The organism is Ochrobactrum sp. P6BSIII (genome assembly GCF_014138065.1).
Lineage (GTDB): Bacteria > Pseudomonadota > Alphaproteobacteria > Rhizobiales > Rhizobiaceae > Brucella.
In genome coordinates, this window is record NZ_JACGXB010000009.1 from 115,343 (window position 1) to 172,675 (window position 57,333).

The following is a 57,333-nucleotide window of genomic DNA, read 5'->3' on the forward strand; positions in this document are numbered from 1 at the left end:
CATGGTGATGGTTGCGCCGTTGGCGGATTCGAACTGGAACAGGGGCAGGCGGCCAAAAGCGCCCATCGTCGGCGGCAGCGACATGATCCAGACCGTGCCGACAAAAGCCAGCAGGAAGCCACGGAACAGATATTGCGTGCCAATGGTGACGATCAGCGACGGAACTTTCAGACTGTGCACGAGTACGCCGTTGATCAGGCCGAGAAAGACACCGCCGGCAATCGCCATCAGGATGACGAAGACGATGGGAAGCGTCGGCATATAGGCCTGCACCAGCAAGGTCAGCGAATAGACCGTGCAGGCGGCAATGGCCGTGAACGATACATCGATGCCGCCAGCAGCGAGAATGATGAAGACGCCAAGCGCGAAAAGGCCCATCACCACACTGGCGCGACCGATATCGATCAGCGTCGAAGCCTGCAGGAATGCAGGATTGACAATCGACACGATCACGCAGATCGCGACCAGAAGGAAGAAGGTGATGGATTCAGGGCGCCTGCGAATGAAGTCACCCAGCTTGAAGGACCGGGTCTGGCCCAGTTCCGGCTGATACTGCGACACGCTCATTGCGGTAGCTCCTTTTGCGACGACATCATGGCTTGGTAGAGCTGGTCTTCCGTCGCCTCGGCGGCGTCAAATTCCTTGACGATGCTTCCCGCATTCATGACGAGAATGCGGTCGGCGTTTTGCAGCAGTTCCGGCAGGTCATCGCTGACGATGATGAGGCCCATGCCGGCTTCGGCCAGTGTCTGGATGGCGCGATAGATCGTATCCTTCGATCCGACATCGACGCCCACAGTTGGGCCATGCAGCACGAGGAGCTTCGGACCGATGCTGAGCCAGCGACCGATGAGAACGCGCTGCTGATTGCCGCCCGAAAGGGCGCCGACCGGTAGATCCAGGTTCTTGGTATTGAGGCGCATCTGCTCCATCAGCGAGGCTGCGATTTCGCGGCCCTTCTTCTGGTTGATGACGCCGAGGCTGTTGCTGAGACGAGTCAGGATCAACGCGACTTCATTTTCGAAAATCGACTTGTCGAGGAACAGTCCCTCTGCGAGACGATCCTCCGGCACGTAGCCGATGCCAAGTTCAATGGCTTCGGCAGGGCTCTTGACGTTGATCTTGCGACCTTCGAGCGTGATCGCGCCGTTGGATGCCGGATCGACGCCGGTGATCGCCATCGCCAGCTCATTGCGGCCTGAGTCGGCCAGACCTGTAATGCCGAGCACTTCACCCTTGCGGAGCGTCAGATTGATATTCCTGAAATCCGGTGATGACAGGCCGTCCAGCTTCAGCAGTTCCGCCTCGCCGGGCGTACCGGTGCGATAGCGCTCGGCGTCGATTTCACGGCCAATCATCAGCTCGGAAAGCTGCTTCTTGGTGTAGTTTTCGATCGGCCCCTGCGCGACGCATTGGCCATCGCGGAAAACGACGGCGTTACCGCCGATGCGGTAGCATTCGTCGAGCTTGTGGGTCACGAAGAGGACGGCGACATTGTCTGCGCGCAAGCGATTGACGACTTCGATGAGGTTGTCGACTTCGCGGCGCGTCAGCGACGTGGTCGGCTCATCCATGATGACCAGCTTGGCGCTCGTCGCGATCGCACGGGAAATGGCGACCAGCTGGCGCATGGCAAGCGGCAGTTCGGAAACGATAGTGTTCAGAAAGGCGCGATCTGTGGGCAGGCCGACAGTGCTCAGCGCACGTTCCGCAGTCTGGCGCAGCTTGGTGCGGTCGAAGCGGCGCAACAGCTTGCCATTGCCTTCGACGAGCTGCTGATTAAGCGCTACATTTTCGGCAACCGTGAGGTTGGGGATCAGCGATAGGTCCTGATAGACAGTCTCGATGCCTGCAGCCAGCGACTGGATCGGATCGAGTTCTTTATAGGTCTTGCCATTGAGAACAATTTCACCTTCGCTCGGACCATGTGCGCCGGACATGATCTTGATGACGGTGCTCTTGCCGCATCCATTCTCGCCGAGAAGGTGATAGGCCTCTCCGAGATTGAGCGTGAGGTCGATGCCGCGCAATGCATGCACGCCGCCGAACCGCTTGTGGATGTTGCGCAATTCGAGAAAACGCTCCGGTGTCCGGCCGTTTTCCGTCTTATTGTTCATCGTAGTTGACACGTTAATTCCTCTGCCACAACGCATCATCGCGCTCGCGCGCAACGGTTCCGCTGTCGGCTGGTTGGCGGCATTAAAGCACTAAAATCAACCGGGGTTGGTTGCCCGGATGCTTTCCATTCGCGGAAAGCATCCAGGCTTTGACGCTATATGGCGGGGGTGAACGGAATCCACACCACTAGCAGTCGGATCTTCTAAGGCTTCTTAGAACAGGTGTTCCTTGTAGGAATCCTTGTCGGCAATAACCATGCCGTTGCCGATGACGAGGAGGCCTTCGCCTGCACCCTTCTTCACGGAAACCTTGTTGTAGCCTTCAACGCCGAGGTCGATACCGTCCTTGACTTCCTTCTTTTCCAGAAGAAGCTTGGCAACAGCATTCATCGCCATGCCAGCCTTCTGCGGATCCCAGAAGCCGATAGCCGTGATGGCGCCGGATTCCAGAAGGTCAGCCGATGGGTTCGGAAGGCCAGTGCCAACGAGGCAGACCTTGCCGCTCAGACCGGCTTCATCGATCGCGCGGCCAATGCCGAGAACGTCGTTGCCAGCCGAGCTCTGGAAGCCCTTCAGGTCAGGATGCTTGCGCAGGATTTCCTTGGCCTTTTCGTAGGTGCCGTTGGCATCGTCGAAGGATTCGTTGTTCGGATCGACAAGCTGCATGTCCGGATACTGCTTGGCATTTTCTTCAGCCGAGCCAACCCACTGCATATGCGTACGGCTGCCGAGCGAACCAACGAAGGTCGTCCACTTGCCGCTCTTGCCCATGCACTGTGCCAGACGTTCGTTCAGAGCTTTGCCGTAGTCGGCATTGTCGAAAGCTTCGACGTCGGCCATGGTGTTGATCTGGTTGTCGGCTTCGTGGGTCACGACAACGATGCCGCGTTCAATAGCGCGCTTGAACGTGCCTTCGAGAACAGCCGGGTCCATCGGAACGACGGCAAGCGCATTGACGCCCTTGGCGACCAGATCCTGAACGATCTGAAGCTGCTGTGCTGCGTCGGCAGTTGCCGGGCCGCTCTGGGTTGCAACCACATCCGGGTTGGCCTTCTGATAGGCTTCAACGCCGGTGTTCATGCGGTCGAACCACGGAATACCGCTGATCTTGACAACGGTTGCGATGACCGGCTTGTCCTGCGCGGCCAGCGTGCCTGCGCCGCCTGCAAGTGCAGTGGCAGCAATGAGCGTTCCAGCGAGCAGCTTCTTCGTCTTGGCTTTCATGATTTCCTCCTCAGTGAGAGTCCCTCAGTATTACGGTTTGGTGCTTGAGGGTTGAGCACCAATTGGTGCCTTGGAGCGATTGCCCAAGTTAAAGAAACTGGCGACGTCGTATCGTCCGACAGCGAGGAATGCGAGCAGCAGCAGGCCCCAGGCGAAGTCGCGGACAAAGTTGGACAATCCACCGAAATTCAGCAGGCTCGACATGAGCTGCAAGGCGATGGCGCTCAGCACCACGCAGATGATGCGACCGTAACCACCTTCAGGCTTCACACCGGCCATAACGACGATGAGAATGGCGACCAGCAGATAGGAGCTGCCGTAATCATATTTCACGTTGACGTTGCGTGCGGCGATGATCACGCCTGCAATGCCAGCCAGAAGGCCGCTCGTTGCATAGGTTGCAATCAGAACGCGAGCGCGGGGGAAGCCGGCGAAGACAGCTGCCTTCGGATTGGTGCCCATCAGCATCAGCCATGCGCCGAAAGGCGTGAAGCGCACCACAGCGCCGATGAGGATAGCGACCGCAAGGAAAATCAGGAAGCTGATCGGCACGGCCAGGAACATGTCATTGCCGATGCGCGACAGAAGGTCGGGACTGCCGACCATCACGGCGCGGCCTTCCGAAACCACGACAGCAAGACCCATGAAGGCCATCTGCGTGCCAAGCGTGCAGAGAATCGGCGTGATGTTGAAACGGGCAATCAGGATGCCGTTGATGATGCCGCCTGCAAGGCCGATGATCAGCGCAAGCACGATGAATGCGACGCTAAAGGCGAGCGGGTTCACGGAGGCGGACACGAAGGACGATGCAATAACCGCTGCAACCACGCCTGCCAGATTGGCAAGCGCGATGCCCGACAGATCGATGCCGCCGTTACCGGCGCACATGGCAAGCATCACGCCGATGGCAAGAAGGCCGATTTCAGGAACCTGACCAGCCATGGACTGCAAGTTGAACAGGGAGAGAAAAGACCCGCCGGAGATGTACGCGCCAAGCGCGAGCAATCCCACATTAATGACAACAAGCATGGCAAGCGGGTTGCTTGTCCTCTGCATGGTCTCCTCCTACAGCGTTTACTAAACAAAAAATTATTTCACTAAACCTATTGCTTTGCTAACAGCGATGTCAAGCGGAGTATGCCTAATTTTTGGTTGATTTGCGCAGGTTTTCAGCTTAATCGTTTTAAAAACACGGCAGTTGTGTTTACTAAACAAATAGTGTTTTATCGCCGTGCTTTCTGAGTAGCGTGGCGCAGATTTCCGAATAAGATACGCAGTGAAGAGGAATCCAGCCTGTCATTCTGGCGCTGCCAAAGCGGGTCAGTCGGGCGGGTGAGGCCTGAAGCGGCCAAATAGGGGAATGACGTGCTGATGACGGCAGCCGTGCGGAGCGTATGAAAAAGAAGAAATCTTTTACGATCAGGGATATCGCCGAGAATGCGGGTGTTTCTCCGGCCACGGTTTCGCTTGTGCTCAACGGCAAGGGTGAAATTTCGGGTGAGACTCGCGCACGTGTTCTTGAGGCCGTCTCGCGGCTGAATTATGTGCCACGCGTCGCCAAAGCTGGCAATGGCACAAGCGGACCGGGTGAAACCATCCGATTCCTGAAGATTTCCAAACATGGCGGCACGGTCAATCGCGATCACAGCGTGTTTGTTTCAGACTATATCGACGGCATGTCGTCGGAAGCATCCCGCCGCAATTACACGCTGGAAGTTGCCAGTTTTGAAGGGCAGCCGGTCAGTACTGTGGCGGAATCACTTGCGGGTGCGCCTGTTCGTGGTGTCATCGCGCTTGGCACCGAATTGTCGGCCGTCGATATCCACATGATACAGGGCATGGGCCTGCCTACCGTTTTCATCGACACATTCTATGATGTCGTCGAGGCCAATTTCGTGGATATGAACAATGAAGACGCGGTCTTCAAGGTCTTGTCGCACTTCAAGCAATCCGGCTTTTCCCGCATCGGCTTTGTCGCCAGCCCCACCGAGACGATGAACTTCCGTTTGCGCCGCGAAGCTTATGTGAAGAACATGCAGCGGCTCAACCTCAAGGTTCAGCCCGAGGATATCCTGTCGGTCGAATCGACCTATGAAGGCGCTTATCGCGATACGCGAGAATTGCTGAAATCCGGGCACGATCTGGCTGAATGCTATTTCTGCACCAACGACATCATTGCCTATGGCTTCATCCGGGCGCTGAAGGAAAGCGGCGTGCGTATTCCGGAAGATGTTTCGGTGATCGGCTTTGACAATCTGCCGCAAAGCGCCACCATGGAGCCGATGCTGACAACGGTTGACGTGTCCAAGCGCAAGATCGGCAATCTGGCGGTGTCGATACTGGACGATCTGATCAATGCGGCTGACAAGCAGCCCGCAGTCAAGGTGCTCGTCGGCGCTGATCTCGTGGTCAGGCAGAGCGATTCCGTTCTGTCATCCCGAAAAAGGAAGCGCCAGCAACTGGAAGCTGCTGGCGAGTAACGCCCCCTACTCATCAGGGCGCATTCATCGTCATTGATGACAGACCATAGCCGGGAATTTTGACGGCGGTGCGCAGGCGCCCCGTTTCGTCAATTTGCCTTGCCAATGAAATCGCTGGCAAAGCGTTCGGCGATGGCTTGAATGGCCGCGTGGATGGGACCAGCGGTCAGGCTCGGCAGAACGGAGCCATCCACGACATAGACATTATCCAGCCCATTCAGCCGCAAGTCGGGATCGACCACTGCGGCATCGTCCTTGCCCATACGGCAGGTTCCTGACGGGTGGTGATGCGTGATGGCAGCCTTGGCGATGAAGGCGTCGATATCGTCCTCAGTTTCAACGGCTCCGGGGAGAATTTCGTGGTCGCGCCATTCATCCAGTTCGGGGCGATGGCCGATTTCCCGCGCTGCCGCGAGGGCCGCCCGAAACAATCGCCGGTCGTTTTCGGTCTGGAGATATTTGGGGTCGATCCTAAGGGGATCGTCCAGACCTGCACCGGTTATGCGTATTTCACCACGGCTTGTGGGATGCGTAACGCCGAACAGGAAGGAATAGGCGCTGCCCGGTGCTGGTGCCGTGAAAAGTTCCGACACAATGGGCGCAACCCCGCATCCGACGACGATTTCGGGCTGGCCGTCCGTCGCAGTGCCATCGGCACGCATATAGGCCATGCTCTCCGAATGCTGCAGACGGGATGGTGCCAGCTTTTGTCTGGCAGCGTAGAGATTGCCTGCGCCCAGCAGGTGATCCATCAGATTGCGGCCCAGTTCAGGCGCTTTGATACAGCAGGTCACGCCAGCCTCTTGCAACACGTCTTCCGGTCCAATGCCGGAACGCATGAGAAGGGCCGGGCCTTCCAGAGAACCTGCTGAAAGGATGATCTGGTCAGCAGTGATCGTATTTGGACCTTCCGGGCCGACGACTTCAAGCCCCACGACGTGGGAGTTGTCGAGACTGAGATGTCGGGTACGGGTACCTGTCAGTATCGTCAGGTTGGGACGCGCACGCACACTTGGCGTCAGCCATGCTTCGGCGACCGTTACGCGTCGGCCATCGCGGATCATCAGCGAGTTCGGCGTAACACCCATCATCTGCCCGGTGCTGTGACCGGGAATACGGGGCAGGCCAAGTGCAGCACCCGCTTCGATGAAGGCGCGGGTCAGGGGGCTGACCTCCTCGTCCGGTATCCATACCGGCATCGGGCCGCCCTTGCCGTGGATACCATCGCCGCCCAGTGCGTGGTCTTCATTTGCCATGAAGGCTTTCTGCAAGCCTTCCCAACTCCAGCGTTCATCGCCCGTCGCTTCCGCCCAGGCAGCAAAGTCGGCGGGATGGCCGCGCATATACCCCATGGCATGCAGCAGGCTGGAGCCACCCAATGCCTTGCCGCGTGCCCAAGCGAAACTGCGACCGGCAGCACCCGGCTGCGGGACGGTATTATAATCCCAATCATAGGGGCGATGCTGGATCGCGGGCCACATGGCCGGTTTCCAGATATCGGGGTCTGTCGGCTCGCCACCGGCCTCGATCAGCACAACTTGCCGTGCCGGATCTTCGCTCAGCCGTGCGGCGAGAAGGGCGCCAGCAGAGCCGGCGCCAATGATTGCCACGTCGTATTGTGCCATGGCCTTACTTCTGATCCGCAGGAACCACGACGCCTTCCAGTGTCATGACTTCGCCATCGAGAGAGACAGAGCAATTGCGCAGTGGAATATCGAGATGGCACGGCGTATCGCGATCGCCGCCAGCTTCGGTATTCGGACCCGACGACCACAGGAAATTGCCTGCGAACGAGCGCGCATCCATGCCAAGCTGTGCCTCGGGATTGTAAAGGCCGAGTACCGTCCAGTTGGCGCGGTTTTCCAGACCCCAGCCGACATGGGCCATGGCATAGGCGCGGGGGTCATTGAAGCTGTCCATGAACTTGCGCATGAACTCGGCGTCGTAACCGCCTTTGATATCAACAATAAAGCCCTTTTCGATGGTGACCGTAATCGGCGCGCGAGCGTATTTTTTGAACGGCAGCAGGATGTCGCCTTCGTCAATGACGATGGTGCCTTCGGCACTGCCTTCATCCGGCCAGCGGGCGGAAAAGCAGCTTGGCCAGTGGTCCCAGCGGCCCGGCTCATCGGCCAAACCATATTGCGTGAGAACCGGATATTGGCCGAGACGGCAGCGGAAATCCGTACCGGCTTTCGAGGTCACGTGCATTTCCTTGGCCGCGCCGATCTTCTTGGCGGCAGCGAGAACGCGCAGCTTGTCTTCCGGGCGCGGAATCTGGCGCATCATGATTGCTGGTGGTTCCACCGCCAGCAGCATGCGCGTGCCAGTCTTCAGTACTTCTTCCTGTTCCTTGGAAAACAGAAGCTGCAATGTGTCGATGACCATGTCGGACGCCATAAGGCAGGCCAGTGCTGCCGAATTGCCGTCGAGCGGCGTCTTGCCGATATAGCCAGACTTGTCTGGCGAAATCGCTTTTTCGGCGTTGACCGGAGCAAGGTTCAGTTCGGTGACAACCGCGCCAAGATCGGAAGCTGCAAGCTTGGCGATATAGGCGATCTGTTTGTTGCTGTCGTCACTCGTCAGAATGGTGACCTGTTCGCCAGCTTTCAGGTTGCACATTTCGAGCACCTGTCTCCAGCCCTTCAGGAACTGAGCGTCGCTGATTGACATGATATGATACCTCCATTGGGCGTCTGCCCGTTTGACATTGTGGCTGCACCAGAGAGCACGTCGGCCAGTACCGATGAAGAAAGTGCTCTATCTATTTGTTATTATGACTTTTCTGGTGCAGCCTGTTCTCACTCTGTCGGGATGTACGACAAAACAAAAGGCTAGAGCGGTTATTACGATTCAACCTCTGCTGAAACCGCTCTAGAGTGCGTTTTGGTTTGCCAATGTGAAAAAGTTGCGGTTGTAGTGCAGCAGCGGCGATGTTTCGGGTCCGAAGCGGATTGCCTTTACATTGCCAATGAAAATCGAATGGCTGTCTGTCTCGGAAACCGTCGCGATCTCGCAATCGAGATTGGCCATGGCGTCATCAAGAGCGGGTGCACCCGTGGCAAGGCTTGTCCAGTGATAGGGCGCAAATTTGTCTTCGCCCATCTGGCCGATCTGGCCTGCGAAACGCATGGCGACTTCACGCTGGCGGTCGGCGAGAATATTGACGCAGAAGCTTCCCGCCGAGGTGATCGCCTTGTGCGCCTCACCGAAGCGATTGACGCAGACAAGCATGGAAGGCGGCGTCAGCGACATGGAGCAGACGGCAGTTGCGGTCAGACCGCGCCGCTGATCGCCTTCACCGGCGGTGATGATGTTCACCGTCGCCGCAAGCTGACGCATGGCAGAGCGAAAATCATCGGTCAGCTGATCGGTGGCTGGCTGGATCATAGGGTGCCTCCTTTTGCAGCAAGCACGGTTTCAAGAAAGAGCGCCGCTGAGGCAAGCCGGTGGTCGGCGCCGCGCACGCCGACAAGCTGGACGCCGACTGGCAATCCTTTTGGGCCTTTGCCTGCGGGGAGGCAGATGAGCGGCACTTGCAGGACACTCCACAGCCGGTTGAAAATCGGGTCGCCAGTTGGCGTTCCTTCCGGCGCTTCGCCGGGAGCGGCCAGCGTCAACACCGCATCGAAACGCGAGAGGATCGCGTCCATCATCAGGCGAATGCCCGGAATCTCGCCCATGGCGGCACGATAACGGACTTCATCAACGCGACCCTGATCTTCCATCATGGCGCGGGTAACGGGTGTCAGCCGATCCCAATGGCGGCTGGTCTCGGAGACGAGTGACTGGGTGACTTCCCAGCCCATGACGGCTTCATGCAGGTCGAAAATGCCGTCAAACCAGGACGGAGCGGCCAGCACGGTTACGTCTGCGCCGGATGCTTCCGCAAGGGACGCCAGCCGGTTGACGATGTCGATTGCATAGGCTTCCGCCTTTTCAAGTCGCGTGCCGAGCAGGACACCGATGCGAGGGCGCGCCGGTACTGTGAGGGTGGCCAGGTCGGATTTACCGGTCAGCACTGCGGCGCAATGGGCGGCATCGCCAATGTTACGGCTGAGAATGCCGAGCGTATCCAGTCCATGGCAGAGCACCTTGATCCCGACCGTGTTGATCGCACCGAAGGTCGGCTTGAAGGCCGTCACACCGCAAAAGCTTGCAGGGCGAATAACCGAACCGGAAGTTTGCGTGCCATAGGCCAGAGGCACCATGCCAGCGGCAACGGCAGCACAGGAACCGGATGACGATCCGCCCGGCGTATGGGCCGGATTATGCGGGTTGCGGGTCTTGTTCGGGCTTGCCATGGCAAGTTCCGTGCTCACCGTCTTGCCCAGGATCAAGCCGCCTGCATTGCGGGTGATCTGCACGGCTGGCGCATCCCATGGCGGCTGAAAGCCCTCATAGATGCTCGTGCCATAGCCCGTGGGCATGTCGGCTGTGTCGATGACGTCCTTGACGCCAATCGGGACGCCAGCCAGCGCTCCCTTGGCTCCAGATGCATCCATCGCATCGGCGGCGGCGCGCACCTGCGCGGCATCAAGATGCTGCCACGCCATGACCGGGCCGTCCCTGTCCGCAATGCGTTCAAGATAGGCTTCCGTGACCGCACGGGTGGTGAGAGCACCGGAGGCTACGGCAGCGGCGATGTCGCGAGCATTTAGGGCAAGGATTTCAGAGTTGTTCATCAAACATTTCCTCAGCCGAATATGGATGGGCGCCGGTCGATCCACGGAGCGGTGCGTTCAAGCTCCGCAGCCAGCGCGAAAAGCAGTGCGTCGTTTCCAAAACCGGCGCCGAGATGCGAGCCGATGGGCAGGCCATGGGAACTCATGCCGAGTGGAACCGACATTGCCGGGCAGCCGGATGTGTTGAAAACGGCAGTGAACGGCGAATGCGACCAGAACAGATCGTAGAATTCGTCGATGTTCTTGCCCTGACCGGCAAGCTTGCCCAAGAGCGGCGCGGGTTCTGCCGCAGCAGGGGTCAGCATGACGTCATATGTGCTGAAGAACTGCCCGAGTGCTCGTGCCGAAGCGTGCAGCTGGTTGACGGCCCACAAATAGCGGGTGCCGGGTATTGCCAAGGCTTCGCGGACCCATTGCTGATTGACGGGTTCAAGCTTGGCGATGTTGGCAGAAGCTGCATCGCCACCGCTGACACCCAAGGCCACATTGACGCCGACGATGATGCGCCATGCTGCTTTCAGCGCTTCCGCGTCATAGCCTGCATCTGCAACTTCTTCGACACTGTGTCCTAGGTCTTCCAGCAACCGCGCGGTGGCGCGAACGCTTTCGACCATTTCTGGGTCGATGGGGCAGCCGTCCGGCGCAGCGACAATCATCGCGACCTTGAGGCGAGGCGGTGTTTTGTCGAGCGCCGCCAGATAGCTGCCCGGCTTGGCGGGCGAGGCCCATGGGTCGCCGAGATCGCTGCCGCCTGTCACGTCGAGCATGGCCGCATTGTCGCGCACCGACCAGGTGACGGCGTGTGGTGTGGACATGCCGCCAATGGCTTCAGCGGCTGCAGGGCCAACGGGATTGATCAGTCGCGACGGCTTGAACCCGAAAAGACCGCAATGGCTGGCAGGCAGGCGTGTAGAACCCGCACCGTCCGAACTGTTGGCAAGCGGAACCATGCCGCTGGCAACTGCTGCAGTCGAGCCGCCTGACGAGCCGCCCGCCGTGCGGTTGATATCCCAAGGATTGCGGGTTGGGCCAAAGGCGTCGGATTCCGTGGTGAAGCTCAGCGCAAATTCCGGCGTATTGGACTTGCCGACAATCACCATGCCCGCCGCTTTATAGCGCGCGGTGATAGTGGAATCGCGTTTGCTGACGACATTGCGCAGCAGTTCTGACCCGCTCGACAGAAGCATGCCTTCCGCTTCGAAGCCGGTGTTCTTCAACAGCATCGGAACGCCTGAGAGCGGGCTTTTGGCCAAGCCGTCAGCGACCTGCTTGCGCGCGAGATCATAATGCGGGTGCACGACGGCATTGAGCTGCGGGTTGAGCCGCTCGATCCGTTCGATAGTGGTTTCGAGGACTTCGCTTGCGCTGATCTCCTTGCTTGAGATCAGACCGGCAATCGCGATGCCGTCGAGTTTCGCCAGATCATTCATCGTCTCAACTCATCTGCGCTTTGAAAAGATCGAGGTCCCACATGTCTTTGGTGCCCGCCAGCAGACCGTCTTGGAACTCGAATATATGCAGGCCGTCAAGGGCGATCTGGCGTGGTTCAACATTGTCGCCGCGCGGCGTGAAGGTGCCGGTCATGTGATAGGGAACAGCAACCTGATTGCCAGAACGGATATAGCCGCGCCGTTCCCATGCAACGTCAGGCAGCATGCGCCAGAAACCGGTCAGCCCCTCGGCCAGAGCGGCGTGTCCCTGACGGCGTTTCGCCATGGCGACTTCCTCGTGCCAGCCATCGGCGTGATAAAGCGAAGCCGCTCCCTCGGCATCGCGCGAAGTGTAAGCGCTATAAAAGCGGTCGATAAGCGTGGACTGATCCATCGCAATCTCCAACATGTCGCGAAAGAAAAAACCCCGCCCGATTGGCATCAGGCGGGGTCGTCAGAGCTTTACTCGATCCCGGCGATTTTCTTCACCTGGGCGACATAGCCGTCGCGCTTGACTTCATTATAAAGCCGGGCGCGCAGGGCCGGAGCCGGTGTGGCGTTGACGTTTTCAAACAGCGCAACGCGGCCAGCCAGCGAACCGGAGGTCATGTCCCAGATGAAATTCATCAGCTGTTCCTTGACCATGGCCGATACGCCATGTCCGGGCAGCAGTTCATGCAGGAAGTGGCCGACTTCCGGATTGTCGAACGCCTTCTTGCCAAAACGCATCACCAGACCCTGACCACATAATTCCTGAAGGATATGGATGATCTTCGGGTAGTTTTCGATGGAATAGAGACGACCGGCGGTGAGCATGCCTACATCGGGGCGCATCACATCGCCTTCGGTCGGGACAGCCAGTGCTTCGGCAGCGGTGACGAAGGCGCGGAGCGTCTGCGCATATTCGACCAGCTGGCCCAGCATCATCTGAACAGCCGGAATTTTGCCGGTGCCGAGATAATCGAGAACCATCTGGCCTGCACCGACGAACAATTCCGCCTTCACCGCGAGACGGGTGAGGACATGCCAGTGTGCAAAAACGCAGACCGGGCCGTAATAGCTCATAGCCGTCGGATCGCCGAGGTTGAAGAGCCGTTCCTTCGGCACGAAAACATTGTCGAACACGATGAACTGGTCGGCTTCTTCGCCGAGGCTCGACACCGGATGGTCGAACTTGCTCGACAATGGCTGCGAGACCATTTCACGCGAGATCATCTTGATGCCGGGCGTGTCGATAGGCACCGAACCCCAGATGCAGGCGTCCGCAGGAGTTTCCTGAATGCCACCGAGATTGGTGAAGAAAATATCATTGGCCTGCGCGGCAATCGAGCCGACGGTCTTGGCACCATAGATATAGACGCCGTCCTTCGTAACCTTGCGCGCCTTCAGGAGCGAGGCTTCCGAGGCCTTGGGCGAGGAACGGTCAGCCTGCGGTCCGGCGAGGCTTTCCGACGCGGTCAGATTGTTGTTCTGACCATATTCCATGTAGCGTTCGATGTTTTCAGCGAAGTCCGGATCGATGCCGTCGATAAGCGACTTCTTCTTCTTGAAGGTCGGCAGATAGGCATAGAGACCAACAACGATGGAAGGCGCGAGATCTGGCGGACGTCCGAAGGTGCCTGCGGTCTTGAGCGACGTATATTCGATCATGCGGCGACGTGCGGCCAGATCTTCCTTGGTGCGCGGAATCTGCCACGAACGGCTGAGAACAGCGCCTGCCTTTTCGTCGTAATAGGTGGTGGCGTCGGCATGTTCTTCAGTGAACTGATCGTCGAACATCGAGGCCAGAAGGTCGATGCCCTTGGCCAGCGCGGGTTCGTCATAGACGGAGTTCAGTTTCGAACCGCCGACCCAGATCTGGCGGTTGTCCTTGAGGGACTCCTTATACTCCGCGCCGGTCTTCAGCCGATGCGGCGTGCTGGCTGGTTTTGTAGCTGTTCCCTGTGTCATTGGGCCTCCTATTTGCAATTGGAATCGCCGGTGTTCCCCGGTTTTATGGAGCGTTTCCGGTTATATAAATCAGGCGCTTTCGACCTTTTCTTCACGCATTTGCCGGATCACATCCGAAGCAACACGCATGGCGTCGAGCGCGGCAGGCACACCGCAGTAAATTGCGGCCTGAAGAATGACCTCGACGATCTCGTTTTCGGTCACGCCATTGTTCAATGCACCGCGAACGTGGATCTTTATTTCATGCGGGCGGTTTAGAGCCGTCAGCATTGCGAGGTTGAGAAAACTGCGGGTCTTGCGCTCGAGACCGGGGCGGGTCCAGATTTCACCCCAGCACCATTCGGTGACGAGCTTTTGAAGCGGTGCGGTCAGGTCATCGGCATTGGCCAGCGATGGCGCGACATAAGCCTCGCCAAGCACTTCGCGCCGAACCTTCAACCCCTTCTGGAATTGTTCACCGTTGAATTCAGGACGAGTCATACATCTCTCCGTTAAGGTGGCAGTGCGCCAGCTTGTCCCCGTGGTTTTGTCTTTCTTATTGACCCAAGGTTAGACATGCCGGACTTGACCTGTCAATAGATTGTATGACAAGATTACGGTCATACTGTAGGCTAAGATGAAATTGTTCGGCGCAGCGACGTCGAATGTGCTTGTGGGGCGGGAGGATCATGGCGGAGCCGATATCGGGATCTGACGGGGAAATAGCGCCCTTCGAGCTTTATGCCTTGCGTTACGCCACCCATGGCGGACGGACGATCAAAGACAATTTTCTGCATGTTTCTGACCCGCATGAGTCGGGTGCCGATCTCGACTATTTTGTCTGGCTTGCCCGGCGCGGTGACGAGGTTTTCGTCATAGATACCGGCTTTGGGCAGGATGCCGCCGATGCGCGCGGGCGGACCTTGTTGCGGAAGCCGGTGGATGCGCTGGCGCTTCTCGGCGTGGATGCAGGCAAGGTGTCTCAGGTCGTGCTGACGCATCTCCATTACGATCATGCGGGAACGCTTGGCGATTTCCCGGCTGCGCATTTTCATTTGCAGGTTGATGAGGCGGGACACGCCACCGGCCCCTGCATGTGCGACCCGAAAGCGCGTGCTCCTTTCGATGTTGAAAACATCGTCGCCTATATTCGCAGCCTTTATGCGGGCAGGATTGAGTTTCATCGGGGCGACCGGGAGCTTTCGCCCGGATTCTGGCTTCATGCTGTGCCGGGCCACAGTGCCGGTTTGCAGGCGGTTCGCGTCTATACCGCGCGCGGTTGGGTAGTCCTGGCTTCCGATGCAACGCATTTTTACGCCAATATGGAGCATCGCAATCCGTTTCCCGTGCTCTACGATGAAGCCTCTCTTATTCGCGGCTATGCCCGACTGACCGAACTGGCGCCAAGCCTCGATCACATTGTTCCGGGTCACGATCCGGCGGTTATGCAGGCCTATTCAGCACCTTCGGCTGAACTGGAGGGGATCGTCGTTCGGCTCGACGTTACGCCAAGTTTGACGTGGGAGGAGCTGGCGCGATGACGCTTGCAACAGGACGTGGTGTTCTGATTACCGGTTCGGCCCTTGGCCTCGGACTGGAACTGGCCCGCAGCTTTGCTAAGGCCGGAGATCGTGTGTTTCTCACCGATATTCTGCCCGAAGTGAGCGATGCCGCGACGGCGCTGAGCCGTGAAACAGGCCAGCCGGTCGGCTCATCGGTGATCGATCTGTCTGAAATCGGGGCAGCCGATCATCTTGCAGCCCTTGCAACCGAACAGTTAGGCGGGATCGATATTCTGGTCAACAATGCGGTTATTCGCAAAATGTCGCCGGTGCAGGCGCTGGCCGATTCCGATTGGGACAAGGCGCTGGAGGTCAATCTGTCCGCTCCTTTCCGTCTGATTCGCGCCTGTCTGCCGGGCATGCAGGCCCGGGGTTGGGGGCGGATCGTCAATATGGCGTCGGTTTACAGCCTCATCGCGCTCGCCGGTCGTGCGGATTATGTCACCACCAAACACGCGATGATCGGCCTGACGCGGACGGTCGCGCTGGAGCTGGCCTCAACCGGGATCACCTGCAACGCGATCTGCCCCGGGCTGATGGCAACCGATTCCGCCCTTGGCCGCATTGAAGTGCTGGCCGCGGAAAAAGGCATCAGCAATGAAGAGGCGACGCGTCTTTTCCTTTCCACCCGTCAGCCGGGTGGCAAATTTATTCCGATGGAGACGGTGACCGCCTTGGCGCTGTTCCTTTGCGGCGCTGCCAGCGAAGGAATCAACGGTGCGGCGATACCGGTGGATAATGGCTGGTCGTTTGCCTGATGGCGCGACCGCGATAACAGGAGAGTGGAATGAGTGAAGTCGGTTTTGTCGGCCTTGGCAATATGGGACGCCCTATGGCGGAGCGCATCATCGGTGCAGGCTACAAGCTTGCCGTAAATGACCGCGCCGAAGCGGCCGTGGCCGCATTGGTTGCCGCAGGGGCGGAAGAGGCTGGCACCATCGGCGAATTGACCGCGCGCGCAGAGACGATCTTCCTGTCTTTGCCGACGCCCGAGGTGGTGATCGCTGTCGGGCGCAGCATTGCGGCCAATCCCGGCGTGGTGAAGCGCGTCGTTGATCTGTCGACCACTGGGCCGAAAGCCGAGATGGATCTGGCTGAAATATTGTCGGCTGCTGGCATTGCACTGATTGATAGCCCGGTTTCGGGCGGTGTCGCAGGTGCCAAGAAGGGAACGCTTGCGCTTATGGCTGCGGGTCCTTCGGCGCATTTTTCGGTCGCGGAACCGATGCTGCTCGCGCTTGGCAAGGTGATCCGTGTCGCCGAAGAGCCGGGCAAAGCGCAGGTGATGAAGCTGATCAACAATATCTGCTCGGCTGCTGCATTGGCGATCACGTCAGAAGCCATGGTAATGGGCGCCAAGGCCGGTCTCGACGCAGATGTCATGATCGAAGTCCTGAATGCCGGTTCCGGTCGCACCTCCGCAAGCGCCGATAAAATCCCACGCTTTGTGCTGCCGCGCAGTTTCGATTTCGGTTTTGCAATTGGCTTGTCGCTCAAGGATATCCGTTTGTGCCTCGAAGAAGCTGAACGGCTCGGTGTGCCGATGATGGTGGGCAATGCGGTGCGCATGCTTTTCTCGATCACCAAGGCCGATCTCGGTGCGGATGCCGACATGACCGCAATCATTCGCCCGCTCGAGAAGTGGGCAGGTGCCGAAGTGCGCGGCAAAGCTGCTGGCGCGTGACATGAAGGGTTTAAGCCTCACTCTGGCGGAGTTTGTCCATGTTCCGCCAGCTTTGCCTGAAGCAGTGCGCGCTGCGGGACGGTGCTCATTGCTCAATATGGTCGGTACGGCCATAGGCGGCTCGAACGAAGCAGCAACACAAAAACTGGTAGCCATGCTGCCAGCCTTTTCTGGACCGGCGAAAGCGAGCATCATTGGCCGCTCAGAGCGGGCCGACATGCTTTGGGCGGCCTATATCAATGCCGCTTCCGCCAATATTTTCGACTTTGACGACACGCATGTGCCGACAGTCATTCATCCATCGGCACCGGTCGCGCCAGCCATTCTGGCGCTGGCCGAAGCCATGGCCGGGGAAGGGCGTCCGGTAACGGGTGCGGCGCTGATCGAGGCCTTCGTGCTTGGTGCGGAAGTGACGTGCCGGTTGGGCAATGCGTTGCATCCGGTGCATTATGCACGCGGCTGGCACATTACCTCCACCTGCGGGACATTTGGTGCCGCACTGGCGGCGGGTCGACTGTTGGGGCTTTCCCCGTCGCAACTCGTCGATGCGCTGGGCCATGCTCTGGCACAGGCATCCGGCTCGGTCGAAACACTGGGCACCATGTCCAAAAGCCTTTCCGTAGGGCAGGCGGCGCGATCAGGCCTTATGTCCGCTCTGCTGGCCGCCGACGGATATACCGGCCCCGCAGAGCCGCTGGAGGGCGCGCGCGGCTTTCTGGCTCTGCATTCCGATACGCCAGACTATGATACGCTGACCGGTGGACTTGGCAGCGACTGGGAAATCCTGAAGAACACATTCAAGCCCTATCCATGCGGTGTGGTGCTCAATCCGGTGATTGAAGCCTGCCTTGAACTGCACGGTGAAGGCGGTCTGCGGGCCGATGCCATTACCTCTGTAACGCTGACCGGCCATCCGTTGCTCCGCCAGCGCACGGATAGGCCCGGCGTTACCACCGGACGGCTGGCGCAGGTTAGCGCCCAACACGCCGTTGCGGTCAGCTTGCTGTGGGGCAAGGCTGATCTGGCGGCTTTCTCCGATGCCGCTGTGGCCGATCCTGAACTGAAGGCGCTGGGTGAAAAGCTTTCCTTTGTCGATGATCCGTCGTTTTCTTTCGAGGCGGTCGAGGTTTGCGTTCTGCTCGAAGATGGGCGCAAACTGGTGCGCAGGATCGATGGCGCCAAGGGCGGGCTGGCTTATCCAATGAGCAACGCCGAACTGGCGCAGAAATTCAAGGCGCAGATCGACTGGCGCGGAATCGCGATCGACGACGAGGCGCTGATCGCTGCCCTTGAAGGGATAGAGAATGCCGCCAACGCCACGTCATTTCTCAGTCTGGCGCGAGCCAGATAGCGCATCGACATAAACGCATAAGCAAGGGAGAACGAAATGAATGCAGGAAAAATTGCCGACCCGATTTTTACGCTGACCACCGGTCCCGTCGATGCCTATCCGGCTGTATTGCGGGCCTTGTCGCGGCCGGTTCTCTATGATTACGATCCGGCATTTCTTGCGTTCTACGAGGCGGTGAATGCCAAGGTGCAGCGCGTGTTTCACACCAAAACACCGCCTGTTATCCTGCATGGAGAGCCTGTTCTTGGGCTGGAAGCGGCAGCCGCTTCGCTGATCACCAGAAACGATGTGGTTCTCAATCTCGTTTCGGGCGTCTACGGAAAAGGCTTCGGCTTCTGGGCTGCGCGCTATGCCAAGGAAGTGGTCGAGCTGGAAGTGCCCTATAATGAGGTGCTGACCGCGGAAGCAGTGGCTGATTTTCTCAAAAAACGTCCTGATGTTGCGGTTGTGTCGATCTGCCACCACGACACGCCATCCGGTACGGTCAATCCGGTCGCTGAAATCGGAGCGGTCGTTCAGGCTGCGGGCAAATTGTTCATCGTCGATTCCGTATCGGCATTCGGCGGCATGGATGTGCTGCCTGAAACGGCGCATGCCGACATGTTCGTGACCGGTCCGAACAAGTGTCTCGGTTGCCCGCCCGGGCTGACGCTCCTGCATGTCAGCGAAGCGGCCTGGGAGAAAATCGCTGCCAATCCCAATGCGCCGACAGCTTCCATCCTGTCGATCATTGATTGGAAGCGTGCCCATGAAGCACACAAGCCATTCCCCTTCACACCATCTGTTTCAGAAATCAACGCGCTGGATGCGGCGCTCGATCTCTATCTGGAAGAGGGCGAACAGGCCGTCTGGGCGCGCCATGCATGGACTGCCAAAGCCTGCCGCGCAGGCATTCAGGCCGCCGGTCTGAAACTCTGGGCTGCACGGGAAGAAATCGCATCGCCGACCTGTACGGCTGTGGCGATCCCGGAAGGGGTGGATGAGGCGAAATTGCGGGCGGCAATCCGCGACCGCTATGGAGTTGTCTTTTCGTCAGGGCGCGGGGAAACGCTCGGCAAACTGACCCGCATCGGACATATGGGGCCGACAGCACGTCCGACCTATTCGCTCGTCTCGGTTGCTGCCATTGCAGGCGGTCTCAAGGCGGCAGGCGTGCCAAATATCGACGTTGGCGCAGGTGTTGCGGCGGCGATGGCGGTGATTGAAGAGGCACCCGCTTAACGTTCTGCACCTAAAACGGGCAGGGAGAACAAGGGGATGCTTTCAAAAAGTGCAGTTATCGTATAGTAATACGGTAATATGCCCGCTTTTCGCTTATGGGGCGCAAACTTATGGCGATATTGATGAACGGAAAAAACCCACCTATTGATTTCAAAGTGATAAAGGCTGCAGCACCGGTCCGTCATAGCGTTACGGAAAGTATCCGCAACTCTATCGCGATCGGGTATTTCACCGCTGGACAGCGCATCACGGAACGTGATCTGTGCGAAATGACTGGCGTGAGCCGCACGGCTGTGCGCGAAGCGCTACGTCAGCTGGAGAGTGAAGGTCTCGTGGAAGTGGTGCCGCATCGCGGCCCGATCGTCGCGCGGCTGAAGCCCGAACAGGCCGAGGGCATCTATCAGGTGCGTATCGAACTGGAAGGTCTTGCCTGCGAACTGTTCGCCCAAAATGCGACTGATGACGACATTGCAGCTCTGAAGGCAGCATTCGAAGTGCTGAAGAACAGCGACAAGATCACGGATCCTTTGGAGCGGCTGACGGCCAAAAACTCCTTCTATGACTGCCTGATCTACGGTGCGCATAATGAGGCGCTGGGCCACACACTGTCGTCACTGAACGCCCGCGTCATGGTTCTCCGCGCAACGTCGCTCGGCGCGCCGGGTAGAACGCGCGAAAGCCTCACCGAGCTGGAAGAGGTCGTTGGCCATCTGGCAGCCAGACGCGGCAAGGAAGCCCGCAAGGCAGCGGCTTATCACGTCATGAACGCAGGCAAAGTCGCAATCGCTATTCTGCGCGAGCGGCTGGCCGAAGAGGCCAGCGCTTCTTAAACAGGAAGTTCGGCGCCGGGGTCATATTCCCGGCGTCGCACCACCGTCGACATTGATGACCGTGCCATGCACATAGGCAGCCGCAGGGCTGCAAAGAAAGCGCACAACGTCGGCAACTTCATCGGCTTCTCCATAGCGCTGGATGCCTTGCGCTTCACGCAGCGCATCGCGTGCTGCATCCAGAGAAATACTCCGTTCCTTCGCCAGCACTTCGATACGACGCAGCAGCCGGTCGGTCACGATATGGCCGGGGCAGAGCGTATTGATCCGCATGCCGGTGCCTTGGGCGCGCTTTGAAATCGCCTTTGTAAAATTGATCAGGGCTGAATTGACCGAGCCGCCAATCGTGAAGTCGGGCTCGGGTGTATGCGCGCCGACGCCCGATATATTCACAATGCTGCCTTTGCTCTCGACAAGGGCTGGCCATGCGGCCCGGCAAAACCGCACTGTGGCGTGAAACTTGAGCGCAAAGCCTTCCAGAAAATCATCGTCGCTCAGCGACAGAAAGTCGCCGCGCTTGGTCGCGCCTGCATTGTTGATCAGCGCATCGATCCGTCCGGTGACGGCGAGCGTATCGGCGACAACTTTTTCTGCTGCACCTGGCTGTGAAAGATCGGCGGCAATGACCACGACCTCCGGCGCACCAGCGGCGCGTGCAGCCTCCGCAGTCTCTTCCAGAGCCGCCGCATCACGGGCGCAAAGACCAAGCGCGAACCCGTCTTTTGCCAGTCCGATAGCGAAGGCTTTTCCCAATCCGCGGCTCGCTCCGGTAACAATTGCTGTGCGCATTTTCTCTCTCTTATGAATGCTGATCTGCGGCCTATTTTAAAATTTTCCTTTATATCCAAATGGATGCAAGGATTTTCTGCAAATTCACCGCTAGTCGATTTTCAATATTGTATTACGGTATGATCATGCTATCGTATTCTCGCACTGTCAATCGGGGTGAGGTTCATGCGCAGCAGAGATCTTTCGGTGATCTGCGTTTCGGACCCGCTTCGTTCCAAATGGAGGGGTCAGATGCGAGGCTGTAACAGATTGGCAATTCGCCCAATCCAGGGCTTGGTCGAGCGCCGCTATGGGGCGGCGCATCGGGTTGCCTTGACGCCTGCCTCGCAGCGCAGATGCACCGGTTCCGGCGTCACGCCTGCGCGGCGCTCCATCGGAATTTCGGCGCGTGTTGCCCAGTCATCGCCCTTGTGCCCGCACCAGATGCGCTGCACGGCCATCTTGTCGCCGACCGAGTTCAACTGGAAGACATTGCCTGTCTTCACATCGACACCAAAGCTGAATGAACGGCTTGCGCCGGGTGCAACTTCGCCAAGATCGGCGGAGAACCAGTGCGCGAAAGCAGCCGAACATGCCAGTGAAGTCTTTCCACTGTTCTCGACCGTAATGTCGAGCGACTGGCCGCTGATGGCGGCCTGCGCGGTGTTTAGTCCAAGAAGTGCTGTAGCAAGAAAGGTAAGGTGAATTCGCATTTTCAAACTTTGCTCCCGTTTGTACTTAAGATTCAACCGGAGAGTAAGAAATAGTCAACAAAATTCTACAATAGGGAACGACAAAATGAAGAAAATGGGAATCAGTACAGTAAGTAAAGCTGTGCTTGCTCTTGCAGTAAGCGGCTGGATGGCCAGTACTGCATTGGCGGAAGATATCAAATCAATTGCTATTCTGGCCCCGGAAATGGGAACCGACATGGGCTGGAACCAGCAGGGCGTAGCCGCTGCCAAGGCCGCTGGCGAAGCTGCCGGTGTGAAGGTCGTGGTTGCGGAAAATCTCGGCTATGGCGACGTGCGCCCGACGCTGCGCGAGCTTGCCGAAGATGGCGCCGGTCTGCTGATCGCGCATGCTTCCGGCTACAACACCGCCGCGCCGGAAATCGGTGAGGAAATGAAGGTTCCCGTCGCGATTGTCGACAGCCCGGACAAGCTTTCCGCGGGCAAGGTGGCGGATTATACCGCTGCCGGTAGCGATGGTGCTTATCTCGCCGGTCGTCTCGCCGCCAAGGTCAGCCGCACCAAGGTCGTCGGTATCGTCGTTTCGGGTGAGCCGCCATCGTGGAACAACATGTCGGTTGCTTTTGCGCAGGGCGTGAAGGCTGAAAACCCGGCGGTTGAAGTTCGCTACGCCGTCATTGGACCAGCTGCCTATGCGGACGCCGCAGGCGGCAAGCGCGTGACGGAAACGGTTATCGCTTCCGGCGCGGACGTTATCTTCGGACAGGGCAACGGTTCCAGCTTCGGCATGTTGCAGGCCGTCGAGACCACGCCTGCCACGGATGGCGGCAAGGCCTATTTCATCGACGTTATCGGCGACAAGAGCCCGATCGACAAGGGCTTCCTTCTGTCTTCTGTTATCTGGGATCTGAAACCCGTTTATGCGGCGATGATTCAGGACCTGAAAGACGGCAAATACGGCAGCCATAACTATAATATCAAACTGGATGACGGCAGCCTGCGTCTGCTGAAGACCAAGAACATCCCGGACAATGTGTGGAAGGAGATCGAAGATCTTCAGGCCAAGGTTGTCTCCGGCGAGATCAAGGTTGAGCCGAAGTTCGATGCCGACAGCGTGCATGCGTTGGTGAAAACGGTCGCTTCCAAGTAACCGGCTTGCTCAGGCATCGGCACAGAAATCGGGTTCGATTTCTGAAAAGCAGGATGCATGGATAAAGCAGTGAGAGCGAATTTTGTGCGTCCGAAAGGACGCACGACGCTCGAATACCCGTCTCGTTGCTTCCGGGCATTGTCGCGATCCATCCGGTCGCGACGAGACGGACTTCCATGAAGGACAGTTTGATGCAGGCGACAACAGAAAAAGTAGTCCCTCTTTCATCACACGCAATAAATTCTCCGGTCAGTTCTTCGGGCATGCCCTTTGTCGCTCTGCGCGGCATAACCAAGCGCTTTCCGGGTGTCGTCGCCAATAATAATGTCAGCACAGATATCTGGCCGGGGGAGGTTCATGTTCTCCTTGGCGAAAACGGCGCAGGCAAATCCACACTTGTGGGCATGCTGTCAGGGTTGCAGCAGCCCGACGATGGCTGGATCGAGGTGGATGGTGCACAGGTCAACATCACATCGCCCCGCCATGCCTTGTCGTTGGGGATCGGCACAGTGTTCCAGCATTCCATGCTGGTGCCGAGTTTGACGGTCGTCGACAATTTTACGCTTGGTGGCGCTTGGTGGCGGAAACCGGATCGCGGCGGCGTTGCGAAGCGGATCAATGAAACGGCAAGCCGCGTGGGATTGCGGGTCGATCCTTTCGCGCTGGTCTCCAGCCTGTCACTTGGCGAACGCCAGCAGGTGGAAATTCTGCGTGCCTTGATGCGCGGCAGCCGATGCCTGATCCTTGACGAGGCGACAGCCATGCTGACGCCAAACGAGGCCGTGTCGCTGGGGCAGCTGATGCGGCGGCTCGTGGCGGAAGGGCTCGCGGTCATATTCATCACCCACAAGCTCAACGAGGCGCTTGCCTATGGCGACCGGATTTCCGTGCTGCGCCTCGGCAAGAACGCTGGCGCTATCGCGCCGGAAGAGCTGAAATCCCATACCGATGCAGAAAACACAGCCAATATCATCCAGCTCATGTTCGGTAATGCCGCCACGGGCGAAGGTGAAACCGCGCCACGTGTCAGTCGCGATCTGGGTGCCACAGTGCTGACGGTCGAAAAGCTGAATTCCAGCGCGGGGCGTATTCCGGTTCGCGATGTTTCGCTGACAATCCGTGCACGGGAAGTTCTGGGAATTGCCGGTATCGACGGCAATGGCCAGAAGGAGTTGGCAGAAGCGCTTGCGGGTCAGGCTCCATCCGTTGGAAGCGTTCGCTTGCACGGGACTGAAATCGGCGCGCTTTCGGTGGGTGAGCGCCGAACTGCAGGCTTGCGCTACGTGACGGATGATCGTCTGGGCGAGGGAACGGTGGGCGCTTTCGCGGTCGCCACCAACTTCCTGTTGAAGGACATCGGCGCTGCGCCGTTCTGGCGCAAGGGGCTGGAAAAACCGCAACAGATCCGCGCTCAGGCTGCTGAACATGTCCGCAATTTCGATATCCGCACGCCGGATGTCCAGACGCCGGTTGGCACTTTGTCGGGCGGCAATATCCAGAAGGTTCTGCTGGCACGCGAACTGACGGGCGCAGCCGAAGCGGTGATTTTTGCAAAGCCGACCTATGGGCTCGACGTGAAAAACATTCGGGCCACCCGTCAGCGTATTCGCGATGCCGCAGATGCTGGCAAGGCGGTGTTGCTGATTTCCACCGATCTGGACGAGCTTCTGGAGCTTGCCGACAGAATAGCCGTGATCGACCAGGGCAGAGTGCTCGGCACGGTCCAAAATGGAGCAGGCGCGCGCGATGCCATCGGCCGTCTGATGAGTACCGGAGAAGAAGAATGAGCGATCAGCAAGCCGGCACGGCTGGGATGGCTGGACAGATGACACGTCCGCCTTTTTCCGCGTGGGGCAGAATCCTTGCCGTCAGCGTTGGACCGCTGGTCGCGGCCCTTGTACTGGGCGGGCTGATCCTGCTCGCCATGGGCGTCAATCCGCTGAGTTACTATGCTTATGTGGTCGAGCGCGGGATTTTGTCGCCTTCCGGCCTTTCGGCAACGCTGACCCGCATGGGACCGTTTCTGCTGATCGCGGCAAGCCTGATCGTGGCCTTCCGCGCTGGCATCTGGAATCTCGGCGGCGATGGGCAGTTTCTGTTGGCTGCGGTGATCGTCGCGGCTACCACACCGCTTTTGCACACGGCCGGATTGCCAATCTGGCTCAACCTTGCTGTCGGTCTGGTGATCGGTCTGGCGGTTGGTGCAGTCTGGGGCCTGTTGCCTGCCATGCTGAAGGCATGGCATGGCATCAATGAAATCATCACTACTTTGATGATGAGCTTCCTTGGCGTTTCGCTGGCCAATGTGCTGGTGAAGCTCGCCTTTCTCGATCCGGCGACCACGACCCCGCAAACGCGCACGCTTCCGGTGGATGCGCGCTTGCCGAAACTGTTTGATACGACCATTTCGTCGGGCCTGATCATCGGCCTCGTCGTTATCATCGCCATGCATCTGATGATGACGAAAACCTCGTTTGGTATGAAATTGCGGCTGGTCGGCGCCAATCCACGCGCCGCCGTTCATGCCGGTCTGTCGGTTCCGAAGCTGACCATCGCCGTCTTTGCCATTTCGGCAGGCCTAGCCGGGTTATCAGGCGCCGTGGATATTCTGGGTACGCAAGGCAATGTCCGCGCGGACTGGAACCCGGCCTATAGCCTGACGGTGGTGCCGCTGGTTTTTCTCGCGCGGCTCAACGGCTTTGGCTCCATCGCCTATGTCTTCCTGTTTTCTGCTCTGACAATCGGTGGGGAAAGCGCGGCACGTCGGCTCGGTGTGCCAAGCTTCTTCTCGCTTGTCATCGTGGCGCTGTTGCTGATCACGCTGGCGCTGGCGGAATATTTTGACAAAAACCGCCGTTACCGGGCGAAGGTCTGAGGAGGAGAAAACATGGCGCTTTTTACGGAAAGTTTCATCATCACGCTGTTCCTCGGCGCAATCGCTGCGGGTACGCCACTTTTGCTGGCCGGGCTTGGCGAGCAATTGTCGGAAAAGGCAGGCGTGCTGAATATCGGTCTCGAAGGCATGATGCTGGCCGGTGCCTATGCCGGTTTTCTGGTGGCATGGACTACCGGCAGCATGGGGCTGGGCTTTGTCGGCGGCATCGCTGCGGGCGCGTTTATCGCATCCTTCATGGTGCTGTTCTGCGTGCGACTCGGCCTTAATCAGATCGTCATCGGCATTGCCCTGACGCTCGCTGTGCAAGGTCTGACCGCACTCCTGCATTTCGTGCAGTTTTCGCAAACATATCCACGTCTGGACGGTGCTCCGAAATGGCCGGTCTGGCCTTTGTCCGAAATCCCTGTGCTGGGGCCAATCCTGTTCAACCATAATCCGGTGGTCTATGTGGCGGTCATTCTGGTCGCGGTTTTCGCCTGGATCTACCGGATGACGCATCTCGGCACAGCCCTGCAGGCGGCGGGCGATAAGCCGGCGGCACTTGATGCAACCGGTGTGGATGTTGTCCGCACGCGAAGCATTGCCGTGTTGATAACGGGTGCATTGGCCGGTCTTGGCGGTGCCTTCATGTCGGTCGCAGTTGCGGGCGTATTCATTCCGTTCATGAGCCATGGCAATGGTTTCATTGCCATTGTGCTTGCCATGCTGGCGCGCGGCAGGCCGCTATGGGTATTGGGCGGCGCATTGCTGTTCGGTGTCAGCCTGTCGCTGGCAACGGCCTTGCAGGTTGCCGGTGTTAATGTGCCAACAGACGTGATCCAGATGTTGCCATTCGCCATGGTCATGCTGGTGCTGCTGATCGCAGGCCGCAAGGCAAGCCTGCCGCAGGCGCTGGGCGAAAGCTTCGTGCGCGGAGCACGCTGAGCCTGGTTTTCTGGGTAAAGCGCAAAGGATAACCGAGAGGTCGGAACATCGTGATTGATGGTCCGACCTTTTGTCATTGGATAGGCCATTTTTTCCACACCGGTCTGCGTTGCAAAACTTGGAAAAAATATCTGCCTGATTGCTCTTATGAACTTCCTTGCGCCAGAGCGACACGGCGGAAGTAAAGAATTTTCTCCAGACCGTATGAGGTTAGACGTTCGTTCCTGTGGCTGCGCTCAATTGCCTTTAACATAAGGAAAAGAGGCAATCGGTGTGTTCAGGAGCAGTATTGATGCGCATTTCCAGACGTAAATTTGCAGGTCTTCTCGCCGGTGCAGCCGCATTACCATTGGTGGGCAGCGTGCCTGCTTTTGCGCAGGAAAAAGTGCTACGTATCGGCTACCAGAAATATGGCACGCTTGTTCTGCTGAAGGCGCGTGGCATTCTTGAAGAGAAGCTGAAGAAGATCGGCTTTGACGTGCGCTGGACCGAATTTCCGGCGGGGCCGCAGCTTCTGGAAGCGCTGAATGTTGGTGCCGTTGATTTTGGCACCACTGGCGAAACGCCGCCAATCTTCGCGCAGGCAGCGGGTGCACCGCTTGTCTATATCGCGCATGAACCTCCGGCGCCGACCGGCGAGGCAATTCTGGTGCCGAAAGACAGCCCCATCAAGACGGTCGCGGAGTTGAAGGGCAAGAATGTCGCGCTGAATAAAGGCTCGAATGTTCACTATCTTCTGGTCAAGGCGCTGGAAGATGCCGGGCTTGCCTATACCGATATCAAAACCACCTTCCTGCCGCCAGCTGATGCACGCGCTGCTTTCGAGCGCGGTGCGGTCGATGCATGGGTCATTTGGGATCCGTTTCAGGCGGCTGCGGAAATTGCCATTGAAGCGCGCGAATTGCGCAATGGCGAAGGCCTCGTTCCCAATCACCAGTTCTATCTCGGTGCGCAGCCTTTCGTGGATGCGAACCCGGAAGCCGTCGATATCGTTATCGATGCGATTGCCGAAATCGATGACTGGATCAAGAACAACACAGCGACGGTCGCAGCCGAGCTTGCGTCTTCGGTCGGCATTCCGGAGAATGTTCTTGTCCGCGCCGTCGAGCGTCAGTCCTACGGCGTCAAGCCGCTTGACGCATCGGTCATCGCCCAGCAACAGGCAATTGCAGACACTTTCTTCAAACTCGGCCTCATTCCGAAGGAAATTTCCATTGCCGAGGTGACGCGCAAGGGAGCGGCCTGATGGCGGATTCAACAATTTCTGGCTTTGCCGGAAAGAGCAGGACAGCTGATGTCCCGCGTCTTAAAACGCTTGGCAAAGCGCTTGCACCATGGGCGCTGCCGATCGTTCTTTTGATCGCCTGGGAAATTGCTGCGCGCACGGGCTTGATCACGGCGCGATTGATGCCTGCACCCAGCACAGTGGCGGCGGCGTTCTGGAAATCGCTGCTGGATGGCACGCTGATCTATCATACCTATATTTCAACGCAGCGCGCCCTGATCGGTCTCGTTATTGGCGGCGGGCTGGGCTTTGTCGCCGGTATCGTCAACGGTCTGTGGAAGCCCGCCGAAACCCTACTCGACAGCACCTTGCAGATGTTGCGCAACATACCGCATCTGGCGCTTGTTCCGCTTGTCATCCTGTGGTTCGGCATCGACGAAACCGCCAAGATATTTCTGGTTTCCATCGGTGTTTTCTTCCCGATCTATATCAACACGTTCTACGGCGTGCGAACCATCGATCCGCAATTGATCGAGATGGTGCATGTCTACGGATTGGATCGCAAAGCTCTGATCCAGCGTATTATTTTGCCTGGCGCGCTGCCGTCGATCCTCGTCGGTCTGCGCTATGCTCTGGGCTTCATGTGGTTGACGCTGATCGTTGCCGAGACCATCTCCGCCACCAGCGGCATCGGCTATATGACCATGAATGCGCGCGAGTTTCTAATGACCGATGTGGTGCTTCTGGGCATCATCATCTACGCACTGCTTGGCAAGGTAGCCGACACAGCAACCCGTCTCATCGAAAAGCGAGTGCTCGTCTGGCATCCGGCCTATCAGTCGGAAAAAGGCAAAAGCTGATGGCTGCGGTTCAGGACACATATGATGTGGAAACGGTAGCTCGTGGCGCGGATGCGAAGGGCGGGTCGCCCATTTCGCTTTCTCATGTCGATCGTACATTCGGTAGCCTCAAAGTGTTACGGCACTTCAATCTGGAGGTGCCATCTGGGCAGTTTCTGGCCGTTGTCGGGCGTTCCGGTGGTGGCAAGTCCACGCTTCTGCGCCTGATTTCGGGGCTCGATCTGCCCGATGGCGGGCGCGTAGCCGTTGGCGGAGAAGCGCTGACCGGGATCAGCCCGTCAGTGCGTCTGCTTTTTCAGGAAGCGCGGCTCGTGCCGTGGCAGCGTGTGACCGACAATGTGGGCATAGCACGCGGTGAGAACTGGCGTGAGGCCGCACTTTCGGTTTTGTCCGATGTCGGGCTGGAAGGGCGCGGCAATGACTGGCCCTCCGTTCTGTCTGGTGGCCAGCGGCAACGCGTTGCGCTGGCAAGGGCGCTGGTCAGCGATCCGAAAATTCTGCTGCTGGACGAACCCTTTGGCGCACTTGATGCGCTGACACGTATCGAGATGCACCGTCTTCTGGAGCGTATCTGGACTGAGCGCGGCTTTACCACTGTGCTGATCACCCACGATGTGTCGGAAGCCGTTGCTCTCGCAGACCGTGTGATCGTGCTGCGCGAAGGGTCCATTGCGCTTGATATCGACATCGATCTGGAACGTCCGCGACGTGAACTCGCCGATGCTCGTGCGATTGATTTGCAGAAGCAGATTCTGGACGCAGTCTAAGCAACATCCCCCGAAAGATGGTATGAAGACGCCGCGATCAGAATTGATCGCGGCGAGGAGCCTTGCTGGCTCTTGACAGCAACCGCGATATCGATAAATTCCAACTGGACTAGTGGAAAGACCAGTGGGTCAGTAGGAACTCCGTTGATCGTCGCACATAATCTTCTGCTCGATAAAAATACGGGTCTGGGGCGAAATCTGGAGCGGCGCACCATCAAGGATGTGATCGCCGACAAGATTGCTGCCCTTATTGCGTCCGGTTTGCTGGCGGTTGGCGATGAGCTGCCGGGCGAGCGGGAACTGTCCGCAGCGCTTTCGGTCAGCCGTCAGACGGTACGCAGCGCTATCCAAACGCTTGCTGCGCGTGGCGTGCTGGAAGTCTCGCACGGATCGCGCACGCGCGTTGCCAAAGCGGATCTTTCCGGCATGGCGGTTGGCATAACATCGCGGCTCAATGTCGATCTTTATGATGTTCATGCCGTGCATGCGGCGCGGCTTCTGGTCGAGCAGCAGATTGTCGGCGATGCCGCCGAGCGTATTTCAGACGAAGCGCTGGATATATTGCGCAGCTCGCTCAAGGCGCAGATCGACTGTCTGAACGACCCCGTGCGCTTTCTCATCTGCGACCGCGAGTTTCATGTCACCATTTATCGCGAATGCGGAAATCCGTTGCTCGCCGACATCGTCACCGATCTATACACCTATATGCTGGAGCATCGCCGGCGCGCCGTTGCGCAGCCGGGCGCGATTGATGGCAGTTTTTCCGACCATCAGGCGATCTTGCAGGCGCTGGAAAAGCGCGACCGGAACGCGGCCATGGCGGCCTTCGCCGCGCATGAAGAGCGGATTTACGTTTCAACAAAGAACTTGCTTGCCAAGGTGCGCGACAAGCGCGGCTGAGGGCGTTGGATGCTGGCAGCATCCATGAATGGGAAAGGCAGAATTGAATGCATGTTTTGATTATCGGCGCGGCAGGGATGGTTGGCCGCAAGCTTTCCGAAGCAATCGCTCGAGACGGCAGTATTGACGGAAAGCCCGTCGAGCAACTGACGCTGGTGGATGTTATTGCTCCAACTCCGCCAGAAGGCTTTACAGGCACAGTCCATGCGAGCGCAGGGGATATTTCCGATCCCTCTGTCACGCGCGCACTGATTGCCAAGCGACCGGACCTTATCTTTCATCTCGCCGCCATCGTTTCCGGCGAGGCGGAACTCGATTTCGACAAGGGCTATGCGATCAATCTCGACGGTACGCGCTATCTGCTCGAAGCGATCCGCAAGGAAGGCGAAAAAACGCCCTACAAGCCGCGCGTTGTCTTCACATCGTCCATTGCCGTGTTCGGTTCGCCATTCCCGGAAAAGATCGACGACGAGTTTTTCCTGACGCCCCGCACCAGCTATGGCGCGCAGAAAGCAATCGGCGAGCTGCTACTCGCGGATTATGCCCGCAAAGGCCTTCTGGATGGCATCGGCATTCGTCTGCCGACGGTCTGTATTCGTCCCGGCAAGCCAAACAAGGCGGCATCAGGCTTCTTCTCGAATATTCTTCGCGAACCTCTGGTCGGGCAGGAAGCGATCCTGCCGGTCGATGAATCGGTGCGGCATTGGCATGTAAGCCCGCGCCGCGCCGTTGGCTTCCTGCTGCACGCTGCGACCATCGATCTGGCCAAAGTCGGTCATCGCTGCGTTCTGAACATGCCGGGTTTGTCTGCCACCGTTGGCGAGCAGATTGAAGCCCTGCGCCGTGTCGCTGGCGACAAGGCAGTTGCGCTCATCCGTCGCCAGTCCGATCCGTTGATCGAAAGCATCGTGTCCGGATGGGCACAGGATTTCGATGCAAGCCGCGCCACCGCGCTCGGTTTCGTCGGCGACAAGTGCTTCGATGAAATCATCCGCATCCATATCGAGGATGAGCTGTCCTAGTGGTCTGATTCCAACATTTGCATCCGTGGGTTCCAAGCGCTGAGCAAATGTTGGAATCATAAAGACCACTAGGAAGTATATGTATCTAGTGGATTTTTCGAATTTGACGTTTGAAACAGCATCTATTTCAGCCGGGATTCAAACGTCAAATTCAATCCACTAGAGCCTGAACGGCCTCGATATGGACGAGCGGTAACGTAGAAAATAACGGGAGGTTTCGCATGGCGCCGGGCAATACGGCAACGGTGATCGGTCTTGGCTCGATGGGGTGGGGCGCTGCCCTGTCCCTGTTGCGCGCAGGTTTTCAGGTCAAGGGCGTGGATATCCGCGACGAAGTGCTGAAGCGGTTTACGGCGGAAGGTGGCGAAGCTTTTTCATCGCCTGCCGATGCAGGCAAAAGCGATATCGTCTTTGTCTTCGTGGTCAATTCCGATCAGGCGAAGGAAGTGCTGTTTGGCCCGAAAGGCGCGGTGCAGACTGCGGCACCCGGCACCGTGTTCCTCCTGTGCGTAACGATGGCGCCCAGTGTCACGGTCGAGATCGCAGCCAAGCTTGAAGCCGCGGGCATGGCCGTCATCGATGCGCCGGTTTCCGGCGGCTATCAAAAGGCGCTGACCGGCGAAATGACAGTTATGGGGTCAGGCGCGGACGCGGCTTTCGCCAAAGCCTCGACCGCTCTTGATGCTGTTGCGGCCAAAGTGTTCCGGCTTGGCGAAGAGCCGGGCCTTGGATCAAAAGTCAAGATGATCAATCAGTTACTGGCAGGTGTTCACATTGCTGCTGCTGCTGAAGCGCTGACGCTCGCTGCCAAGGTTGGCCTCGATCTGCAAACTGTGTTCGATGTCATCCGCGTTTCCGCCGGTTCGTCCTGGATGTTTGAAAATCGCGGGCCGCACATCGTCGATGGCGATTATACGCCGCGCTCTGCGGTCAATATTTTCGTCAAGGATATGGGCATTGTCACGGGCGAAGCATCCGATGCAGGCGGCTCCACGCCGTTGAGTGAAGCCGCGCTGACGCTGTTCAGTCAGGCATCCGAAGCCGGTTTCGGCCTCGAAGATGATGCCGCCGTGGCCAAGATTCTGGCCGCCCGTAGCGGCATTGTCCTGCCGGGCATGCCGGACGCGGAGAAATAACCATGGCTATCGTATTGGGCGCCATTGCCGATGACTTCACCGGAGCCACGGACCTCGCCGGGCTGCTGGCCCGCAGCGGTTATCCGGTTTCCCTGCGCTTCGGATTGCCAGACGAAGATCAAGCCTCGGACGCGACAACGACCGCCCCTTTCGAGATCATCGCGCTGAAATGCCGGACCATCCCGGTTGATGAGGCCGTCAGTCAGGTTCGTGCAGCCTATGCATGGCTGAAAGCCGCCGGTGCGCAGCGGTTCTGCTGGAAATATTGTTCAACTTTCGACAGCACCGCTGAAGGCAATATCGGGCCGGTGGCGGAAGCGCTGATGGCTGACATCGGCGCGTCGCAGACGATCTATTGCCCAGCTTTTCCCGAAAATGGTCGCAGCATTTTCATGGGGCATCTTTTCGTCGGCGAGCAGCCGCTGGATGAAAGCCCGATGAAGGATCATCCGCTGACGCCGATGCGGGATTCCAGTCTGGTGCGCTTGTTGCAGCCGCAGGTCAAAGGCAAGGTCGGGCTGGCCAATCGCCTCGTTGTGGCGCGTGGTGCCGATGCCTTGAAGGCGCGGCTTGCCGAACTCGCCGGGCAGGGCGTGGCGCATGTCATCGTCGATGCAGTTGCCGATGAAGATCTGGGAACCATTGCCGAGGCGACGCTGGATCTGCCCTTGCTCACCGGCGGTAGCGCGCTTGCCATGCCGTTGCCTGGCCTTCTCGCTAAAGCAGGACAATTGCAGCAAAGCAGACACGAGGCGCAGGCCCCTGTTGTTGGCGAGGGCCAGATCGTGCTTTCCGGCAGCTGTTCGGCGATGACGCTGAAACAGGTTGCACATTATGCGGACAAGGCGGCGAGCTATCGTCTCGATCCGCTGGAACTGGCAGAGCATGGCGCAGGTGAGGCCGTCGCCTGGCTCCGGCAGCGTCCGGTGGATGAGCCAAAGCTCATCTATGCCGGTGCGGAACCGGCATCGGTCCGTGCCGCGCAGGAAAAGCTCGGTGTGGAGCGCGCAGGCCGGATTGTCGAAGAGGCTCTTGCCGCACTGGCGCGCGAGGCTTTTAGCCTCGGTATTCGCCGTTTTGTGGTGGCGGGTGGTGAAACATCCGGTGCAGTCGCACAGTCGCTCGGGGTTTCCCGCGTGATGGTGGGGCAGGAGATCGCGCCCGGCGTTCCATGGACTTTCGCCTCGGTGGAAGGCGATGCGGTCGCGCTTGCGCTCAAATCCGGCAATTTCGGTTCCGAGACCTTCTTTGAAACGGCGCTGCGCAAGCTGGAGGCCGCATGAGCGAAGAAGCGAAACTCCGCGAAACCATATGCCTGATGGCGAAGTCCATGTTCGACCGAGGGCTGACAGGCGGTTCGTCGGGCAATATTTCGGCGCGCCTGTCGGACGGACGGCTGCTCGTCACCCCCACAGGTAGTTCTTTTGGCAATCTCGATCCGTCAAGGCTGTCGCTTTTCGATCAGCAGGGCAACTTCGTCGGTGGCGACAAGCCAACCAAGGAAATGCCGCTGCATGCCGCTTTCTATGAAACGCGGGCAGCCAAGACGGGCGCGGTTGTGCATCTGCATTCCTGCCATTCCGTCGCGCTGTCCATGCTGCCGGATGTGGACCCGGACAATATGCTGCCGCCGCTGACGGCCTATTCGATCATGAAACTCGGTAAGGTGAAATTGCTGCCTTATTTCATCCCCGGCGATCCTGCCATGGGCGATGCGATCCGCGGTCTGGCCGGCAAGCGCAGCGCCGTAATGCTAGCAAATCACGGGCCGGTTGTTGCCGCCAAGGATCTGGAAGCGGCTGTCTATGCCGTTGAAGAACTTGAGGAAACGGCGAAGCTCGCCATGCTCACACGCGGCTTGAAACCGAACATGCTGACGGAGGCGCAAATTCGCCAGATCGTCGACAAATTTGATGTGGAGTGGGATTGATATGGCCAGTTTTTCAGCCAATCTCGGCTTTCTCTGGCAGGAACTGCCGCTGCCTGATGCCATCCGCGCGGCAAAAGCCGCCGGGTTTGATGCCGTGGAATGCCACTGGCCCTATAATTTTGATGCGGGCGCGGTTGCGGCAGCGTTGCGTGAAACCGGGCTGACGATGCTCGGCCTCAACACAAGTCGCGGTAATGTCGAGGCCGGTGATAATGGTCTGGCGGCGATTCCGGGACGGGAAGACGAGGCGCAGGCAGCGATTCGTCAGGCAGTCGATTATGCGGTCGCCATAGGAGCGCTTAATATCCATGTCATGGCGGGAAAGACGGAAGGTGAGGCGGCGCATCGCACATTCGTCGCCAATCTCACCTATGCCTGCGAGCGTGCCGCCGCTCATGGCATAACAATTCTGATCGAACCGCTGAACCACCGCGATGCACCGGGATATTTTCTGAAGACATCGGGACAAGCCATTGCAATCATTAGCCAAGTGGCAGCAAGCAACCTGAAGCTGATGTTCGATTGCTACCACCTTCAGATCATGGAAGGCGATATCAGTAAGCGGTTGGAAGCGTTGCAACCGCATATCGGCCATGTCCAGATTGCCGCTGTACCTGACCGTGCAGAACCCGACCACGGGGAACTGGATTACCGGCATATCGTTCGATTGCTCGATACACTCGGCTATGAAAAGCCGCTTGGTGCCGAATATCGCCCGAAAACCACGACTGACGCCGGGCTGTCATGGCTGTCTGGATTGAGGACTTTGTGATGATAGCAGCGGGCCGCGCAATCAATTTAGCTAGAGCGCATTTCGATCTGACTGAATCAGATCGGCGCTCTAGCTATCTGTTTTCACGCACATCTTTTCCGAAAACCGTTTCACACTTTTCGGGATGTGCTCGAATGTTTCCCAATTGCGGCAAAACGAGATTGACTCACGGCGTTTGACCGGCCATCAATGGACAAGTGGTCCGTTCACCTTACCAGTTAAGGATAGAACGGTACCGGCAGGGAATTGACGGCATACGCAGTAAGCGCGCCGAGTATCGGCTGCGCAGCATCGACCTAATATTGAAATTCGATAATGCATGCAGGCCGAAGCATATCCGCCCTCCGGGTTGCGAGGATCGACAGGATCTTGCTTCAACAGAAAATTCAGATTGAACGCGCTCTGAGGCCGGAGCCGCAACACGGAGGAATGCTGCGATGAGTGAGGCAACAGGTGCGAAGAGTGGGGCCATTGCGCTTGTCACCGGCGGCGGTACAGGTGTAGGGCGCGCTATCGCCAAGGCCCTCGGAGCACAAGGTTATCATGTCGTGATTTCTGGTCGTCGCATCGATGTGCTGGAAAAGGCGGCGTCCGATCTTGCATCACAAACCGGCGGGAGCTTCCACCCAATCGCAGCCGATGTGGGCGATCCGGTCGCCGTGCGCAAACTTTTCGATGCGATTGTTGAAAAGTTCGGGCGGCTCGATCTTCTGGTCAACAATGCGGGCGTTCTCGTTCCGGGTGTGCCGATTGAAGACGTCACATTCGAAGACTGGAGCGCGATTGTCGGTGCCAATCTGACGGGCGCATTTCTGTGCACCCAGCAGGCTTTCCGGGTGATGAAAGCGCAAAATCCGCGTGGGGGCCGTATCATCAATAATGGGTCCATTTCTGCGACCACACCGCGCCCCAATTCAGCGCCTTATACCGCGACGAAACACGCCATTGCGGGCCTGACCAAATCGACCGCGCTCGACGGTCGCAACTTCGATATCGCCTGCGGCCAGATCGATATTGGCAATGCCGCCAGCGATATGACGCAGAAGATTTCGACAGGTGTCATTCAGGCCAATGGAACCATGGCGGCGGAGCCAACCATTGATCCAGCGCATGTCGCCAATGCGGTCGTCTATATGGCAAGCCTGCCGCTGGACGCCAATGTGCTGACCATGACCGTCATGGCAACCAAGATGCCTTTTGTGGGCCGGGGCTAAATAGTCAGCGAGACAAGAACAACAGGCGCCGGAAGAGGAATTCGGCGCAGCAAATACCGAAGTAAGGAGAATATTCGCGCGTACGCATCCCGAGTGTGTGAAACGGTTTTCGGACAAGATGCGTACCAGGGAAGATGGGCATGACGGAAGTGAGGAGCCGTCATTCACATCTTCTGAAAAAACAGAATGCAGTCTGGGAGGAGATGCATGGCCACTGTTCAGTTCGCCGAAGTGAAAAAGTCTTTCGGCAATTTCCCCGTCATCAAAGGCGTCAATATCGATATTGAAGACGGCGAGTTCGTCATTCTCGTCGGCCCTTCGGGGTGCGGAAAATCGACCTTGCTGCGCATGCTGGCCGGGCTGGAGAATATCTCCGGCGGCGAAATCCGCATTGGTGGACGGCCGGTGAACAATCTGCCGCCCAAGGAACGCGATATCGCCATGGTGTTCCAGAACTATGCGCTTTACCCGCATATGACGGTCGCCAAGAACATGGCGTTTTCGCTGATGCTGAATTCAGCCCCACAGGCGGAAATCGACAAGCGCGTGAATTATGCCGCGGGCATTCTGGGCCTGACCAAGCTGCTCGACCGTTATCCACGTCAGCTTTCCGGTGGTCAGCGCCAGCGTGTGGCCATGGGCCGCGCCATCGTTCGCGATCCGCAGGTCTTCCTGTTCGATGAGCCTTTGTCGAACCTCGACGCCAAGCTGCGCGTGGCGATGCGTGCCGAGATCAAGGAACTGCATCACCGCTTGAAAACGACGACTGTCTACGTGACACATGATCAGATTGAGGCCATGACCATGGCCGACAAGATCGTCGTCATGCATGACGGCATTGTAGAGCAGGTCGGTTCGCCGCTGGAACTCTATGATAATCCCAACAATCTGTTTGTGGCTGGCTTTATCGGTTCCCCGGCCATGAACATGATCAAGGGCAAGCTCGATCCACAAAATCCGCAGGTGTTCGTGGCTACCGATGGCACAAGGCTGCCATTGTCGCGCAGCTATCCGCAGGCGGCGGGACGAGACCTCGTTTACGGCCTGCGTCCGGAATATATCCGGCTTGACGGTGCCGGGCTGGCTGCGCCCGTGGTGGTGATAGAACCAACCGGCTACGAAACGCAGATGGTGGTGAATTTCGGCGGTACCGAAGTCACCTGTGTTTTCCGCGAGCGCGTCGATGTGCGCCCCGGAGAGGCGATCAATATTTCGATCGATCCAGGCAATGTTCACCTCTTCGACGAAGAGAGTGGCATGCGTCTTATTGCATGAATTTACACAAGACACGCTGAAGGAGGGGAGAGCCGGAGGCCGTGTCTTTTCTGGGAAATCGCATTTCACCAGATACCCGTTTTCGCCTGTAGGGACAGCGAATGCGGCGTAGCAAAGTCCCATTTTTGGAGGAGGAGCATAATGACTATCAGAAGAAGAACATTCCTGACGGGAACGGCAAGTCTTGTTGGTGCGGCTGGTCTTTCGGGCATTGGCATTCGTCCGTCTTTCGCAGCCGAACCGGAATATAAGCCGGAAGCTGGTGCCAGTCTGCGCGTGTTGCGCTGGACGCCTTTCGTGAAGGGCGACGAGGACAGCTGGCTCGCCAACACCAAGAAGTTCACTGAAGCCACCGGCGTCGAAGTCCGTATCGACAAGGAAAGCTGGGAAGATATTCGTCCGAAGGCTGCGGTTGCCGCCAATGTGGGTTCCGGCCCCGATATCGTGATGTGCTGGTTCGACGATGCCCATCAATATCCCGACAAGCTGGTCGATCTGACCGAGCTTGGCACTTATCTCGACGGGAAATATGGCGGCTTCTATGACGGCCTCAAGGGTTACGCGACCCGTGACGGCAAGTTCATCGCCATGCCACTGACGGCCATCGGCAATGCGATTGTCTATCGTGACAGCCACATGAAAGCGGCTGGTTTCAACGAGTTCCCGCAGGACACGAAAGGGTTCCTTGAGCTGTGCAAGGCCATGAAGGCCAAGGGAACGCCTGCCGGTTTCCCGCATGGCAAGGCTGTCGGTGACGGCAACAACTATGCGCATTGGCTGCTCTGGAGCCATGGTGCACAGATGGTGGATGAAAGCGGCAAGGTGACGATCAATTCGCCGGAAACGATTGCCGCCATCAATTATGCCAAGGAGCTTTACAAGACCTTCATTCCGGGTACGGAAAGCTGGCTCGACATCAATAACAACCGCGCTTTCCTTGCGGGGCAGGTGTCGCTGACGGCCAATGGCGTTTCCATCTATTACGCTGCGAAAAACGACCCGAAACTGGCGGAATTTGCTGCTGACATGCGCAGCACGAACTTCCCCGTCGGTCCGGTCGGCAAGAGCGTCGAGCTGCATCAGACCAGTTCGCTTCTGTTGTTCAAGCATACGAAATATCCGGAAGCAGCCAAGGCTTACATCAAGTTCATGATGGAAGCCGACCAGATGAATGCCTGGCTCGAAGGCTCCAGCGCCTATTGCTGCCAGCCGCTCAAGGCGTTTGCGGATAATCCGGTCTGGAAGGCAAATCCGATCCACGCGCCTTATGCCCGCGCTTCGGAAACGCTGCGTCCGAACGGTTATGCCGGTCCGCTCGGCTATGCTTCGGCAGCCGTCATGGCCGACTATGTTCTGGTCGACATGTTTGCCGCCGCTGTCACAGGCGCTTCCACACCGGAAGAAGCTGTCGCGAGCGCTGAGAAACGCGCAAACCGCTATTATCGCGTCTAGTCGCTAGAGCTGAGGCGCGAGGGTATGCCCCGCGCCTCGTTTCTTTTGTGGTTCTGGAGATGTGTATCCATGACGATGACCAATTCTACCGGTGGCGGACTATCCGGAGACCCCGGTGCGATAAAACGGCCTTTCATGTCTCGCCTGGCAAACAATCACAACATGCTGGGCTTTCTGTTCATGCTGCCCGCAGCGGTCTTTCTGGTCTGCTTTCTGACCTATCCGCTCGGTCTTGGCGTCTGGCTCGGCTTTACCGACACGAAGATTGGCCGCGATGGCATTTTCATCGGCTTGGAAAATTACGAATTCCTGTGGGATGACAGCGTCTTCTGGTTGTCGGTGTTCAATACGGTGCTCTACACAACCGTCGCGTCGGTGCTGAAATTCGGTCTCGGCCTCTGGCTTGCGCTGCTGCTGAACGAAAACCTGCCGTGCAAATCCTTCTTCCGCGCCATCGTGCTGCTGCCATGGGTGGTGCCGACGGTGCTTTCAGCGCTGGCATTCTGGTGGATATACGATTCCCAGTTCTCGATCATTTCATGGTCGCTGATCAAAATGGGTCTCATCGAGCAGCCCATCAACTTCCTTGGCGATCCGACCAATGCGCGGCTTTCTGTGATTGCGGCCAATGTCTGGCGCGGCATTCCCTTCGTGGCAATCTCGCTTCTCGCCGGTTTGCAGACTATTCCGGCCTCGTTGCAGGAAGCGGCTTCGCTGGATGGCGCCTCAAGCTGGCAGCGTTTCCGGCATGTAACATTGCCGATGCTGACGCCGATCATCGCCGTTGTGATGACCTTCTCCGTGCTGTTCACCTTCACGGATTTCCAGCTGATCTACGTTCTGACCAAGGGCGGTCCCGTCAATGCAACCCATCTGATGGCGACCCTGTCCTTCCAGCGCGCCATTCCCGGCGGCCAATTGGGTGAGGGCGCAGCGATTGCCGTCGCGATGATCCCGTTCCTGCTTGCCGCCATCATGTTTTCTTTCTTCGGCTTGCAACGTCGCAAATGGCAGCAGGGCGGGAGCGACTGACAATGGAGATGACCATGAAGTCCAAGGCACCTTCCAATGAAGCCGCTTTGAAGGACGATAGCCAAGGCATGTCCTATCTCAATCGCCTGCCGCGGCGGGTGGTGACGATTTACATACCCATAGCGCTGTTCGTCTTCGTGCTGCTGTTTCCGTTTTACTGGATGGCGATTACTGCCGTAAAACCCAATTCGCAGCTGACGGATTATGAGAACTTCAGCCCCTTCTGGGTGGTGGGGCCAACACTCGACCATATCAAATATCTGCTATTCGAGACCTCTTATCCGGGCTGGCTGTGGAACACGATGCTGGTGGCGACGGCTTCCACATTCCTGTCGCTGATTGCATCGGTTTTGGGAGCTTATGCGATTGAACGCATCCGGTTCACCGGCTCACGCTCTGTCGGCCTGTTCATCTTTCTGGCCTATCTGGTGCCGCCATCGATCCTGTTCATTCCGCTGGCGTTCATCGTGTTCAAGCTCGGCATCTATGACTCGCGTCTGGCGCTGATCTTCACCTATCCCACCTTCCTCATTCCGTTCTGCACATGGCTGCTGATGGGATATTTCCGCTCCATTCCCTTCGAGCTGGAAGAAAGTGCGCTGGTGGATGGCGCCAATCGCTGGCAGATTCTGCTCAAGATCATCCTTCCGCTGGCAGTGCCGGGTTTGATCTCGGCGGGCATCTTCGCCTTCACTCTTTCCTGGAACGAATTCATCTATGCGCTGACATTTATTCAGTCTTCGGAAAACAAGACTGTTCCAGTGGGCGTGTTGACCGAGCTGGTGCGCGGCGATATTTTCGAATGGGGCGCGCTGATGGCGGGTGCCTTGTTCGGTTCGCTGCCGGTGGTGATCCTCTATTCCTTCTTCGTTGACTACTATGTGTCGTCAATGACCGGGGCGGTGAAGGAATAGGCGGCGTCGCAGCTTCAAGAGCGCCAATCTGATTGAAGCCAGAGCGGCGCTTGTGGCTTCAGTCTTTACGCGCAGCCCGAGAACTGTTTCACACTTTTTGGGATGGGCTCTCATCAATCATGCCGCAACTGGCCTTGAGTGGTTCCGGTTAAAACGGAATCGTGGAACCACCCTATCTAGTTGTTTTTACGCATTATCCTGCGCATCGAAGCAGGATCAGAAATCAGTCCAGTGGACTGATTTCCCTGCGTAGGCGCTACGCACTTTTGCTGGAAATGCTCTAATGGTCGGTCGCGGCATGCGGTTTTAGGGGCTTGTTGAAGACTGCACCCGCTTTGCGGGCAAAAATTCCGCGTTTTAGCAATTCCTTATTGCAATTAATTTGCAATTGCAGAATATGGGAGCCCAGTGGATTCTTTCCGGTGTGCAAGTGATCCCGTTTGCAGGCCGGAATACTATATTTCAGTTGCAAATAACTCCTAATAGCAAGAGTGAGGAATAGATGTTCAACAAGCTGAGACGATTGGTCCTGACCGGAATGGCGGGAGCGGCGCTGGCGGCAGTATTGGCCGTTGCGCCCTCCGCAGCACAGGAAAAGTTCAAGGCTGTCACAACCTTCACAGTCATTGCCGATATTGCGCGAAATGTTGCAGGCGACGCCGCCGTCGTGGAATCGATCACCAAGCCCGGTGCGGAAATCCATAATTACCAGCCGACACCGGGCGACATAAAACGGGCGCAGGGCGCGCAGCTTGTCCTATGGAACGGGCTTAACCTCGAACTCTGGTTTGAAAAGTTCTTTCACAATCTGAAGGACGTGCCGAGTGTTGTGGTGTCAGACGGTGTCACGCCGATCGGCATTACCGAAGGCCCCTATAGTGGCAAGCCGAACCCCCATGCCTGGATGTCGCCCACTGTTGCGCTGATCTATGTCGATAATATCCGTGATGCCTTCGTCAAATATGATCCGGCAAATGCCGACACCTATAAGGTGAATGCCGAAGCCTACAAGCAGAAGATCCGGGCCGCGATAGAGCCGATCAAGGCGAAGCTTGCCACCGTTCCGGAAGACAAGCGCTGGCTCGTTTCGAGCGAAGGGGCATTTTCCTATCTCGCGCGCGATTTCGGTCTGAAGGAACTGTATCTCTGGCCGATCAATGCCGACCAGCAGGGCACGCCGCAACAGGTGCGCAAGGTGATTGATGCCGTGCGCAAGAATGGCATCACCGTTGTCTTCTCCGAAAGCACGATTTCGTCCGCTCCCGCTGAACAGGTGGCCCGCGAAACCGGCGCTCGCTATGGCGGCGTGCTCTATGTGGATTCTCTGACGGACGCGGATGGCCCGGTGCCAACCTATATCGATCTCTTGCGCGTCACCTCCGACACCATCGTCAAGGGACTAACCCATCAGTCCTGATCCGATCATTGCCCATGCCGGCGCCCGCCATTGTGGCGGGCGCTTACTCGATCCTTATGAAAGATTTGTCCGATGAATGCTCAACCCGACTGGCAGAGCCATTTCGGTTCCGGTTCTGAAAATGGCGGCATCGCTGTCGATGGCGCTACCGTGACCTATCGCAACGGCCTGACCGCCTTGCGCGATGCGAGTTTTCGCATTCCGACCGGCACGATTGCCGCGCTTGTCGGCGTCAACGGGTCGGGCAAGTCGACCTTGTTCAAGGCGATCATGGGCTTTGTGCGTGTTGCGCGTGGCTCAATCCGGGTGCTGGGCATGACGGTTGAGGAAGCCTTGCGCAAGAACCTCGTCGCCTATGTGCCGCAATCGGAAGAGGTGGACTGGAATTTTCCGGTTCTGGTCGAGGATGTGGTGATGATGGGCCGCTATGGCCATATGGGCATGATGCGGATACCGAAGACTGCCGATCATGAAGCGGTGGCCAATGCGCTTGCTCGCGTGAATATGAGCGAGTTTCGCAAGCGCCAAATCGGCGAGCTGTCCGGTGGACAGAAAAAGCGCGTTTTCCTTGCCCGTGCGTTGGCGCAGGACGGTCGCGTCATCCTTCTCGATGAGCCGTTTACGGGCGTCGATGTGAAGACCGAAGAGCAGATCATTACGCTGTTGCGTGAACTGCGCGACGAAGGTCGCGTGATGCTGGTTTCAACGCACAATTTGGGTTCTGTGCCGGAGTTTTGCGACCGCACGATCCTCATTAAGGGCACGGTGCTGGCCTATGGGCTGACTGCGGACACCTTCACCCAGAAAAATCTGGAAATGACCTTTGGTGGCGTTCTGCGTCATTTCGTTTTGAACGAAGCGCAAGGCGGAGCTTCTGCCTCCATTGGCGTGATTACCGACGATGAACGCCCGCTGATCCTTCAGGGTGGCAAGGCAGCCATTCGCAATACGGGCGATGGAGAGGGAGGGCAGCAATGATGGGAACGCTTCTCCAGCCATTTACCTATGGCTACATGCTTGATGCCATGTGGGTGTCGGCGCTGGTCGGTGGTGTTTGCGCTTTCCTGTCCTGCTATCTGATGCTCAAGGGCTGGTCGCTGATCGGCGATGCCTTGTCTCATTCCATCGTTCCCGGTGTTGCCGGGGCTTATATGCTGGGATTGCCGTTTTCCATCGGCGCGTTCTTTTCCGGCGGGCTGGCGGCGGCAGCCATGCTGTTCTTGAACCAACGAACCAAGCTGAAGGAAGACGCCATTATCGGCCTGATCTTCTCAGGCTTCTTTGGGTTGGGCCTGTTCATGGTGTCGATCTCACCAACCTCGGTCAACATCCAGACCATCGTGCTCGGCAATATTCTCGCGATCACGCCGGGCGACAAGCTTCAGCTTGGTATCATCGGCTTCGTGTCGCTCGCCATTTTGCTCGTCAAATGGAAAGACCTGATGGTCACATTCTTCGATGAAAGCCATGCGCGTTCGATTGGCCTCAATCCGACCGCTTTGAAGATCATGTTCTTCACGCTTCTTTCCGCCTCGACAGTTGCCGCGCTTCAGACCGTTGGCGCTTTCCTCGTCATTTGCATGGTGGTTACACCGGGTGCGACGGCCTATCTGCTGACGGACCGCTTTCCGCGACTGCTGGTCATCGCCGTGATGATCGGTGCTGCCACCAGTTTTGTCGGAGCCTATGCAAGCTACTTCCTCGACGGTGCAACGGGCGGCATCATTGTTGTGTTGCAGACGGCCATTTTCCTGTGCGCATTCTTCTTCGCACCCAAGCATGGCATGCTTGCGAGCCGACGCCGCGCCGCTGAGACACAGGCGCTGGGGGGGTCGCAATGAGCATTATCGACACTCTTCTTTCGCCATTCGAATTTCCGTTCATGGTCAATGCGCTGGTGATTTCGGTCACTGTGGCAATCCCCATGGCGCTACTGTCCTGCTTTCTGGTTCTTAAGGGCTGGTCGCTGATGGGCGATGCAATCAGTCACGCGGTGTTTCCCGGCGTGGTGATTGCCTATGTCGTGGGCTTTCCCTATGCCGTGGGAGCCTTCGTCGCGGGCATGTTCTGCGCCATCGCGACCGGCTTTTTGAAAGATAACAGCCGCATCAAGCAGGATACGGTCATGGGCGTGGTGTTTTCCGGCATGTTCGGGCTGGGGCTGGTGCTCTATGTCAAAGTGAGGCCGGACGTCCATCTCGACCACATTCTGTTTGGCGATATGCTCGGTGTTTCGTGGTTCGATATCGGACAGGCGGGGCTCATCGCGGTCCTCACCGTGGTAATCATCGGCGGCAAATGGAAAGACTTCCTTTTGCACGCCTTCGATCCCGCGCAGGCGAGGGCCGTTGGCCTTCGGGTCAGCCTCCTGCATTACGGGCTGCTCAGCCTTATATCGCTGACGATTGTGGGCGCGTTGCAGGCCGTTGGCATCATCCTCGCCATTGCCATGCTGATCGCGCCGGGTGCCATTGCGTTTCTCCTGACGCGCAAGTTCAGCACCATGCTGTTGCTGTCTGCTGTTATCGCGGCGGTTGGTTCTTTCACGGGCGTCTATCTGTCGTTCTTCATCGACAGCGCGCCTGCACCGACGATTGTGCTTTTGCTTTCAATGACTTTCGCTACGGCCTTCATTTTTGCCACGCGCAAGGCAGCCCGGATCGAGGCGTCGGAGATGGCTTGATCGCAGGGGCTTCTTCGAATCTCCCAATTTCTGCATAGTGGCGAGATGAAGAAAGAAGCAGCGGCATTGAAGATCTATCTGAAGCGCAGATTTTCCACTGTGGCCATGATGCTCGTGGCGGCGATGTCCTGTCCCGTTCAGGCTCAGGAAACGGACAAGCCGGGGATATGTGAGGCGGATAGTTTCGAGAATACGAAATATATCATCTGCAAACCGGAAAACGGCATCGCCGGGCTAAGGCTGTTCTGGAAAGGGGCTGATGGCGAGCCCTATCAGACATTCTCGAGCGTTGCCAAGGCCGTCAGCAATGGCGGTCACACGCTGGTTTTCGCGATGAATGCCGGAATGTACGGAACTGATTTTGCGCCGATCGGCCTTTATGTCGAGACTGAACAGGAACTGCGTCCAGCCAACAGACAAAAAGGCGAAAGTGCAGGCGGTCCTGTGCCGAATTTCTACAAAAAGCCGAACGGCGTTTTCTTCTGGGATGACAAGGGTGCGGGAATTCTCCCTACCGACACGTTCTTAAAACGCAAGCCGAAGGCCAGTTTTGCGACCCAATCCGGTCCGATGCTGGTCATCCGCAACAAATTGCACCCGGCTTTCATTGCAGGCTCGACGGACCGCACGCGCCGCAGTGGCGTCGGCGTTTGCGAGAATGGCGCTGTGCGTTTTGCAATCAGCGAAGACCCGGTGAACTTCTATGATTTCGCGCGCATGTTTCGCGAGCATCTGAAATGTCCGAATGCCCTGTTTCTCGATGGCGGAAACGGTACAGGCATCTATAGCCCTGCACTGGGCCGTAACGACATATCCTGGCATGGTGGGTTTGGCCCGATTGTAGGCTTCGTGGAATAGGGCCACCCGCCGCGTCAGCGGTCGTTAGGCGTCTCGATGAGTTCCATCGCAAGTGCCTGTGCTCTGTCGGAAATGTCTGGATTGAAGACCAGCCAATAGCCGTTATCGCTTGTCTGGGATATGTCGCAGGCATGGACAAGTTGTCCGCGCTGCACCGCGCCGTCGATCAGCCCCGCCCAGCCGAGCGCAACACCCTGATCGGCAATCGCCGCTTCAATCACCAGATTATAGGTATTGAAGACGAGGCCATAATTGCCGTCGACGATTTCCTCACCGATGGCATTCAGCCATGATTGCCAAGTGAACCAGCGATCACCCTGCAATGTGTCGAGATGCAGCAGCGAGGCTGCGCCTAGCCCTTTGCCTTTGGGAAAGCCGCCGCTTTTTTCGAGAAAAGCGGGTGAGCAGACCGGCACTACTTGTTCGCCGATGAAAGGGACGGAGCCCTTGGGGAAATCATTGCGTCCGCCGAACAGGATCGCGATGTCGGCCTCGCGATAGTCGAGCGGCTGGAGCATGGAGGAAGCCGTGATGCGCACGTCGACCTCGGGATGTTTCGGCCTGAACTGCGCCACGCGCGGCATCAGCCAGAAAGTCGCAAAGCCATAATCCGTTGCAATCCGCAAACCGGGTGAGCGCTGCCTGCGCCTGATCTGCTGCACGGCGTCTTCGATTCCATCCAGACCAGCCCGCACAGCCGCATAGAGAATCCGCCCATCCGGCAGAATTTCAACGCCGCGCGCCCGCCTTGCAAACAGCGTGACGCCCAAACGGTCTTCCATGCGTTTTATTTGATAGCTGACGGCAGGTTGCGTCATGCCGAGTTCGCGTGCTGCGAGGGTCAGATTTTCCAAACGTCCGACCGCTTCGAAAACGCCAAGGCTGCCAAGATCCCAGGATGGAGAAACCATAAAGAACCTTTATATCGTCGATAAAAAATGAATGGGTTTTTCCTTAGCGCAAATGGTGTTTTCCTGAAAGTCGAAATGCAAGCCATAACGGCTTTTGATTGTACGAGATGCGGAATGCATCCATCAACGAGGGGTCTCCGATGCGTTATTTGAAGATGACTGCACTGGCGTTTGCGGCGTTCACGGGGCTGGCGGGAACGGCTTATGCTGCCGATCCGGCTGCATGCGAAACAATCCGCCTGTCCGATCCAGGCTGGACTGATATTACCTCGACCAATTCCATTGCAAGTGTGCTGCTGACTGGCCTTGGCTATAAGCCCGATGTGAAGACAATGTCTGTGCCGATTGGCTATGAAGCCCTCAAAACTGGCAATCTCGATGTCTTCCTTGGCAACTGGATGCCAGCACAGCAGAAATTCCGCGATGATCTCGACAAGGCTAAAGCGGCTGAGGTGATCGTCAAAAATCTGGAAGGCGCAAAATTCACGCTCGCAGTGCCGGATTATGTCGCGAGCGAAGGCATCAAGGATTTTGCCGATCTTGCTGCCCATGGCGATAAATTCGGCAAGGAGATTTACGGTATCGAGCCGGGTGCTCCTGCCAACCAGAATATCCAAAAAATCATCGAAGATCCGAAATTCAAGCTGAACGGCTGGAAGATCGTGGAATCCAGCGAGCAGGCCATGCTTGCGCAGGTGGACCGCAAGAACAAGGACAAGGGCTGGGTCGTGTTTCTTGCCTGGGCTCCGCATCCTATGAACACCAAGCTGAAGATTGAATATCTGTCTGGTGGCGATGATTATTTCGGCCCTAACTTTGGCGGTGCTGAAGTCTACACGCTCGCCCGCACCGGCTGGTCGGCGAACTGCCCGAATGCTGCAACCTTCTTCAAGAACCTCACCTTCACCGTGGATATTGAAAACGAGCTGATGGGCAAGATTCTGGACGAGGGCGCGGAAGGTTCGGCGGCTGCAAAGGAATGGCTGAAAGCCCATCCGGAACAGATCGACAAATGGCTGGCTGGCGTGACCACGCTGAAGGGCGAACCAGGCGCTGCCGCCGTCAAGGCAAGCCTCGGTATCTGATCGTCAAACGTAAAGATTGCAAGGCGGGCATTTCGATGCCCGCCATTTCGCGTTTCACTTATGCCAGATGGTTCCGCACAGATGAAAAAGCCGAATATCCTCATTCTCATGGTTGACCAGTTGAACGGGACGTTTTTCCCGGATGGCCCAGCCGACTTTCTGCATGTCCCGCATTTGCGCAAGCTTGCCGAGCGTTCCACCCGTTTTGCGAATTGCTACACGGCAAGCCCGCTTTGCGCTCCGGCGCGCGCTTCTCTGATGTCGGGCCAGCTGCCATTCCGCACCGGCGTTTATGACAATGCAGCCGAATTCTCATCCGAGATACCAACCTATGCGCACCACTTGCGCAATGCGGGGTATCAGACCGCGCTTTCCGGCAAGATGCATTTTGTCGGCCCCGACCAGCTACACGGCTTCGAGCAGCGTCTGACGACGGACATCTATCCTGCTGATTTTGGCTGGACGCCGGATTATCGCAAACCGGGAGAGCGCATCGACTGGTGGTATCACAATCTGGGTTCCATCACCGGGGCCGGTTTTGCGGAAATCACCAACCAACTCGAATATGATGACGAAGTCGCCTATCAGGCCGAGGCAAAGCTTTACGATCTGGCGCGGGGCCATGATGAACGCCCTTGGTGCCTGACCGTCAGCTTCACCCATCCGCATGATCCTTACGTGGCGCGCAAGCGCTTCTTTGACCTGTATGCGGATATTCCAGAACTTGACCCGAAGATCGGACCGCTGGCGGAAAGCGAAATCGATCCGCATAGCGAGCGGTTGCTTCGCGCTTCCAAGGCTGAGGATTACGAACTGACCCGTGAACAGATCAGGGCAGCGCGGCAGGCCTATTTCGCCAATATTTCCTATGTCGATGAGAAAATCGGCGGCCTGCTGGATGTGATCGAGCGTTGCAATATGGCAGACGATACGATTGTCATCTTCACCTCCGACCACGGTGACATGCTGGGTGAACGCGGCATGTGGTTCAAGATGAGCTTTTTCGAAGGCTCCGCACGTGTGCCGCTGATGATCGCTGCGCCACAGATGCCGGTGGGTTTGATCGCTGCGCCCGCCTCAACGCTGGACGTGTTGCCGACGCTGGCCGATCTGGCGGGTATCGACCTCAACGGCATCATGCCATGGACCGATGGTGTTTCGTTGCTGGAGGTCGCGGTTGGCACGAAGGAACGCGGTGCGGTGCCATGCGAATATGCGGCTGAAGGCACGGTTGCGCCGATGGTTTCGCTGCGTGAAGGACAATGGAAGATCAATCTTTGCCGTGTTGACCCACCGCAATTGTTCAATCTCGCGGATGATCCGGATGAGTTGCACAATTTGGCGGCAAGGTCCGAGCATCGCGTGATACTTGAACAACTGATGGAAAAGGCGCTGGGCCGCTGGAACCTCAATCTCTTCGATGCGCATGTTCGCGCCAGTCAGGCCCGCCGCCATGTGGTCTATCCGGCCTTGCGCAACGGGGCATATTATCCGTGGGATTATCAGCCGCTGCAAAAGGCGTCGGAACGCTATATGCGAAACCACATGGACCTGAATGTGCTGGAGGACAACCAGCGCTTTCCGCGCGGGTAAGGCACGCGTTATGAAAGCGCCAGCAGCGTGTCAGCGGCGTCACCATCGATGATGAGGCCGTTGACGATGCCGCTTTTCAGAAGCGCCTTCGCTGCCGCAGCTTTCTCTTGCCCAGCGATGAGCAGCACGACCTGAACTTTCTTCAGCTCGGCAAAGCTGAGTGCGATGGTGCGCTGGTTCATCTCGTGCTCGACCTGCTGACCATCCTTGTCGAAGAAAATGCCGTTGGTGTCGCCGATTGCACCGGCGGCACGCAGGCTTTCCAGCTCGGATTTGCTGAGCATGTTCTGGCGGCGCAACAGGGAATCCTCCGTCAACTCGCCAGCGCTGATGAAGCAAACCGACGCTGTGCGGGCAATCTCCAGCGCGCGCGCCACAGAGCGCTGCGAAATGAGCACTTTTCGGTCTTCTGCGGAATCAGCGATGAACGGAACCGGCAGGAAAAAGCCTTGCCCGCCCGTCCGCCGCGCCAGCATGTGCACAACTTCAAATGGATTATAGGCGGAGTTCGCGGTCAGCGATCCCATGACGGAGATGAAGCGCGCCTGCGGTGCGCGTACACCCGCAAGTTGCAATGTCATCTGCTCGATGGTTCGTCCCCAGCCGGTGCCGATGGTGGCTTCCTCATTGTCGGCCAGAAAGCTTTTCAGATAAGTGGCAGCGGCAACACCGACGGCCCGGAATGAAACCTGCTTGCGGATTTCCGATGCCGTATCTTCATCTGCATGAAAGCCAAATGGCGGTGTTGAAATACAAAAATCCAATCCATGGCGGCGCATCAGCTCGTTTTCCACGGGCAATGTGCCTGCGTTCTGGTGGTCGATGGAAATGCTGACAAGGCCGCTTTCGCGGGCCTCGCCCAATATCTTGTTCACGCGCGCCCGGGTTAGGCCCAGTCGGGATGCGGTCGCCTCCTGGTTGAATCCGCCAACGTAATAGAGCCACGCCACGCGCACCATGAGGCTGTCTTCGGATTCACTCATCTGTCCCTCGCTCAATTTCTGCACGGCAAATTACAAATGTATTTCTATTTGACATTTGTAATTTGCCGACGCTTAATACCAATCGTTCCGGCGGACAAGAGCGCGAAAGAGCGGGCAGGTCAATCGGAATGGAACCTGAAGCACAGGCAGCCGAATGGCGTTTCTGGAGGAGCAGAGACCGACATTCGCCAGTGCATCGGGTGTGGAGGAGTGCGGGAGGCGATGGCGCCATCCGTAACAGGCACTGACCAGCTCGAACTGAACTGCATGTGTGCCGGGAAACAGTAATTCAAAGCCAGTTGTGGAGCCAACCACATGGCTTGTGGGAGGAAAAAATGGGTTCGGGACTTTTCAGGAAAACCATGGCTGTCGCAGCTCTGGCCATGCTCATGGGCACGGCAAGCGCGTCGGCTACCAATGTGGCCTGGGTGCATTCCAACGCTGCGGCGCAGTCCGAGCAGCGTGCAAAAGCTGGCTTTGATGCCTGGCTCAAGGAAACCAACAAGGATTGGAGCATCAGCGTTCTGGATAGCGGTGGCTCGGGCGAACGCACGGCGTCGAACATTCAGGATGCTGCCTCGCGCGGTGTAGACGCAATCATCGTTAGCATGTCGGATCTGCGCGCCTCGCGTGCCGCCATCGATTCCGCTGTTGCGGCCAAAATTCCGGTTTTCGCCATTGATAGCGGTCAGGTTGACGGCGTTGTGGTCGATGTCACTACCAATAACTGGGCCATGTCGGCTGATGTGTCGCCATATTTGCTTAATGAAATGGGCGGCAAGGGCAATCTGATCTTCCTGCGCATGGCAGAGCACCACGGCACCCGCAAGCGCGGCGACGTGATGGAAACCGTGCTGAAGGAATATCCGGAAGTGAAGGTCATTGCCGAGCACAATATCGATTACACGGCCTTCTTCGAAGATACGACCAAGACCATGCAGGACTATGCATCGCGCTTTGGCGAAGACATCAATGCTGTTTGGGCGCCTTGGGATGAGCCTGCACAGGCCGCCATCAACGCGCTGAACGCCGCCGGATTGAAGAATGTCAAAGTCATCGGCATCGACGGCCATCCGCAGGCGATCGAAGAAGTCTGCAAGCCTGACAGCCTGATGATCGCAACGGTTTCGCAGCCATTTGAAAAGATGGGCGCACAGACCGGCGAATGGATCGAGAGCATTGTGGTCAAGAAGGAAGACGCTGCAAAGGTCATTCCGTCGAAGACCGTTTATCTTGATGCGCCGCTCGTCACCAAGCAGAACTGCAAGGACTTCCTCCCGAAGAAGTAGGCAAGCCCCCAAAGTTGCCTGCATCTGGCCGGAGCGTGAACGTTCCGCGCTCCGGCCCCTTTTAGAGTAGATTGAATTCATGGGAGTTCTCCGATGGCCGTAAGCCTGTCGCAGATCGTTATGTCCTATCCCGGAACGCTGGCGCTGGATCAGGTGAGCGCCGAGTTTCGGTTTGATGAGGTGCATGGACTGATCGGAGAAAACGGCGCCGGAAAGACCACTCTGGTCAGTATTCTTGGCGGCAGCAAAAGCCCGACTTCGGGCACGATCACCATTGATGGCACCGAGGTGAAGCTTGCAAGTGCCGGTGATGCGCTGCGCAAGGGTATCGCGCATGTGTCGCAGGAGGGCAGTCTCGTTCCCGGATTGACCGGCGCGCAGAATATTCTGCTGGGCGACGAGCCTCGCATGGGCCTTGGTGTTATTGACAAGCGCAAGCTGCTGTCGCGCGCCAATGACTTGCTCAAGCGCTGGTTCCCGCAAGTTTCCATCGACCTCGACGAGCAGGTCGATATGCTGCCTATGGCAGATCAGAAGATCATCGAAATTGTCCGCGCACTGCGTGGCAATGTCCGTCTGCTCATCCTCGATGAACCCACGGCAACGTTGCCCGCGCGCGAAAAAGAGAGCCTTTGGGAGATCATCAAGACCCTGCCGCAGCAAGGCGTCGGGATCGTTTTGATCAGCCATTTCCTTTCTGAAATCAAGGCATTGAGCGATAGAATTACAGTTCTGCGCGATGGTCATCACATTGCGACGCTTCAGGCCACGGAAGCGAGCGAAGCCGGGTTGATCGATATGATGCTGCAACGCTCGGGCGGCAAGACGGCGATGGCGCAGGAAGCCAGTGACAATCGCAGTTTCGGTCCTGTGGTGCTGGAAGTCAGCGATTGGCATGCAGGCGGTCTGCACGTTGACAAATTTTCCATCCGTGCGGGTGAGATCGTCGGGCTGATCGGCTTGACTGGCGCTGGCCATTTTGGCTTTGCCCGTTCGCTTTATGCGGCAAGCGGCGTCACCAGCGGCACCTGCCGTTTTCAGGGTGAAACGATTGCCCGGATCGATGCGCGCACCATGCAAAAAAAGGGTGTTGCGCTGGTTCCCGATCACCGCATGGAATATTCGCTGATCGGCGATTGGGATGTGCGTGAAAACCTTGCCATGGTGCATCCGTCCTTTGCGGCCTTGGGCGGCACAGGCGTTCTGTCGATGCGCCGTGAAGCGCAGGAAGCCGACCGCACCATGCAGCTACTGAACGTGAAGGCGCATTCGCGTAATCAGTTCGTGAAGGATCTGAGCGGCGGCAACAAGCAGAAGGTGTCGATCGGCAAGTGGCTTTACGGCGCAGACGACCACTACCGGCTGATGATTTTCATCGAGCCGACGGAGGGTGTCGATATCGGCGCGAAGCGTGAAATTCACGCACAGATGCGCAGGCTCGCCGACAAGGGCGTGGCCATTCTGGTCACCTCGTCCGACCTTCTGGAAATTGCCGACGTGGCAGACCGCGTCATCCCCTTCGTGAATGGCTCTCCGGGCGCGGAAATTCCGCGTGAGGCCTTTTCCGAAGCGAAGTTTATTGCCGCAATGGCAGGAGTTATCCAATGAATACACAGAACCCCGCCGTTGCCCCGCAATCGTCGCGTCATGCGCAGAGCTTCGGCAAGAAGCTCAAGGGCGAATGGCTGCTGAAATATTCAACGCTCTTCGTGTTGCTCCTGCTGTTTGCGGGCTTCTCGCTGACGGTGGACCGTTTTTTGACAGCCAATAATCTGCTCAACATTCTTCAGCAGATTGCCATGCTCACCATCGTCGGCGCGGGCCTGACCTTCGGTTTTGCCGCGCGCGAAATGGACCTTTCGGTCGGCTATATGGTTGGCATGGCGGGCATTTTGGTGCCGCTGCTGCTGGTCGCGGGCACGCCACTGCCATTGGCTTTGCTTGCTGGATTGGGGGCAGGGTTTGTCGTGGGGGCCGTCAATGCGGCGCTTGTCACTCTTGTCGGCGTGCCTTCGCTGATTGCCACGCTTGCCATCGGCTCCATTCTTTATGGCATCAACTTTCTGATGACCGGCGGACGGGCGATCTATGGTGGCCTTCCGGCCAGCTATCTCTGGCTGGGACAGGGACAGCTTTTCGGTATTCCCGTGCTTGCCTATGCAATGGTCATCGTCGTGTTTGTCGCCTGGTTCATCATGGAGCGCACCGTCTTCGGTCGTTACATCTACGCGGTTGGCGGCAATCTCAAGGCTGCCGAACTTTCGGGCGTCAATGGTCGCTTCTATCGTGCGGCTGCGCTGATCGTCTGCTCTATCTTTGCAGCGGTCGCGGGGGCGCTTCTGGCGGCGCGCCTCGGTTCCGGCCAGCCCAATGCCGGTGAGCGCTATCTCCTCGACGGGTTAGCCACGGTTTTCATCGGCATGACCATGTTTCGTCCCGGCACGGCAACGGTTGCCGGAACCTTCTTCGGGGCGCTGTTTATCGGCGTCATCAATAACGGCCTCAATCTGATTGGCATGGACACCTACATCCAGAGCATCGTGAAAGGCCTCATCATTCTCGTCGCGGTCGCGGTTGTTTCGCGCACCACCAAACTAAAGCTCCTGTGAGGGCACTGAACCGGACACCATGAAAAATTTGCAACAGACAGGTCTGTCGGAGGCGCACGTGCAAAATCCGAGTAATTCCAATCTTCTCGAACTCTATAGAACGATGCGTCGCATCCGCACTTTCGAAGAACGCGTCGGCGAACTCTTCGTGCGCGGCCAGACGGCAGGTTCGATGCTTCACCTTTCCATTGGTGAAGAAGGTGCTGCCGCCGGTGTATGTGCCGCCATGCAGCCGCAGGACACCTTCACAACCCATCATCGGGGCCACGGTATCTTTCTGGCGCGTGGCGCTGATCCGAGGCAGATGATGGCTGAAATCGGCGGCAAGGAAACCGGCTATTGTCACGGCAAGGGCGGTTCCATGCACATTGCCGACATGGCGCTCGGTCATCTGGGCGCCAACGCCATCGTCGGTGGCGGTATTCCCGCCGTCGTTGGTGCGGGACTGTCGAGCAAATATCTGAAGAAGAATTCCGTTTCGCTCGCTTTCTTTGGTGACGGCGCGATGCAGCAGGGCATTCTTTATGAGAGCATGAACATGGCGGCCCTCTGGGGTCTGCCGGTGGTGTTCGTCTGCATCAACAATCAGTACGGCATGGGAACGCGGGTCGATCAGGCCACCGCCAACACGGCTTTCGATCAGCGCGCGCATGCGTTCGGCCTTAACGGGGCTGTTGTCGATGGCATCGATGTCGAGGAAGTCAAGAACGCTGCTCAAGGGTTGATCGACGATGCGCGGCTCGGCAAGCCGGGCTTCCTGTCGGTCACCTGCTATCGGTTCTTTGGTCATGCGCGCATGGACAAGAGCCCATATCGCGCAGAGGCAGAGGAACTGGAAGGACGCAAGAAGGATCCGGTGAAGTTCACCCGCGATCGGCTTGTTTCGTCCGGTCTGGCGCAGGAAGCTGCACTCGACGCCATGGATGGCGACATCACGGCCGAGATGGACGCCACTATCGATTTCACTGTCGAGTCTAAGGCGCCGCCGCTCACCTCCATGTTCAAGGATGTTTACGCGGTGGGCGAACCTGAGCCCGAACCCGTTCGCACCCGTATCGACCGCGTACTTTCCAAGGATGAAGCATAATGGTTGCCATGACTTACCGCGACGCGCTGCGCAAAGCGCTGGATGACGCCATGGCGGAAGACAACACCATCGTCGTGATCGGCGAAGAGGTGGGGCGCTATGGTGGCGCTTATGGTGTCACGAAGGATCTCATCGGCAAATACGGCCCCGAACGCCTGATCGACACGCCGATCTCCGAACCGGCCATTGTCGGTGCTGCGGTTGGCGCTGCCATGACCGGGCTGCGTCCAGTTGCCGAGCTGATGTATATCGATTTTCTGGGCATGACGATGGACCAGCTTGCCAATCAGGCAGCCAAGATCCGCTATATGTTCGGAGGCCAGATCGGCGTGCCGATGGTTCTGCGCACCCAGGGCGGCACCGGGCGTTCCGCTGGCGCCCAACACTCGCAGAGCCTTGAAGCCTGGATCATGCATACGCCGGGTCTGCGTCTCGCCATGCCAGCCACGGTTCAGGACGCTTACCATCTGCTGCGTCAGAGCCTGACGAAGCCCGACCCTGTGGTCTTCATCGAGCACAAGGCGCTCTACACCCGCAAGGAAGAGGTCGATCTCGACGCCGAGCCGCTGGCATGGGGCAAGGCCGCTGTGCGCCGTACTGGCAAGGACATCGTCATCGTCACCTATTCGCGCCAGCTGCATTATGCGCTCGATGCCGCCGAGAAGCTGTCCGCCAAGGACATTGAAGCGACGGTCATCGACCTGCGCACGCTCAATCCGCTGGATTTCGACACCGTGCGCGAACATGTCGAACGCGTCGGCAAGGCGATGGTTGTCTCGGAAGGCGTGATGACTGCCGGTGTTGCGGCAGAGCTTGCCGCTCGGATTACCGAGGAATGCTTCGACTACCTCGAACAGCCGGTGGTGCGTGTAGCCGGTGAGGACATTCCGATTTCAGTTTCGCAGGAGCTTGAAACCGGTAGCGTTCCGACGACCGATTTCATCCGCTCCGTTGCCGAGAGAATGTTGTCATGAGTGAACGGATTTTGAAAATGCCACGCCTTGGCGAGACGATGGAGGAGGGCAAGATTGTCGGCTTCCTCGTCAAGCCGGGTGACAGTTTCAAGCGTGGGGATTCGATCATTGAAATCGAAACCGACAAGACCGTAGCCGAGTTTCCGGCCTTGGGCGACGGCACGCTCAATGAGTGGATCGGCGCTATTGGCGACCATGTGGTTGTAGGCGCGCCTCTGGCCCGCATCGATATCGGCACTGGACCCGATTGGACCAGCGACGGTGAAGATGAAGCGCCGGAAGCATCGGCGGCGACCGCTCAAGACGTTGAAGCAGTTCAGGAGGCTGTGGAAGCTTCCGTTGCCAAACCTGCGGCTTCACCAAACAGCGGCGAGCGTGTTCGCGCAACGCCGCTTGCTCGCA

General features: G+C 57.8%; 54 protein-coding genes (2 of these 54 only partly in view). 38 read left to right on the plus strand and 16 right to left on the minus strand.

Going from position 1 to position 57,333, the window contains the following annotated elements; translation table 11 throughout:
- The 4 genes from FHW00_RS14260 to FHW00_RS14275 form a co-directional block, all read right to left on the minus strand.
- Positions 1–567, minus strand: partial view of an ABC transporter permease gene (locus FHW00_RS14260; protein WP_078339166.1) — the 5' portion only. 459 nt of this gene lie to the left of the window's left edge; the window shows 567 of its 1,026 coding nt (coding positions 1–567); the start codon lies at positions 565–567; its stop codon lies off the left edge, out of view.
- Positions 564–2,117 (minus strand): sugar ABC transporter ATP-binding protein, encoded by a 1,554-nt coding sequence (locus tag FHW00_RS14265; RefSeq protein ID WP_078339165.1) that lies wholly within the window; start codon positions 2,115–2,117, stop codon positions 564–566. The genes FHW00_RS14260 and FHW00_RS14265 overlap by 4 nt, the downstream gene beginning before the upstream one ends.
- Positions 2,118–2,330: 213 nt before the next feature.
- Positions 2,331–3,341, minus strand: coding sequence for a substrate-binding domain-containing protein (locus tag FHW00_RS14270; protein ID WP_078339163.1), 1,011 nt, complete (start codon positions 3,339–3,341; stop codon positions 2,331–2,333).
- Between the two features lie 30 nt (positions 3,342–3,371).
- Positions 3,372–4,397, minus strand: coding sequence for an ABC transporter permease (locus FHW00_RS14275; RefSeq protein ID WP_078339162.1), 1,026 nt, complete (start codon positions 4,395–4,397; stop codon positions 3,372–3,374).
- 338 nt (positions 4,398–4,735) lie between these two features.
- On the opposite strand from FHW00_RS14275, the gene FHW00_RS14280 reads away from it, so the two are divergent.
- Entirely contained in the window at positions 4,736–5,821 is a 1,086-nt protein-coding gene (locus FHW00_RS14280) for a LacI family DNA-binding transcriptional regulator (RefSeq protein WP_078339161.1), read from the plus strand.
- An 89-nt stretch (positions 5,822–5,910) separates the two neighbouring features.
- On the opposite strand, the gene FHW00_RS14285 is transcribed toward FHW00_RS14280, so the two are convergent.
- The 8 genes from FHW00_RS14285 to FHW00_RS14320 form a co-directional block, all read right to left on the minus strand.
- The gene (locus FHW00_RS14285; protein WP_078339160.1) at positions 5,911–7,446 is read right to left on the minus strand and encodes a GMC family oxidoreductase; all 1,536 of its coding nucleotides are present in this window, start codon (positions 7,444–7,446) and stop codon (positions 5,911–5,913) included.
- 4 nt (positions 7,447–7,450) lie between these two features.
- Positions 7,451–8,494 (minus strand): 2,5-dihydroxypyridine 5,6-dioxygenase, encoded by a 1,044-nt coding sequence (locus FHW00_RS14290; protein WP_078339159.1) that lies wholly within the window; start codon positions 8,492–8,494, stop codon positions 7,451–7,453.
- A 201-nt stretch (positions 8,495–8,695) separates the two neighbouring features.
- Positions 8,696–9,211: a flavin reductase family protein gene (locus FHW00_RS14295; RefSeq protein WP_078339158.1), complete on the minus strand. Its 516-nt coding sequence runs from the start codon at positions 9,209–9,211 to the stop codon at positions 8,696–8,698.
- A complete protein-coding gene (locus FHW00_RS14300; RefSeq protein WP_078339156.1) occupies positions 9,208–10,506 on the minus strand; it encodes an amidase in 1,299 nt (432 codons plus the stop codon). Before FHW00_RS14300 ends, FHW00_RS14295 begins: the two co-directional genes overlap by 4 nt.
- Before the next feature lie 11 nt (positions 10,507–10,517).
- Positions 10,518–11,936 carry an amidase gene (locus FHW00_RS14305; protein WP_078339155.1) on the minus strand — a complete coding sequence of 473 codons (1,419 nt, stop codon included), beginning with the start codon at positions 11,934–11,936 and terminating at the stop codon, positions 10,518–10,520.
- Between the two features lie 4 nt (positions 11,937–11,940).
- A complete protein-coding gene (locus FHW00_RS14310; protein WP_162762629.1) occupies positions 11,941–12,330 on the minus strand; it encodes a nuclear transport factor 2 family protein in 390 nt (129 codons plus the stop codon).
- Positions 12,331–12,398: 68 nt separating this feature from the next.
- Entirely contained in the window at positions 12,399–13,886 is a 1,488-nt protein-coding gene (locus tag FHW00_RS14315) for a 4-hydroxyphenylacetate 3-hydroxylase N-terminal domain-containing protein (protein WP_078339153.1), read from the minus strand.
- A 69-nt stretch (positions 13,887–13,955) separates the two neighbouring features.
- Entirely contained in the window at positions 13,956–14,366 is a 411-nt protein-coding gene (locus tag FHW00_RS14320; RefSeq protein WP_078339152.1) for a carboxymuconolactone decarboxylase family protein, read from the minus strand.
- A 188-nt stretch (positions 14,367–14,554) separates the two neighbouring features.
- Here FHW00_RS14320 and FHW00_RS14325 point away from each other — a divergent pair, with 188 nt between their 5' ends.
- The 6 genes from FHW00_RS14325 to FHW00_RS14350 all read left to right on the plus strand — a co-directional run bounded on the left by FHW00_RS14325 (position 14,555) and on the right by FHW00_RS14350 (position 20,513).
- Positions 14,555–15,406 carry an N-acyl homoserine lactonase family protein gene (locus tag FHW00_RS14325; protein WP_078339151.1) on the plus strand — a complete coding sequence of 284 codons (852 nt, stop codon included), beginning with the start codon at positions 14,555–14,557 and terminating at the stop codon, positions 15,404–15,406.
- A complete protein-coding gene (locus FHW00_RS14330; RefSeq protein WP_078339149.1) occupies positions 15,403–16,185 on the plus strand; it encodes an SDR family oxidoreductase in 783 nt (260 codons plus the stop codon). The genes FHW00_RS14325 and FHW00_RS14330 overlap by 4 nt, the downstream gene beginning before the upstream one ends.
- Positions 16,186–16,214: 29 nt before the next feature.
- On the plus strand, positions 16,215–17,111 hold the full coding sequence (locus FHW00_RS14335; protein ID WP_078339148.1) for an NAD(P)-dependent oxidoreductase: 897 nt from the start codon (positions 16,215–16,217) through the stop codon (positions 17,109–17,111).
- The gene (locus FHW00_RS14340) at positions 17,077–18,462 is read left to right on the plus strand and encodes an MmgE/PrpD family protein (RefSeq protein ID WP_210189481.1); all 1,386 of its coding nucleotides are present in this window, start codon (positions 17,077–17,079) and stop codon (positions 18,460–18,462) included. The genes FHW00_RS14335 and FHW00_RS14340 overlap by 35 nt, the downstream gene beginning before the upstream one ends.
- Before the next feature lie 36 nt (positions 18,463–18,498).
- Positions 18,499–19,683 (plus strand): pyridoxamine--pyruvate transaminase, encoded by a 1,185-nt coding sequence (gene ppaT / locus FHW00_RS14345; RefSeq protein WP_078339146.1) that lies wholly within the window; start codon positions 18,499–18,501, stop codon positions 19,681–19,683.
- Positions 19,684–19,805: 122 nt separating this feature from the next.
- Entirely contained in the window at positions 19,806–20,513 is a 708-nt protein-coding gene (locus FHW00_RS14350) for a GntR family transcriptional regulator (protein ID WP_210276546.1), read from the plus strand.
- A 21-nt stretch (positions 20,514–20,534) separates the two neighbouring features.
- On the opposite strand, the gene FHW00_RS14355 is transcribed toward FHW00_RS14350, so the two are convergent.
- Entirely contained in the window at positions 20,535–21,302 is a 768-nt protein-coding gene (locus FHW00_RS14355) for an SDR family oxidoreductase (protein ID WP_078339144.1), read from the minus strand.
- A 287-nt stretch (positions 21,303–21,589) separates the two neighbouring features.
- Positions 21,590–21,994 carry a hypothetical protein gene (locus FHW00_RS14360; protein ID WP_078339143.1) on the minus strand — a complete coding sequence of 135 codons (405 nt, stop codon included), beginning with the start codon at positions 21,992–21,994 and terminating at the stop codon, positions 21,590–21,592.
- Positions 21,995–22,079: 85 nt separating this feature from the next.
- On the opposite strand from FHW00_RS14360, the gene FHW00_RS14365 reads away from it, so the two are divergent.
- From FHW00_RS14365 to FHW00_RS14475, 23 genes are all read left to right on the plus strand, one after another.
- Positions 22,080–23,123: a putative B6 ABC transporter substrate-binding protein gene (locus tag FHW00_RS14365; protein ID WP_078339141.1), complete on the plus strand. Its 1,044-nt coding sequence runs from the start codon at positions 22,080–22,082 to the stop codon at positions 23,121–23,123.
- A gap of 191 nt (positions 23,124–23,314) precedes the next feature.
- The gene (locus FHW00_RS14370; protein WP_445557940.1) at positions 23,315–24,910 is read left to right on the plus strand and encodes a putative B6 ABC transporter ATP-binding protein; all 1,596 of its coding nucleotides are present in this window, start codon (positions 23,315–23,317) and stop codon (positions 24,908–24,910) included.
- Positions 24,907–25,998, plus strand: coding sequence for a putative B6 ABC transporter permease subunit 2 (locus tag FHW00_RS14375; protein ID WP_078339139.1), 1,092 nt, complete (start codon positions 24,907–24,909; stop codon positions 25,996–25,998). The genes FHW00_RS14370 and FHW00_RS14375 overlap by 4 nt, the downstream gene beginning before the upstream one ends.
- Before the next feature lie 12 nt (positions 25,999–26,010).
- A complete protein-coding gene (locus tag FHW00_RS14380) occupies positions 26,011–26,943 on the plus strand; it encodes a putative B6 ABC transporter permease subunit 1 (RefSeq protein ID WP_078339138.1) in 933 nt (310 codons plus the stop codon).
- A 292-nt stretch (positions 26,944–27,235) separates the two neighbouring features.
- Positions 27,236–28,189 carry a sulfonate ABC transporter substrate-binding protein gene (locus tag FHW00_RS14385; protein WP_078339137.1) on the plus strand — a complete coding sequence of 318 codons (954 nt, stop codon included), beginning with the start codon at positions 27,236–27,238 and terminating at the stop codon, positions 28,187–28,189.
- Positions 28,189–29,028: an ABC transporter permease subunit gene (locus FHW00_RS14390; RefSeq protein ID WP_078339136.1), complete on the plus strand. Its 840-nt coding sequence runs from the start codon at positions 28,189–28,191 to the stop codon at positions 29,026–29,028. The genes FHW00_RS14385 and FHW00_RS14390 overlap by 1 nt, the downstream gene beginning before the upstream one ends.
- On the plus strand, positions 29,028–29,795 hold the full coding sequence (locus tag FHW00_RS14395; RefSeq protein ID WP_078339135.1) for an ATP-binding cassette domain-containing protein: 768 nt from the start codon (positions 29,028–29,030) through the stop codon (positions 29,793–29,795). Before FHW00_RS14390 ends, FHW00_RS14395 begins: the two co-directional genes overlap by 1 nt.
- A gap of 144 nt (positions 29,796–29,939) precedes the next feature.
- Entirely contained in the window at positions 29,940–30,695 is a 756-nt protein-coding gene (locus FHW00_RS14400; RefSeq protein ID WP_113533857.1) for a FadR/GntR family transcriptional regulator, read from the plus strand.
- A gap of 47 nt (positions 30,696–30,742) precedes the next feature.
- Complete coding sequence (denD, locus tag FHW00_RS14405) at positions 30,743–31,717, plus strand: D-erythronate dehydrogenase (RefSeq protein ID WP_078339133.1); 975 nt, start codon at positions 30,743–30,745, stop codon at positions 31,715–31,717.
- A 221-nt stretch (positions 31,718–31,938) separates the two neighbouring features.
- Positions 31,939–32,853, plus strand: a complete 915-nt coding sequence (gene ltnD, locus FHW00_RS14410) for an L-threonate dehydrogenase (protein WP_078339132.1) — start codon at positions 31,939–31,941, stop codon at positions 32,851–32,853.
- A gap of 2 nt (positions 32,854–32,855) precedes the next feature.
- Entirely contained in the window at positions 32,856–34,136 is a 1,281-nt protein-coding gene (otnK, locus tag FHW00_RS14415) for a 3-oxo-tetronate kinase (protein ID WP_078339131.1), read from the plus strand.
- Complete coding sequence (gene otnC, locus FHW00_RS14420; RefSeq protein ID WP_078339130.1) at positions 34,133–34,783, plus strand: 3-oxo-tetronate 4-phosphate decarboxylase; 651 nt, start codon at positions 34,133–34,135, stop codon at positions 34,781–34,783. Before otnK ends, otnC begins: the two co-directional genes overlap by 4 nt.
- A gap of 1 nt (position 34,784) precedes the next feature.
- Positions 34,785–35,555, plus strand: a complete 771-nt coding sequence (locus FHW00_RS14425; protein ID WP_078339128.1) for a hydroxypyruvate isomerase family protein — start codon at positions 34,785–34,787, stop codon at positions 35,553–35,555.
- Positions 35,556–35,992: 437 nt separating this feature from the next.
- Positions 35,993–36,769, plus strand: coding sequence for an SDR family oxidoreductase (locus FHW00_RS14430; RefSeq protein ID WP_078339127.1), 777 nt, complete (start codon positions 35,993–35,995; stop codon positions 36,767–36,769).
- 207 nt (positions 36,770–36,976) lie between these two features.
- Complete coding sequence (locus FHW00_RS14435; protein WP_078339126.1) at positions 36,977–38,044, plus strand: ABC transporter ATP-binding protein; 1,068 nt, start codon at positions 36,977–36,979, stop codon at positions 38,042–38,044.
- Positions 38,045–38,185: 141 nt separating this feature from the next.
- Positions 38,186–39,496 (plus strand): ABC transporter substrate-binding protein, encoded by a 1,311-nt coding sequence (locus tag FHW00_RS14440; RefSeq protein WP_078339125.1) that lies wholly within the window; start codon positions 38,186–38,188, stop codon positions 39,494–39,496.
- Positions 39,497–39,565: 69 nt separating this feature from the next.
- Entirely contained in the window at positions 39,566–40,528 is a 963-nt protein-coding gene (locus tag FHW00_RS14445; RefSeq protein ID WP_440630933.1) for a carbohydrate ABC transporter permease, read from the plus strand.
- A gap of 14 nt (positions 40,529–40,542) precedes the next feature.
- Positions 40,543–41,442, plus strand: a complete 900-nt coding sequence (locus FHW00_RS14450) for a carbohydrate ABC transporter permease (RefSeq protein WP_078339247.1) — start codon at positions 40,543–40,545, stop codon at positions 41,440–41,442.
- A gap of 538 nt (positions 41,443–41,980) precedes the next feature.
- A complete protein-coding gene (locus tag FHW00_RS14455) occupies positions 41,981–42,859 on the plus strand; it encodes a metal ABC transporter substrate-binding protein (protein WP_445557942.1) in 879 nt (292 codons plus the stop codon).
- A 72-nt stretch (positions 42,860–42,931) separates the two neighbouring features.
- Positions 42,932–43,837, plus strand: a complete 906-nt coding sequence (locus tag FHW00_RS14460; RefSeq protein WP_078339122.1) for a manganese/iron ABC transporter ATP-binding protein — start codon at positions 42,932–42,934, stop codon at positions 43,835–43,837.
- Positions 43,834–44,700 carry a metal ABC transporter permease gene (locus FHW00_RS14465; protein WP_078339121.1) on the plus strand — a complete coding sequence of 289 codons (867 nt, stop codon included), beginning with the start codon at positions 43,834–43,836 and terminating at the stop codon, positions 44,698–44,700. The genes FHW00_RS14460 and FHW00_RS14465 overlap by 4 nt, the downstream gene beginning before the upstream one ends.
- Entirely contained in the window at positions 44,697–45,542 is an 846-nt protein-coding gene (locus tag FHW00_RS14470) for a metal ABC transporter permease (protein ID WP_078339120.1), read from the plus strand. Before FHW00_RS14465 ends, FHW00_RS14470 begins: the two co-directional genes overlap by 4 nt.
- Before the next feature lie 45 nt (positions 45,543–45,587).
- Entirely contained in the window at positions 45,588–46,400 is an 813-nt protein-coding gene (locus FHW00_RS14475; protein ID WP_078339119.1) for a phosphodiester glycosidase family protein, read from the plus strand.
- Between the two features lie 14 nt (positions 46,401–46,414).
- Here FHW00_RS14475 and FHW00_RS14480 read toward each other — a convergent pair whose 3' ends face one another.
- The gene (locus tag FHW00_RS14480; protein WP_078339118.1) at positions 46,415–47,311 is read right to left on the minus strand and encodes a LysR substrate-binding domain-containing protein; all 897 of its coding nucleotides are present in this window, start codon (positions 47,309–47,311) and stop codon (positions 46,415–46,417) included.
- A gap of 155 nt (positions 47,312–47,466) precedes the next feature.
- On the opposite strand from FHW00_RS14480, the gene choX reads away from it, so the two are divergent.
- Together choX and betC are read left to right on the plus strand one after the other, a co-directional pair.
- Positions 47,467–48,396, plus strand: a complete 930-nt coding sequence (gene choX / locus FHW00_RS14485; RefSeq protein ID WP_445557941.1) for a choline ABC transporter substrate-binding protein — start codon at positions 47,467–47,469, stop codon at positions 48,394–48,396.
- A gap of 81 nt (positions 48,397–48,477) precedes the next feature.
- On the plus strand, positions 48,478–49,989 hold the full coding sequence (betC, locus tag FHW00_RS14490) for a choline-sulfatase (protein WP_113533913.1): 1,512 nt from the start codon (positions 48,478–48,480) through the stop codon (positions 49,987–49,989).
- 8 nt (positions 49,990–49,997) lie between these two features.
- Here betC and FHW00_RS14495 read toward each other — a convergent pair whose 3' ends face one another.
- Positions 49,998–50,972 carry a sugar-binding transcriptional regulator gene (locus FHW00_RS14495; protein ID WP_078339116.1) on the minus strand — a complete coding sequence of 325 codons (975 nt, stop codon included), beginning with the start codon at positions 50,970–50,972 and terminating at the stop codon, positions 49,998–50,000.
- Between the two features lie 335 nt (positions 50,973–51,307).
- Between FHW00_RS14495 and FHW00_RS14500 the strand changes: the two genes are divergently transcribed.
- From FHW00_RS14500 to FHW00_RS14525, 6 genes are all read left to right on the plus strand, one after another.
- Positions 51,308–52,261 (plus strand): sugar ABC transporter substrate-binding protein, encoded by a 954-nt coding sequence (locus tag FHW00_RS14500; protein ID WP_078339114.1) that lies wholly within the window; start codon positions 51,308–51,310, stop codon positions 52,259–52,261.
- A gap of 93 nt (positions 52,262–52,354) precedes the next feature.
- A complete protein-coding gene (locus tag FHW00_RS14505; RefSeq protein WP_078339113.1) occupies positions 52,355–53,869 on the plus strand; it encodes a sugar ABC transporter ATP-binding protein in 1,515 nt (504 codons plus the stop codon).
- Positions 53,866–54,870 carry an ABC transporter permease gene (locus tag FHW00_RS14510; protein WP_078339112.1) on the plus strand — a complete coding sequence of 335 codons (1,005 nt, stop codon included), beginning with the start codon at positions 53,866–53,868 and terminating at the stop codon, positions 54,868–54,870. Before FHW00_RS14505 ends, FHW00_RS14510 begins: the two co-directional genes overlap by 4 nt.
- Before the next feature lie 58 nt (positions 54,871–54,928).
- A complete protein-coding gene (locus tag FHW00_RS14515) occupies positions 54,929–55,957 on the plus strand; it encodes a thiamine pyrophosphate-dependent dehydrogenase E1 component subunit alpha (RefSeq protein ID WP_113533912.1) in 1,029 nt (342 codons plus the stop codon).
- The gene (locus FHW00_RS14520) at positions 55,957–56,931 is read left to right on the plus strand and encodes an alpha-ketoacid dehydrogenase subunit beta (RefSeq protein WP_078339110.1); all 975 of its coding nucleotides are present in this window, start codon (positions 55,957–55,959) and stop codon (positions 56,929–56,931) included. The genes FHW00_RS14515 and FHW00_RS14520 overlap by 1 nt, the downstream gene beginning before the upstream one ends.
- Positions 56,928–57,333, plus strand: the start of a protein-coding gene (locus FHW00_RS14525) for an acetoin dehydrogenase dihydrolipoyllysine-residue acetyltransferase subunit (RefSeq protein ID WP_078339109.1). 899 nt of this gene lie beyond the right edge of the window; only the first 406 of its 1,305 coding nucleotides appear in the window; the start codon lies at positions 56,928–56,930; the stop codon falls past the right edge of the window. Before FHW00_RS14520 ends, FHW00_RS14525 begins: the two co-directional genes overlap by 4 nt.

Coding starts and splice junctions, on each gene's coding strand:
- FHW00_RS14455 (WP_445557942.1), top strand. CDS start 41,981: ATGGCGGGAGCGGCGCTGGCGGCAGTATTGGCCGTTGCGCCCTCCGCA.
- FHW00_RS14480 (WP_078339118.1), bottom strand. CDS start 47,311: ATGGTTTCTCCATCCTGGGATCTTGGCAGCCTTGGCGTTTTCGAAGCG.
- FHW00_RS14395 (WP_078339135.1), top strand. CDS start 29,028: ATGGCTGCGGTTCAGGACACATATGATGTGGAAACGGTAGCTCGTGGC.
- FHW00_RS14350 (WP_210276546.1), top strand. CDS start 19,806: ATGAACGGAAAAAACCCACCTATTGATTTCAAAGTGATAAAGGCTGCA.
- FHW00_RS14300 (WP_078339156.1), bottom strand. CDS start 10,506: ATGAACAACTCTGAAATCCTTGCCCTAAATGCTCGCGACATCGCCGCT.
- FHW00_RS14430 (WP_078339127.1), top strand. CDS start 35,993: ATGAGTGAGGCAACAGGTGCGAAGAGTGGGGCCATTGCGCTTGTCACC.
- FHW00_RS14460 (WP_078339122.1), top strand. CDS start 42,932: ATGAATGCTCAACCCGACTGGCAGAGCCATTTCGGTTCCGGTTCTGAA.
- FHW00_RS14290 (WP_078339159.1), bottom strand. CDS start 8,494: ATGTCAATCAGCGACGCTCAGTTCCTGAAGGGCTGGAGACAGGTGCTC.
- FHW00_RS14390 (WP_078339136.1), top strand. CDS start 28,189: ATGGCGGATTCAACAATTTCTGGCTTTGCCGGAAAGAGCAGGACAGCT.
- FHW00_RS14425 (WP_078339128.1), top strand. CDS start 34,785: ATGGCCAGTTTTTCAGCCAATCTCGGCTTTCTCTGGCAGGAACTGCCG.
- FHW00_RS14445 (WP_440630933.1), top strand. CDS start 39,566: ATGACGATGACCAATTCTACCGGTGGCGGACTATCCGGAGACCCCGGT.
- FHW00_RS14370 (WP_445557940.1), top strand. CDS start 23,315: ATGCAGGCGACAACAGAAAAAGTAGTCCCTCTTTCATCACACGCAATA.
- FHW00_RS14270 (WP_078339163.1), bottom strand. CDS start 3,341: ATGAAAGCCAAGACGAAGAAGCTGCTCGCTGGAACGCTCATTGCTGCC.
- FHW00_RS14465 (WP_078339121.1), top strand. CDS start 43,834: ATGATGGGAACGCTTCTCCAGCCATTTACCTATGGCTACATGCTTGAT.
- choX (WP_445557941.1), top strand. CDS start 47,467: ATGACTGCACTGGCGTTTGCGGCGTTCACGGGGCTGGCGGGAACGGCT.
- ppaT (WP_078339146.1), top strand. CDS start 18,499: ATGAATGCAGGAAAAATTGCCGACCCGATTTTTACGCTGACCACCGGT.
- FHW00_RS14510 (WP_078339112.1), top strand. CDS start 53,866: ATGAATACACAGAACCCCGCCGTTGCCCCGCAATCGTCGCGTCATGCG.
- FHW00_RS14385 (WP_078339137.1), top strand. CDS start 27,236: ATGCGCATTTCCAGACGTAAATTTGCAGGTCTTCTCGCCGGTGCAGCC.
- FHW00_RS14335 (WP_078339148.1), top strand. CDS start 16,215: ATGAGTGAAGTCGGTTTTGTCGGCCTTGGCAATATGGGACGCCCTATG.
- FHW00_RS14470 (WP_078339120.1), top strand. CDS start 44,697: ATGAGCATTATCGACACTCTTCTTTCGCCATTCGAATTTCCGTTCATG.
- FHW00_RS14495 (WP_078339116.1), bottom strand. CDS start 50,972: ATGAGTGAATCCGAAGACAGCCTCATGGTGCGCGTGGCGTGGCTCTAT.
- FHW00_RS14285 (WP_078339160.1), bottom strand. CDS start 7,446: ATGGCACAATACGACGTGGCAATCATTGGCGCCGGCTCTGCTGGCGCC.
- FHW00_RS14280 (WP_078339161.1), top strand. CDS start 4,736: ATGAAAAAGAAGAAATCTTTTACGATCAGGGATATCGCCGAGAATGCG.
- FHW00_RS14355 (WP_078339144.1), bottom strand. CDS start 21,302: ATGCGCACAGCAATTGTTACCGGAGCGAGCCGCGGATTGGGAAAAGCC.
- FHW00_RS14315 (WP_078339153.1), bottom strand. CDS start 13,886: ATGACACAGGGAACAGCTACAAAACCAGCCAGCACGCCGCATCGGCTG.
- denD (WP_078339133.1), top strand. CDS start 30,743: ATGCATGTTTTGATTATCGGCGCGGCAGGGATGGTTGGCCGCAAGCTT.
- FHW00_RS14275 (WP_078339162.1), bottom strand. CDS start 4,397: ATGCAGAGGACAAGCAACCCGCTTGCCATGCTTGTTGTCATTAATGTG.
- FHW00_RS14440 (WP_078339125.1), top strand. CDS start 38,186: ATGACTATCAGAAGAAGAACATTCCTGACGGGAACGGCAAGTCTTGTT.
- FHW00_RS14450 (WP_078339247.1), top strand. CDS start 40,543: ATGAAGTCCAAGGCACCTTCCAATGAAGCCGCTTTGAAGGACGATAGC.
- FHW00_RS14520 (WP_078339110.1), top strand. CDS start 55,957: ATGGTTGCCATGACTTACCGCGACGCGCTGCGCAAAGCGCTGGATGAC.
- FHW00_RS14500 (WP_078339114.1), top strand. CDS start 51,308: ATGGGTTCGGGACTTTTCAGGAAAACCATGGCTGTCGCAGCTCTGGCC.
- FHW00_RS14365 (WP_078339141.1), top strand. CDS start 22,080: ATGAAGAAAATGGGAATCAGTACAGTAAGTAAAGCTGTGCTTGCTCTT.
- FHW00_RS14435 (WP_078339126.1), top strand. CDS start 36,977: ATGGCCACTGTTCAGTTCGCCGAAGTGAAAAAGTCTTTCGGCAATTTC.
- FHW00_RS14505 (WP_078339113.1), top strand. CDS start 52,355: ATGGCCGTAAGCCTGTCGCAGATCGTTATGTCCTATCCCGGAACGCTG.
- FHW00_RS14360 (WP_078339143.1), bottom strand. CDS start 21,994: ATGCGAATTCACCTTACCTTTCTTGCTACAGCACTTCTTGGACTAAAC.
- FHW00_RS14305 (WP_078339155.1), bottom strand. CDS start 11,936: ATGAATGATCTGGCGAAACTCGACGGCATCGCGATTGCCGGTCTGATC.
- otnC (WP_078339130.1), top strand. CDS start 34,133: ATGAGCGAAGAAGCGAAACTCCGCGAAACCATATGCCTGATGGCGAAG.
- FHW00_RS14295 (WP_078339158.1), bottom strand. CDS start 9,211: ATGATCCAGCCAGCCACCGATCAGCTGACCGATGATTTTCGCTCTGCC.
- FHW00_RS14380 (WP_078339138.1), top strand. CDS start 26,011: ATGGCGCTTTTTACGGAAAGTTTCATCATCACGCTGTTCCTCGGCGCA.
- otnK (WP_078339131.1), top strand. CDS start 32,856: ATGGCTATCGTATTGGGCGCCATTGCCGATGACTTCACCGGAGCCACG.
- FHW00_RS14265 (WP_078339165.1), bottom strand. CDS start 2,117: ATGAACAATAAGACGGAAAACGGCCGGACACCGGAGCGTTTTCTCGAA.
- FHW00_RS14310 (WP_162762629.1), bottom strand. CDS start 12,330: ATGGATCAGTCCACGCTTATCGACCGCTTTTATAGCGCTTACACTTCG.
- FHW00_RS14375 (WP_078339139.1), top strand. CDS start 24,907: ATGAGCGATCAGCAAGCCGGCACGGCTGGGATGGCTGGACAGATGACA.
- FHW00_RS14320 (WP_078339152.1), bottom strand. CDS start 14,366: ATGACTCGTCCTGAATTCAACGGTGAACAATTCCAGAAGGGGTTGAAG.
- betC (WP_113533913.1), top strand. CDS start 48,478: ATGAAAAAGCCGAATATCCTCATTCTCATGGTTGACCAGTTGAACGGG.
- FHW00_RS14325 (WP_078339151.1), top strand. CDS start 14,555: ATGGCGGAGCCGATATCGGGATCTGACGGGGAAATAGCGCCCTTCGAG.
- FHW00_RS14475 (WP_078339119.1), top strand. CDS start 45,588: ATGAAGAAAGAAGCAGCGGCATTGAAGATCTATCTGAAGCGCAGATTT.
- ltnD (WP_078339132.1), top strand. CDS start 31,939: ATGGCGCCGGGCAATACGGCAACGGTGATCGGTCTTGGCTCGATGGGG.
- FHW00_RS14330 (WP_078339149.1), top strand. CDS start 15,403: ATGACGCTTGCAACAGGACGTGGTGTTCTGATTACCGGTTCGGCCCTT.